This window comes from Streptomyces sp. MI02-7b (genome assembly GCF_033793585.1).
Lineage (GTDB): Bacteria > Actinomycetota > Actinomycetes > Streptomycetales > Streptomycetaceae > Actinacidiphila.
Window position 1 is genome coordinate 56,472 of sequence record NZ_JARAWX010000016.1, and the last position, 56,636, is coordinate 113,107.

Sequence of the window (56,636 nt, forward strand, 5' to 3'; positions counted from 1 at the left end):
CGGTCAGCCGGCCGCCGTCCCCGCGGCACCGCGGACGACGGCCCCGCCGGAGCCGGAGTTCCCCGCCCGGCTGCCGGGGCTCGGGCCCGAGACCCTGTCGCGGATCCCGGCCCGCACCCGGCAGGTCGTCCTGGTCACGGGCACCGGCAAGAAGTCGGCGGCCTCAAGGGTCGTGCTCTGGCAGCGCGTCGACGGTGGCTGGCGTCCGGGGGCGGTGTGGGCCGCGCACAACGGCTACCGGGGCTGGACCGACGAGCACTACGCGGGCGACCTGCACAGCCCCATAGGGGTGTTCGGTCTCACCGACGCCGGCGGACGGCTGGCCGACCCCGGCACCAAGCTGCCTTACCACCGCTCCGGCGCCTTCTCCATCAGCGGTACCGGTTTCGAGGGCGAACCGCTCGCCGGGTCCTTCGACTACGTCATCGCCATCAACTACAACCGGCAGCCCGGCACTTCACCGATGGACGGCGCCCAGCCGATGGGCGCGAACCGCGGCGGCGGTATATGGATCCACGTCGACCACGGCGGCCCCACGCACGCCTGCGTGAGCCTCTCCAAGACGCACATGCGCCAGCTGCTGCGGGTCCTCGACCCCGCCGACCACCCCGTCGTCGTCATGGGCGACGCGGCCTCTCTCGCCCGATGACAGTCCCGCGGTCCACAGGAGTAAGCGTGTCGTCCCTTTCCCACCGCACCGTGATCGCCCTTGCCGTCGCCGGGGCCTCGGTACTCACCGCCTGCGCGGGCCCGCACCCCGCCGCCACGCCCGCCGCGCAGGCGTCGGCGCCGTCCCGGGCCGCCTCGGGCGAGCCACGGTCCGCGGCAGCCCTCCGGCTCACCACGGGGGCCGCCGACGGCGAGCGGCACGCCTCCGTCGCCGCCGCCGGCGACGTCGAGGTCTCCGGCGGGAAGATCTCGTCCGTCACCCTCACCACCACGACCGGACAACAGGTACGCGGGACCGAGGCCGGCGATCACCGCCGCTGGTCCCCGGACGCCGCCCTGGCGTACGGGACCGCGTACCGCCTCGTCGTCCGGGCCGCCGACGAGGCGGGCCGGGAGCAGACCCGCCGCCTGTCCTTCACCACCCTCGCGAAGGACGAGCGCCTGGTCGGCACGTTCACCCCCGAGGACGGCTCGACCGTCGGGGTCGGCATGCCCGTGTCGCTGACCTTCAACAAGCCGGTCACCGACAAGAAGGCCGTCGAGGGCGGCATACGCGTCACCAGCGGAAGCGGCCAGCAGGTCGTCGGCCACTGGTTCGGCGACCAGCGCCTGGACCTGCGTCCGCAGACGTACTGGAAGGCGAACACCCGGGTCACCCTGAGTCTGCGCCTGGACGGCGTGAAGGCCGCGGCGAACGCCTACGGAACCCAGGACAGGACGGTCCGCTTCACCGTCGGCCGCCGTCAGGTCTCCACCGTCGACGCCGCCACGCACACGATGCGCGTCGTCCGCGACGGCCGCACCGTCCGCACGATCCCGATCACCTCCGGCGCACCGGGCCGCACCACGTACAACGGGCAGATGGTGATCTCCCAGAAGCTCGTCTCCACCCGCATGGACGGCGCCAGCGTGGGATACGCCGGGGAGTACGACATCCCCGACGTCCCGCACGCGATGCGCCTGTCGACCTCCGGCACCTTCATCCACGGCAACTACTGGGCGCCGGACTCCACCTTCGGCCACGCCAATGTCAGCCACGGCTGCGTGGGGCTGAACGACGTCCGCGGCGGCGGCGACTCCGGACAGGACGCGGCGTGGTTCTACAACCACTCCCTCCTCGGCGACGTGGTCGTGGTCGAGCACTCCCACGACCACACGATCGCCCCCGACAACGGCCTCAACGGCTGGAACATGTCCTGGGACCAGTGGAAGGCCGGCTCGGCCCTCGCCTGAGGCTTCTCCCGCGATGCGTCCGGCCCGCCCGCGCGCACGGCCGCGGCCCGGGACCCCGACGGCGGGATGCCGGGCCGCTGTGCCGCGCCGCGGCTCACCGACGGCATCCGATGCCCGCCGGGCCCGGGTCGCCTGACCGGGAAGGACGCCTGTGCGAGGCTGGAGTCATGGCCCGCGCCGACTGCGTCGACGACCCGAACGCCCCGAGGGCGAACAGCATCGTCCCTCGGTCACGGCCGTCGCCCTCAACGGGGCCGGCGAGATCCTGCTCATCCACAGGACCGACAACGACCTGTGGGCGCTCCCCGGTGGCGGCGTCGACATCGGGGAGTCCGCGCCGGCCGCGGCCGTGCGGGAGACGGAGGAAGAGACCGGGTTCGACGTCGAGGTGACCGGCCTGATCGGCATCTACACCGACCCGGCCCACGTCATGGCTTACGACGACGGCGAGGTGCGCCAGCAGTTCTCCCTCTGCTTCCGGGCCCGCATCACCGGCGGCGAGCTCCGCACCAGCAGCGAGAGCAAGGACGCGGCCTTCGTACCCCCGAGCACGTTGGACAAGCTCCGCATCCACCCCTCCATGGGGATGCGGATCGACCACGGATTGAGCGGTCGTACCGAGCCCTCCATCGGCTGATCGGCGCGGAGTGCCCCTCGCATGGGCACCGCACGGCAACTCGTGGCCCACGGGAGTCCTTGGGACAGGCGGCGGAGTTCAGTGGATCACCACGGCCTTTGACACCTACTGCCTGACCTTCGCGCGCGGGCTGGAGATCGGCGAACTGGTCCGCCGGATGGGTCGGCCGACGAGGCGATGGACTGGTCGTCCGGACAACGGCCTGTCGATATTGCGTTGTCGGCCTCAGCCGGGCCGCGAGAGCATCCCGGCATGGACGACGAGCCCTCCGCACCTGCCGAAAGCCTCCGTTTCGACCGGGTCGAACTGCGCCGATGGCACATGAACGATCTCGACGCCCTGGACCGGGCGACCACCGAATCCCTGGACACGCTCCTGCCGTGGATGGTCTGGGCGGCCGGCCACGACCGGCAGGCGACCGCCGACTTCCTGGCGCGTACCCACGAGGACTGGGAGACCGGGGAGGCCTTCGGCTATGCGATCACGTCGGGTGGTGCCGTGATCGGCAGTTGCGGCCTGCACCGCCGCATCGGGGCGGGCGGCCTCGAGATCGGCTACTGGATCCACCCCCGGTGGACGGGTCAGGGACTCGTCACGATGGCCGCGGCGGCTCTTGCGGGGCAGGGCTTCCGACTCCCCGGCGTCGACCGCGTCGAGATCCATCACGACGCCGCCAACACGGCCAGTGGCGCCGTACCCTTCCGCCTGGGCTTCACCGAGGTCGAACGCTTCCACGTGCCGGGCGGCCCTGCCGCCCCCGGTGAAGTGGGGATCGACGTCGTCTGGCGGATGACGGTGGACCAGTGGCACGCCGCACAGCCGGTTTCCCGCCCAACCCGCGCCGCAGGTCAGGCATGAGCGCATGATCCCCATGGAGCGGGCCATCGCGCTGGTCGAGCAGGTGCTGGCGCGCGAGGAGGCGGAGTCGCCGCACACCGCCGCCCCTCCCATGGTCGTCCGGAAGACCCGGCGGCACGCCCTTGGCTGGCTCGTCTTCGCACAGTCCGCGGCGTGGGTCAGGACCCGGGACAGCAGGGCCGTGTTCCTCGGGGTCGGCCCCTACCTGGTGGACGCCGTTGACGGCAGCGTCCACACGATCGGCTACGTCGCGTACCGCATGGGCGAGTGGGAGGACGACTACCGTCACCGTGTGAAGGGCCGCCCACGGCCGGCCGCGCCGGACGACCTGGGTGTCGTGGCCGCCCGTGTCCTGGCGGCCGAGGGCCGCGTCGCGGCCATGCGGTTGCTGCGCAAGCGCGCAACTCACCTGACGCTGGGGCAGGTTCGCGAGTACGTCGCCGCCCTCAATCGCGGCGAGGAGCCGTCGGAAGACCTCGCGGAGCGTGCTGCCGGGCCCCGTGGAGCCGTTCCTCTCCTACCGGTCACCACGGTCATGGGCCCAGCGGACCCGCCGGTTCGACCGCAGCGCCGCGGGGCCCCGGCCATGTCCTCTTCTTCGGCACGCGGTGAGAGAGGGACAACGTGATCGGCGATGGCCCCGCGACTTGCGCGGCGCGGCCTCAGTTCACCGTGGTGTTGAGGATGACCGCGATCGCGAGCCAGACCAGGTAGGCGGCCAGGACGACGCCGGTCATGGCGAGCGCCTTGAGCGGCGCCGGGAACTGCTTCCTGGCGATGGAGGTGTTCGCGGCGATGCCCAGCAGGCCGATGCCCGCGCCCAGCGCGCCGCCGACGAACAGGCCGAACGGCAGTACCGACAGCACCCACTGCCACCAGGTGAGCCCGCGGAACCTCGACCAGTGATCGGTCTTGCCGAGATCCGGTCTGGCACCCTTGACCCGCTGCATGTGAAGACCCCTCCCCCACTCTCTGGGGGCGGCAGTGTGCCACGGTCATATGTCGCGCCGAAGACCGTGACGCGAGCGGTGTCTTGACGCCGGGCGGCGCGCGGGGGAACCGTGGGGCGCCACACCGGTCGCGGACGCGGTCCGCGGCCGTCTGGCGGACCTGGCGCGTGTCGAGCCCATGATCGACGAGTCGGGGGCACCGGCGCAGACCGTCGCGGACTGGCTGGAGGCGCGGGACAGGATCGCCGAGACCGCTCCGCACCTTCCCGAGCGGGCCGCGTCGCCGCTCCTGCTCGCCCCGCACGAGATGGACGACGTGTTCGCCGGCTCGACCGTGGACGATCCCGGGCGCGTGCTCGTCCGCGAGCTCGCGGGAGACGACCGCGACCGGGGCGGACGCGGCTGGTGGTGGAACCGGCGGCCGGATCCTCTGCCGTGGCATGACGCCTGACACCCCGGGCAGCAGTGGGCCAGCGGTTCAAAGCGTGCGCCGAGCCCGTGGGAACCGGGCCGAATCGCGACTAAGGTGTCCGGTTACCGCTGGTGGGGAGCCGGCGGACGAACGGTTGTGTGGGGCGATGGTGTCCCTGGGGAGGACGTGTACCGCCATGAGTCGTCGTTCCAGCGGACTGGCCGGGATCTGGGCCGAGGCGCAGCGCCAGCAGCAGCGGCAGCGGGAGGCGCAGCTGCGCTCGCAGGTGCAGCGTCAAAGGGACGCGGAGCGGCAGCAGCGGGCCCACGAGCGCGACATGGCGCGCGGCCATCGTGAGCAGCAGGCGGCGTACCGGCGGCACCGGGAGGCGGACGCGCGTCGCCGCACCGAGGAGCTGGACGCGCGGGTCGCGGCCCTGGGGGGTCTGCTGGCCGCCGGGTGCCGGGCTCCGGCGTTCCGGTCGGCCGCGCTCGTCCGGCCGGAGCAGATCGAGGCGTTCGCCCCCGGCCCGCTGGCCCGGCCCCTCGCGATGCCGGACCCGAACCAGTACCAGGCGCAGGGTGGTTGGGGCCTGGGGGCGCATCGGCGTGCCCAGGCGCAGGACGAGGCGCGGGCCCGGTTCGAGCGCGACTGGCACGCCGCGCAGGCCGCCGAACAGCAACGGCAGCGGCAGTTGGCGACGTACCGGCAGCAGTACGACCAGTGGGCGGGCGCGCAGCTGGCGGAGATACGCCGTCACAACGCCGCGATAGCGGAGATGGCCGCGGCGCTCCGCGACGGGGACCCGGACGCGGCCGTGGAGTACTTCTCCGCGGCGCTGTACGCGTCCTCGGCCTGGCCCGAGGCGATGCCGCGGCAGCTGTCCGCCGCCTACGACCCGTCCGGGCGGCAGCTGGTGGTGAACTGGGAACTGCCCGCGTACGACATCGTCCCGGAGGCGAAGTCGGTGCGCTACGTGCCGTCCGCCGACCAGGACAAGGAGACGGCACGCCCGGTCGCCCAGCGGCGGGCGCTGTACCGCGACGTGCTGGCGCAGTGCCTGCTGCTGGTGCTGCGCGACCTGTTCGCGGCCGACGAGTTCGGGGCGCTGGAGTCGGTCGCGCTGAACGGCTTCGTGGACGACCACGATCCGGCGACCGGCCGGCGTGCCGAGATCGTCCTGGCGACCGTCATGGCCGCCCGCCCGGCCTTCGCCGCGCTGAACCTGGAACAGGTCAACGCGGTGGACTGCCTCGTGGACGGCCTCCGCGGTCAGCTCTCCGCGCGTCCCGACCAGCGCGCCGCGGTCAGGCCGGGGCGGCTGCCCGGCGACGTCGGCGGGGACGTCGTCACACACGGAGGGGACGACGAGCCGGACCTGTACACCATGGATCCGATCGCCTTCGAGTCGCTGGTCGCGGACCTGTTCCGCGCCATGGGGATGCGCGCGGTGACGACGCAGCGCTCGAACGACGGCGGCGTCGACGTCGAGGCGGACGATCCCACCCCGATACGGGGCGGGAAGATCGTCGTGCAGGTCAAGCGCTACCGCAACACGGTCCCGCCGACCGCGGTCCGCGATCTGTACGGCACCGTGCAGGACGCGGGCGCCAACAAGGGCGTGCTGGTCACCACCTCCGGGTTCGGCCCGGGGTCCCGTACGTTCGCGAACGGCAAGCCGCTGGAGCTGGTGTCCGGCGGCGAACTGGTCGACCTGCTGCACCGTCACGGGCTGCGCGGCAGGCTGGGCGACGGCGGGTCCGGCGCGTCCGGCGGTCCCGGTCGGCGGCCCGCTCCGGAGCGCGCGGCCGGCGAACAGCCCGTCGATCACAACGTGCTGGGCATGTCGTGGTCGGGCGCCGTCGCCGTGGACGTGTGCGCACTCGTCTGCCGGGGGTCCCGGGTACTCAGCGACGACCACTTCGTCTTCTACAACAACCCCGGGACCCCCGAGGGGGCGGTCCGCTCGGTCGGCGACGCGGCGCCCGACAAGGCGGCGCTCCGCGTCGCCTTCGACGCGCTGCCGGAGCGGGCCGACCGGCTCGTCCTCGTGGCGGCGGTCGATCCCGTCGCCGACCCCCGGGCGGACCTGTCGGGTTTCACCGACGCGGGCATCCGGCTCCTGGACGCCTCGGGCACCGAACTCGACCGCCTGGAGGTGTCCGACGGCCGCCCGGGCGAGACCGCGCTGGTCCTCGGTTCGTTCCGTCGTCGCGCCACCGGCGACTGGGACTTCGTCATCGGCGGCAAGGGCTACGCCGGAGGCCTGGAGGCCCTGGTCCAGGAGTACGGCATCGAGGTGGCCTAGGCGTCCGGGAAGCCCGTACGGCCCGGGGTCGGCGCGTTCGTTCGTCGCCCGTCCGGAACGATCACGGGGGAGGAGGCGCTACCGGGATCACGGCGGGGAGAGCACCGAGCGGAGCTGTCTGCGGGAGCTGACCCCGAGCTTGGCGAACACGTTGCCGAGGTGCCACCCCACCGTGCGCGGGCTGATGAACAGCTGGGCGGCGATCTCGCTGTTGGTGTACCCGTCCCTGGCCAGCCCGGCGATCTGGGACTCCTGGCCGGTGAGTTCGGTGGCGGTGTCGACCACCCGCTTCCGTACGGTCTCCCCCGTCGCCAGAAGCTCCCGGCGGGCCCGTTCGGCGAAGCCGTCCGCTCCGAACCGGCTGAACGCCTCGTAGGCGGCGCGCAGTTGGGTGCGGCTCTCCCGGCGGCGGTTCTGGCGGCGCAGCCACTCGCCGTACACCAGACGGGCGCGGGCGAGGTGGACGGCGATCCGGCAGTGCTCGAGGCGGTCGATCGCCTCCCGGTGGAGCGCGTCCGCGGCCCGGTCGTCGCTCAGCAGGGCGCGTGAGCAGGCCTCCACACCGAGCGCCCACTCGGTGCCGGCGGCGCGTGCACGGTGCGAGAGCCTGTCCAGCGCCGACGCGGCGGTCTGCGGCCGCCCGCTGCGGGCGGCGGCCTCGATCAGTTCGAACAGGGCCCATCCGAGGAATCCCGGGTCCTCGTACCGGCAGACGTGCGTCGCGGCGGCCAGGGCGGCGTCGTAGTGGCCGAGGCCGTTCTCCAGGACAGCGGTGGCGTACTCGGCCAGGCTCAGCGCGCGGCCCTCGCCCCGGGCCGCCACCTCGTCGGCGGTGGCCCGGATGAGGTCCCGCGCCGGGGACTCCTCGGCACGCCAGGCGGCGAGCAGCAGTGAGGTGTACATCATGGGTACCCCGCCCACCGCCTCCGAGATCGCCGTCGCCTCGTCGATCAGGGCCTCGGCGGTGCAGAACCCGCCGGCGAACACGTGGAAGCACGCCTGGTACGTCAGCGCCATCGGGAGCACGGCGAGCGCCCCGGCCTCGCGGGCCATGCCCACGGCGCCGGTCGCCAGTTCCTGCCACGCGTCGTCGTCCCACAGCTCCGGCGCGAGGGGCTCCGGGGTCACCCGGCAGGCCAGCCACATCCAGCGCCTGTCCGCATCCGTCGCTCCCGCCCCCTGCTCCTGCCGGACCACGTGCAGCGCCCGCCGGACCTCGCCGGCGGCGGCGTGGCCGTCGATGACCAGGCCCGCCATGCTGTCCAGAAGGACGTCGACCATCCGCGGCGGGGACGACGGCGGCGGTCCCGCGCGGGCCGCCTCCGCCACCTCGCGCAGCCCGGGGCCCGTGCTCAGCCGGCCGGCGAACATCGCCGCCCCGAACGCCTCCAGCAGGGTGTCACGGGCCAGAGCGCTGTCGAGCGGCGCGAGCCGGTGCGCGGCGTCGAGCAGCAGGCCGGGCGCGTCGCCGCCCCGCACCTGCGAGAACACCAACCGCGCCCGCAGCCGCTCCAGCCTCGCACACTGCAGGTCGTCGAGCGGGCCGGCCTCCGCGACCGCCAGCAGGTCGTGGGCCTGGTCGGCCCCGCCGGCGTCGACGGCGGCCTGCGCGGCGGCCAGCGCACGGTCGACCCGGCGGGCGGGACCGGGCGTCAGCTCCGCCGCCCGCCGCAGGAACGCGGCGGCCGCGGCGGCTCCGCCCCTGCCCTGGGCCCGGCCCGCCGAGCGCTCCAGGTCGACGGCGACGCTCTCTTCGGGCCGGGCCGCCGCGTGGGCGCGGTGCCACGCCCTGCGATCGGGATCGAGGTGCGGATCGGTGGCCTCGGCCAGCGCCCGGTGCGCCACCCGGCGATTCGGCACCGGCGTCCTTCGGTAGACGGCCGAGCGCACCAGGGGGTGGTGGAACCGCACCCTGGCCCCGAACTCCACCAGTCCCGCGGCCTCGGCCGGGGCCGCGGCATCCGCGGGTATCCCCAGCAGGCCTGCCGCACGCCAGAGCAGGCCCACGTCCCCGGTCGGCTCGGCCGCGGCGGTCAGCAGGAGCCGCCGGCTGTCCTGGGGCAGGGAGCGGAACCGCTGGTGGAAGGCGGCTTCGATGCCGTTCGCGACAGGGCGGCCCTCGGGAAGCCAGAATCCGCCCGCCAGCTCGGCGGGACCGAGCGCGCTGGGGAGCTGCAGCAGGGCCATGGGGTTGCCGTGCGCCTCGGCGACGATCCGATCCCGAACCAGGGGATCCAGGGGTACGCCCACGACCGAGGCCAGCAGGGCCCGTGCGTCGCGCTCGCTGAGACCGCCGACGACCAGCTCCGGCAGACCGGCCAGGGTGCGGTCGCCGTCGGGCTCCCGCACCGCGAAGACCAAAGCGATCGATTCGGCCATCAGCCGCCTGGCGACGAACGCCAGGGCCTGTCCGGACGCGTCGTCCAGCCACTGCGCGTCATCGACGAGGCAGGCCAGCGGCCGGGCCTCGGCGACGCGGGCCAGCAGGCTGAGCACGGCCAGTCCCACCAGGAACCGGTGCGGCGCCGCCCCCTTCGGCTCTCCCCCGCCCTCCCGCAGACCGAACGCGACGGACAAGGCGTCCCGCTGCGGTCCGGGCAGCTCGTGGAGCCGGTCCAGCATGGGCGCGCAGAGCTGGTGGAGGCTCGCGAACGGGAGCTCCATCTCCGACTCGACGCCCGCCACACCGACGGTACGGAACCCGGAGGCCCGCCGGGCGGCATGGTCCAGGAGGGCCGTCTTGCCGATCCCCGCCTCACCGCGGAGCACCAGGACCGCGCTGCTGCCCGCCCCCGCCGTGGTCAGCACCCGCTCCAGCGCGGCCAGCTCCGGACCCCGGCCGTGAAGTGCGACCTGTGTGTCGACGACGGGTGCGCCCATGGACCGACTTCCTGATCCGCTCCTGGTGCGTCGCACGGCCCGTGCGACCGCTGCGATCGGATGCGCCGCGGTCGGCGTGGCGCCGTCCGCCGGACGCCGGGCGGGCTTTCGCGGGATCCGCCCGACGTGCACATTTTATCCCTTTTGTGCATGCCGTCCGCTGTCCAGGCCGGGGGCCCCTCCCGCCCCCGGGGGTCCGGCCCCGGGGCGGACCCCCGGGGGTTCCCCTGGGGCGACGCGCACCCCGCGGATCCATCGTGGACCGGTCGGTGTGCAGCGAGCCGCCGACGACAGCAAGGAGAACCACATGTCTGTGACCCCCGAAGAGACAGCGATCCGCCCGTTCACGTTCGAGTTCCCCGATGCGGTACTCGAGGACCTGCGCGCGCGGATCGTGGCGACGCGCTGGCCCGAGAGGGAGACCGTCGCAGATCAGTCCCAGGGCACGCAGCTCGCGACGATCCAGGAGCTCGCACGCTACTGGGCCACCGAGTACGACTGGCGCAAGGTCGAGGCGAAGCTGAAGGCCGTACCGCATTTCATCACCGAGATCGACGGGCTGGACATCCACTTCATCCACGTCCGTTCCCGGCACGAGAACGCCCTGCCCCTGATCGTCACGCACGGGTGGCCCGGGTCGGTCGTCGAGCAGCTGAAGATCATCGAGCCGCTCACCGACCCCACCGCGCACGGCGGCGACGCCTCCGACGCCTTCCACGTGGTGATCCCGTCGATGCCCGGCTACGGCTTCTCGGGCAAGCCGACCGCGAAGGGCTGGGGTCCCGAGCGCATCGCGAGCGCCTGGGGCGAGCTGATGAAGCGCCTGGGCTACACCAAGTACGCCGCGCAGGGCGGCGACTGGGGCGCGGTCGTCACGGACCTCATGGGCGTGCAGGAGCCCGAGGGCCTGGTCGGCATCCACACCAACATGCCCAAGGTGGTTCCGCCCGCCATCGAGGCGGCGATCGTGGCCGGCAACCCGCTGCCGTCCGACGTCGTTCTGGCCAACGACGAGGAGAAGGCGGCCGTCGCGCAGCTGGACTTCGTGTACCGGCACGTCTACTACGCCTACATGATGGGCTCGCGCCCGCAGTCGCTGACCGCGTTCGCGGACTCCCCCGTCGGCCTGGCCGCCTTCATGCTCGACCACGACGCGGCCAGTCTGGCCCTCATCTCCCGGGCCTTCGACGGAGTGGCCGAGGGCCTGTCCCGGGACGACGTCCTGGACAACATCACGCTCTTCTGGCTGACGAACACCGCGGTGTCCGCGGCTCGTCTCTACGCGGAGAACACGTCACCGTTCTTCGGTGCCAAGGGCGTCAGGCTCCCGGTCGCGGTGAGCGTCTTCCCCGACGAGCTCTACCAGGCGCCCAAGAGCTGGGCCGAGCAGGCCTACCCCAACCTCGTCCACTACAACCGGCTCCCCAAGGGCGGCCACTTCGCCGCCTGGGAGCAGCCGGAGCTCTTCGTGAACGAGGTCCGCACGGGCCTGCGGTCGCTTCGGTAGCCGACCGGCGGTTCTCCCGGTGCCCCGCCACGTCGGCGTGGCGGGGCACCGGGGCCGGCGCGTGCCCGTGGATCAGTGGGCCGTCCACTTCTGGCCGGCGGCGGAGCCGCACGTCCACAGGTGCAGCCTGGTGCCGTTGGCACCCGAGGCGTCCTCGAGGGTGACGCACTTGCCGGCCTGCAGATTGACCAGCCGGTGCGCGGAGTCGAACCGGAACTGCTGGGCGCCGGTGCCGTTGCAGTCGGCGAGCTGGATCCCCGCCCCGTCGTCCCGTGAGCCGTTCACGACGTCCAGGCACCGGCCCACGGACCGGATGCTGGTGTCCGGCATGACCTGCCAGGTCTGCTGGGGGCTCCCTGTGCAGTCCCACACCTGCAGCGGCGTGTTGTTCGGGGTGCTGTTGTCGATGCAGCGGCCGGAGGCGGGGTTGAGGATGGCCCCGTCCGGCACGGTCTCGTCCGCCGGGGCGCCGGTGGACGAGGTGCCCGCCGTGGGCTGCTGCGCGGTGCCGCCGGGCTTCCCGGCTCCGCCCGGCTTCTCGTTCCCGCCGGTCCGGTCCGGGGACGGGGTGGAGCCGGCGCTGTCACCGGCGCTCGCGCTGGTCCCGGGCGATCGCCGCGGACTGTTCGGGGCGGAGGGCGACAGCGCCGCGGACGGGCTCGCGGGGGCCGTGACGTCCCCGGGGATCCGGTCGCCCGAGGCGGCGTCGGTGATGGTGACCGTCGCCGCGCCCCGGCCGTCGCCGTCGACGGCGCGCACGGCGAAGGGGACGCATGCGAGGACGCCCACGGCCAGGACCGCGCCGATGAGGACGGTCCTGCGGGACCGTGGGCGAGGAGCGGAGGGCGCCGCCGCGCCGGCCGCGGCCTGGGCGGCTCCCCCGCCGCCGGTCTCCTCGGTCGCCGGGCGCGGCGCGAACGCGAGCCCCGCCGCGAACCCGTCGGCGAACGTGGACCCGGGCGCCCCCGAGGGGTCCTCGGGCTCCTCGGGGATCTCCGCGGCCCGCCGGGAGCGCTCCGTCACGGTCCGGCCGTCGGTCCAGTCCGCGGGCGTCGCACTCGTACTGGCGGCTGCCTCGGCGATAGCGGTCGTCCTCTGCGTCCGGCGGGGCAGCGGCGTGGAGCCTGCGGGCGGCGCCGCCCGGGTCCCGTCGGCTGCCGCCGTCCCGTCGTTGGGAGAAGCCGTCATTGCGTCCTTCCAGGATCAGAAGTGGCGAGAAGAAGCCCGGCCGCACGAACAGGGAATCCGCCCGCTCGTCCGTCCTCGGGCACCCCGCGCCGGCGGACCGGCCGACCGCGGGCGGCCGGAAGGCGTGCGGGGACCCCTTCTGCCTGGGGGACGCAGATACGGCGAGGGGCGCCAGCCGTGCTGCGCCTTGTGCCTTGGAGTACGGCGCCTCGGGGAGCGCCACACGGACCCTAGCACTCGGCGTCCGCTGACACGGTGTGGGAGGTGGCACACTCCTCTGCCGGGCGGGCGTCCCGCAGGCCGGTCCACCGGCCAGGTCACGACGTGACCCGCGGATCCTCCACACCCGGGGCGAGTTGCGGCAGGCGCGGCGGGCGGGAGGCCGCACCGCACGCCCTCCGGCCAGGACCCCGTCTCGCAGTGCCACGGTGTGCGTGCGCACGGTCGCGTGTCACACCGTCTCGGCCGCGAGTCCTCACGCCGGAGGCGGCCGCGAGACCCGCGGGCGGACGGAGTGGTGCGCCTGCCTCGACATGACCCGCACGGAGCACGGCATCGACGTGCCCGTCCCCGCCGCACGGGACCGCATCGGCCGGCACGCGAGCCCGGACCGGTGGCACGACTGGTGAGGGGCGGGCCCCCGGCGCGCGGTCGGCGACGGCCCGCGCCACGACCGGCCCGCCGCCTCGGCCTCACGCCAACGGCCAGAGCTGTGAGGCAGGTCGGTGTGGCGCGTCGTCGCGATCAGCGGGATGCGGCGGGTCGGCAGGATGCGGCCGCGCCGCCGCCCGCTCGCACAGGGCGAGGCCGCAGGGCTGACGGCCCGCCCGGTCAGGGGAACGACGGTCCTGCCGTTCACCCGGCGCGGGGCCGGGGGGGACGCGGGGGTCGCCGGACGGGGGCGCGCCGACCAGTTCGTCGAGCGGCACCCGGTGTGCCCGGGCGATCGGCAGCAGCAGTTCGAGGCTCGGGCGGCGCCCACCGGTCTCCAGCCGGGACAGCGTGCTCTTCGAGATGCCGGTGGCCTCGGACAGTACGGCCAGCGCGACGCCCCGCCCGGTGCGCAGGCGCTTGAGCCGGGGGCCGACCTCGGCGAGGGTGGCGGCGATCGCCGGTGAGTGCTCCACGCTGCCATTCCACCGCGCCCGTCCCGGGGTCGGCGATCCGGGTCGCCGTTCAGTCCGTGAGCCGGGTGTCCAGCACCGTCTCCAGCCGGGCCTTGGGCTCCTCGGCCCGGGTCTGGTCCAGCCGCAGGCGCGCGGCGCGCCCCCGCAGGGTCAGTGTCATCAACTGGTTGCCGAACCAGGGGCCGCCGAGCCTGCTCCACGTCAGGGAGGTCGCGGGGGCGCGGCCGTGGCGGGTGAGGGCGCGGCCGAGGAGGCGGGCGGGCCGGGTCCACGCGAGACGGAAGGCGACGCGCATGAAGCCGGGGATCGTGTTGTGCACCGGCGAGCAGGTCAGTTGGAGGACCCGGGACCGCATGGGGGTGCCGGACCGGTGGGCCTCGGCGGTGTAGGCGTGGTGGACGTCGCCGGACAGGACGCAGATCGTGGCGGGCGCGTCGGGGTGGTCGGCGGCGGCGGTGAGCAGCCCGGCCAGGTCGTCGAAGGAGTTGGGGAAGGCCGACCAGTGCTCCAGGTCGCCGGCCCGGCGCAGGCGTTCGCCGCGCCGGCTCCAGCGGTGGCCGCGGTTGCCGCGGACGAGGGCGGAGCTCCACGCCTCGACGTCGTGGACGGCGTGCGGGAGCAGCCAGGGCAGCGACGTGCCGATGAGCAGGTGGTCGAACGCCCCGTCGGGGTGGATCTGCCGGCGCAGCCAGTCGAGTTCGTCCGGGTCGAGCATGGCGCGCCGTTCCTCGGCCAGGACGCGGGCGGCGCGGGAGTCGACCATGAGCAGCCGGGTGCGGCCGAGGTCGCGGCGGTAGCTCCAGCGGTTGTGCGCGGGGTCGGCGTCGGAGCGGGCGGCGAAGGCGCGCAGCAGCTCGGTGCCGTCGTCCTCCGCCCGTATCGCCGCGAGGAGTTTGTCACCCGCGAGTTCGGCGGGGCTGAGGTTGCCCAGGTGCTGGTGCACCCAGTACGAGGCGAGGCCGCCGACGATGCGCTCGTTCCACCATGCGGTGTCGCGCATGTCGGCGCGCCAGCTGTGCGAGGTGTTCCAGTCGTCGATCACGTCGTGGTCGTCGAAGATCATGCAGCTGGGCACGGTGGACAGCAGCCAGCGGATGTCGGGATCGAGCCAGGACTCGTAGTAGAGGTGGGTGTATTCCTCGTAGTCGGCGACCTGGTCCCAGGGCGGTTCGCCCAGGTCGCGGCGCCGGGCGAGCCAGGCGCGGGTGGCGGCGGAGGTCTCGTCGGCGTAGATCTGGTCGCCGAGCAGGACGAGCAGACCGGGTCGGGGCGCGGTGCCCTCGGCTATGTGGTGGGCGAGGGTGTCGAGCGCGTCCGGTCCGATCGGGTCGGGCTCGTCGGGCGGCGGGGCGGCCCAGCGGCAGGAGCCGAACGCGACGCGGAGCTCGCCGTCCTCGCCGGCCGGGGTGTCGATGGTGCTGGGCGGATAGGAGGACCCGGCCAGGGGCCAGACCTCGCGGCCGTCGAGCAGCACCCGGTACGGGGTGCTGGCGCCGGGGCGCAGTCCGGTGACGGTCACGATGGCGTAGTGGTGCCCGGCGATCTGCCAGGTGCGTTCGCTGCCGGCGGAGCCGTCGTCGCAGCGGATCTCGGCGGTGGCGGGGCGGTCGGCCTCCAGCCAGACGGTCGCGGTGTCCTCGTCCACGTATCTGAGCAGCGGGCCCAGGCGCAGCTCTGCCATGCGGTCGGCCTTCCCTCCGTCGTCACTGGGTACGGACGTCGGAGGGAAGGCATGAGTTCCCGCTCGCGGTCCCGGCGGCCGGACGGTGGGGGGAGGACAGCCGGCCGCGGGGGTCAGCAGCCGCTGAGGACGCTGGTGAGCTTGTTCTTCTCGGCGGTGTCGACGGACAGGCCGTAGTAGTACTTCACCTGGACCCAGGCGCGGACGTAGGTGCAGGCGTAGGCGGTGCGCGACGGCATCCACGTGGCCGGGTCCTGGTCGCCCTTGGCCTGGTTCACGTTGTCGGTGACGGCGATGAGCTGCGGGCGGGTGAGGTCGTTGGCGAAGGACTGGCGGCGGGCGGTGGTCCACGCGGAGGCGCCGGAGTCCCAGGCCTCGGCGAGCGGCACGAGGTGGTCGATGTCCAGGTCGGAGGCGGCGGTCCAGGTGGCGCCGTCGTAGACCGAGTACCAACTGCCGCTGGTGGCCGAGCAGGAGGAGTTGGTGACCACGCCGCTGCCGTCGCGCTTGAGGACGGTCTCACGGGTGTCGCAGGCACCGCTGATGGTGATCCAGTGCGGGAAGAGGTCGCGGTCGTAGCCGGTGCGGTTCTCGGCGGCGACCTTGAGCGACGCCAGGTAGCTGCGGGCGGTGGCCGCGCTGACGGGCGTGGGGAGCGCGGCCTGGGCGGCGGGCCCGTTGAGGGTGCCGAGGGTGGCGAACAGGCTGGTGAGAGCAGCGAGCAGACCGAGGTATCGACGCGCGTAGACACCGGGGCGCGTGAAGGCGAGGCGTATCCGGGACATGGAGAACTCCCTGTGACGTGGGGGTGTTCGGCCGATGGAGCCGACGGCCATCCTTGTGTCGCTACGTTTCGTGGGGGCGTGCGGCAGGTAACAGCCTGCCGACATGAACACGTCATGTCGAGAGGTGCGGCACGAGCGATCCACCGCCGCCCCGATGTGGCGTCGGTCACACCACTCGCCGGCCGGGGCCCGCGCCCTCCCCGCCCAACCCCCGCCCCGCTCAAGCGTCTTGGCCCCGCTCCCCCGGTGGACGGCCCCGGCAGGCACGCCCGGGCAGCCGGTAGACTGGGAGCAGCAGAAGGGGAGTAGCTCCTCGCCGGACCGTCGACATACTGCCCGTCCGTCGCCCGTCCACCCGCCGGTGGAATGTGCTCACGCACAACGGATGACGGCCAGGCCGGCGCCCGGAGCCCGGTACACGCGTCATCGTCGCCCGCGAGGCACGGCGGCGGACCGGGCCAGCGAGACCTTCGGCCGCAGTGTCAGACGCTGCCGTGCCGAAGCGACCCCTTTCACGGAGTTCCTGGTGCGGCCCGAACCCAGAGGAACCAGTCCGTTGTTCAGCCTCACCGTCGCCGCCATCACCTTCGGCGTCATCTTCCTGGCCGAGTTGCCCGACAAGACCGCGCTGGCCGGTCTGATGCTCGGGACGCGCTACCGCGCCTCGTACGTCTTCTGCGGCGTGGCCGCGGCCTTCCTGGTCCACGTGGCACTGGCCATCGCCGCCGGCAGCGTGCTGACCCTGCTCCCCCACCGCTGGGTGCAGGGCGTGGTGGGCCTGCTCTTCCTCGCGGGCGCGGCCGTGCTGCTGTTCAAGAAGGACGAGGACGAGGAGGAGGTCAAGGCCCCGGCCGACCAGAGCTTCTGGAAGGTCTCCGGCGCCGGCTTCATGCTCATCCTGGTCGCCGAGTTCGGCGATCTCACGCAGATCATGACCGCCAACCTGGCCGCCCGCTACGACGACCCGGTCGCCGTCGGACTCGGCGCCGTGCTGGGACTGTGGGCCGTCGGCGCGATCGGCATCCTGGGCGGCCGCACCCTCATGAAGTACGTTCCCCTGCGGCTGATCACCAAGGTCGCGGCGGCCGTGATGCTGCTGCTGGCCGGCTTCAGCCTGTACGAGGCGTTCGCCGGCTGAGTCCCGGGCCCGCGCGCCTGTCGCGGATCAGTTCCCGGAGCGCTGCCCGGCCCCGGCCGCCCCCGCGGCCGGGGCGGGGAGGGCGACCCCGGTCAGGCGCTCGGCCTCGGCCCACAGGCGGGCGTTGACCGCGGGGTCCTGGGCCCGGCGGGTGATGCGGGCCGGGGCGGAGGGACCCACCAGACCGAAGCGCCCGCCCGGCCCGTAGTAGCCGCCGTCGACGGCGTCCGGACCGGTCGCCGCGTACAGCAGCGGCTCGGTACCGGGCTCGACGGCCTGCGAGGGCAGCAGCGCGTTGAGGGCGCGAAGGGCCGGGTTCGGCCGGTACGGCGTCTCGCGCCCCAGGCTCGCACCGGCGGTCTGCAGGTTGGTGCGGGTGTAACCGGGGTGCGCCGCGGTGCTCAGCAGGTGCCAGCCGCGCTCGGCGGCGAGGCGGGCGAGGTGGACGCTCATGATCAGGTCGGCGAGCTTGGACTGGCCGTAGGAGAGGAACGGGTTGTAGCGGCGGCGCTCCCACTGCAGGTCGTCGAAGGCGATACGGCCGAAGTTGGCGGTGCCGCTGCTCATCGTCGCCACCCGGGGCGCGGGCGCGGCGAGCAGCGCGGGCAGCAACCGCACGGTGAGCGCGAAGGGGCCGAGGAAATTGCTGCCCATCTGCAGCTCGAAACCGTCCGCCGTGGTCATCCGGGTGGGCGGGGACATCACCCCGGCGTTGTTGACCAGCAGGTCCAGCGGGGTGCCGTCGGCCGCGATCGCGTCGGCGAACGCCTCGACGGAGGCCAGGTCGGCCAGATCGACCCGGCGCACCTCCAGCCGGGCGTGCGGGTGCCGGGCGAGGATCTCGGCGCGGGCCTGCTCGCCCTTGGCGGGCGTGCGCACGGCCAGGACGACCCGGGCACCGGCCTCGGCGAGACGGCGGGCGGCCTCCTTGCCGGTACCGCTGTTGGCTCCGGTGACGACGGCGAAGGTGCCGGTGCGGTCGGGGACGTCGTACATGGGAACTCCCGGGAGCGAGGACGGGCCGAGCATCAACAGACCGGTGGTCCGTTGAACGCGACGTTAGCAGACCCCCGGTCCGATAACAACAGACCGGTGGTCCGTAGATGGGGTCATGGCAGGCCCGGCCGCCGACCGACGCAGGGCAGTTCGATCACACGAGGCCGTTCGGCCGGACCGCTCCGTGCCGTGCGACCCGGCAGCACGCAGGCCACCGCACACGAACGCAAGGTCACCGCCGAGAGCGTGCGCTTGGCCACCGCGGCGGTCATGGTCACGGGCGCCATCCGGCCTGACGGCGCGCGCCATCGGGCCGGACGGTACGCCGGGGCCGCGACGCGGTCAGGCGGCCGGACGCCCGAACTCGCTCAGCGCGTCCTCGACGATCGCCTCCAGGCGGGCGTGGTGGGCGCCGCGCCAGTACAGCCGCTCGCACGCCGTGCAGCGCGCGAAGACGTCGTAACTGCGGCGCGTGCCCTGCTCCAGGTGGTCCAGGACGGCGTGCTTGTCGGCGTCCTCCAGTTCCCCGTTGCAGGCGGTGCAGCGCGTCCACGGCGCCAGTTCCGGGGCGAACCGGCTCAGCACGTCGCGCAGTTGCTCGTCGGGCCGGTCGCTGTAGACGTACGCGCCGGCCCACAGCTCGCGCCGCCGCAGCAGCCCGCGGTCCCGGGAGAGCAGCACGCGCCGCTCCGCGGCCGAGCGCCGCGCCAGCGCCGGGTCCCCGATGTCCTCGCTCTCGTACGCGGCGTCCACGCCCAGCAGCCGCAGCCGCCGCGCCAGGGTGCCCAGGTGCACGTCGAGCAGGAAGCGCAGCGGCGCTCCGGGCACCGCCTGCGGGCGGGTGACGGGGCACACGTCCACATGCTCCCCGGCGCGCGGCACGTGCGAGAACGGCGCCTCGCGGCCGTCGACCACCAGGCTGCCCACCTCGGTGAGGGGCACGCCCAGCGACTCCACCACATGTCCGAGCGAGGACACCCCGTCGGTGACCACGCTCGTCCGTCCCTCACGCCGCGGGGCCGCGGCGAAGAGCCGCAGCCCGGAGGCGAAACTGATCCCGATCTCCGGCCCGCTCACCCCGTCAGCATGTCACCGCGCCGGGCGGATCACACGCAGGTTTTCCGGCCGCGTCTCGCCGGACGTCAGCCGATGCGCAGGACGAGACCGCCCTCCGGGGCGGTCTCGACGCGCACCTGCTCCAAGGAGTCCACGTGCACGGTGGGCGCGTGCGCGGCGGCACGCGGGCCGACGCCGACCACGCGCATGCCGGCGGCCTTGGCGGCGGCGATTCCGACCTCGGAGTCCTCGAAGACCACGCAGTCCTCCGGGCCGAAGCCGAGCTCCGCGGCGCCCTTGAGGAAGCCCTCGGGGTCCGGCTTGCTGGCGCTGACGCTCTCGGCGGTGATCATCACGTCGGGCAGCGGCAGCCGCGCGGCACCCATGCGGGCGCGGGCCAGGGCGTCGTCCGCCGAGGTGACCAGGGCGTGCGGCAGATCCCGCAGCGCGGCCATGAAGGCGGGGGCACCGGCGATCGGCACGACGCCGTCCACGTCGGCGGTCTCCTCGGCCAGCAGGCGCTTGTTGTCGGCGAAGTTCTCCGCCATGGGACGCTCCGGGAGGAGCACGGCCATCGTGGCGTAGCCCTGGCGGCCGTGGACCACCCGCATCACGGCGTCGCCCTCCAGGCCGTGCTCCGCGGCCCAGCGGCGCCAGCAGCGTTCGACGACCGCGTCGGAGTTCACCAGCGTCCCGTCCATGTCCAGCAGCAGCGCGCGGGCGGGGACGGCGGTGGACGACGACATGGGGGCTCCCTCGGAAGAACAGGACAAGTGGCCCGCCCGCCGGTCAGGGGAAACGGGCGGAACCACTTTGTTCCTACACGATACAAAACCGTGCGGGCATCGCGCCAGGGGGCCCCTCGCTCCGCGTCAGGTACGCGCCGGCAGGACCGCGTCCGCCGACATCTCCCACAGCCTCGCGGCCGCCTCCGGGTCCAGGGCGTGCGCCGCGACCCCGCCGTGCACACCCGGCCGGTGCGGCAGCGCCTCGTTGGCGTCCTCGAAGTAGCGGCCACCCACCCCGTCGAGCGCCGGCCAGGTCGCGACCAGGACGGACGTCGCCGCGCCCTGCTCGCGGGTCTTGAAGGTATAGCCCCCGTTCGCGACCGCGCCGTCCAGGGCCTCCTTGCTCATGTGGCGGCTCAGCCCCGTCTCCAGGATCGCGCCGGGGTGCACGGCGTTGACGGTGATCCCGTCGTCCGCCCAGCGCCGCTGCGCCTCGACGGCGAAGAGCGCGTTGGCCGTCTTGGAACGGGCGTACGCGACGGACGGGTCGTACGCCTGCCGCAGGAAGTGCGGATCCTCGAAGTCCACACCGGAGCGCAGGTGAGCGATGGAACTCAACGCGACCACCCGCGCGCCGCGGGCCGACGCCAGTGCCGGGTGGAGCCCGGTCGCCAGCGCGAAGTGGCCGTAGTGGTTGGTCGCGAACTGCAGCTCCCAGCCGGACGGCGTACGGGTCTCGGGAGTCATCATCACGCCCGCGTTGTTGACCAGCAGGTGCAGCGGCCCCGACCACGCGGAGGTGAACGCCGCGACCGACGGGAGGTCGGCCAGGTCCAGGTGCGCCACGTGCACCCGCGCGCCGGGGGCCGCCGACGCGCGGATGTCCTCCGCCGCCCGCTCGCCCGCCGCGGTGTCACGCACCGCCAGCGTCACCTCCGCGCCGGCCCCGGCCAGCGCGCGGGCGGTCTCGACGCCGATGCCGGAGGCTGCGCCCGTGACGACGGCACGGCGGCCGGTCAGGTCGACGCCGGCGACGACCTCGGCGGCGGTCGAACTGCCGTCGAAGGGCGTGGTGATACGGGGTGTTCCAGTCATGGGGGGTGCCTTTCCTCGATGCGCGAGGGGCGTCCTGCACGCCCCGGCGACGCTCTCCAGGCAACCAGGGGGTTCCTTGCGGTGGGCGCCGTAACGGGGCCCTGCCAGTTCCCCCTTGGCGCGGTTTTTCCCCGCCCGCCCGCCCTCCCCCAGCCCGGCGCGGTCAGTCACCCCGGCGCGCGTTTCGTGGGGGCCGGGTGCGGGGCCTCCGGGGCCGGCCATTCTGGACAGCACATTTAGGTGCCTCACGCACCCTCAACTGATCACCCCGGGTCATGCACCCACATATGCTCCACAGTCCAGAACACCCACCCTCCCCCAGCCTCCGGCCGGAGGTGCCCCCAACTCCCCCGCCCCCTCCGTAAGTTGTCGCGCCTGTCCCCGGAGGGTGGTGGAGACGGCACCGCGCTCGGGCCACCGTTGGCGCAACGCAGTCCGCGGGGCCCGCCATCGCGCGGCAAGCCGCGGGGGCAAGAGTGCGGCCACCGGGGTCACCCGGACCGCTTCATCCCCCCCACCGGCGCGGACCGCGGGGCCAGCCATCGCGCGGCAGGCCGAAGGGGCGGAGTCAGGCAACCACGGTCACCCCGGACCGCCTGCTCACCCCCACCGGCGCGGTCCGAGGGGGCCAGCCATCGCGCGGCAGGCCGAAGGGGCGGAGTCAGGCAACCGCGGTCACCCGGACCGCCTTCTCACCCCCACCGGCGCGGTCCGAGGGGGCCCGCTGTCTCGCGGCAGGCCGAAGGGGTGGAGTCAGGCAACCGCGGTCACCCCGGACCGCCTCCATACCCTCCACCGGGGATCAGGCGCATATGGAGACGGAGGGGGCGGGGTCGTAGGGGTGGATGTTCTGGACGCTGCGGGATATTTGTGCGCACCATCCGGGCAGGGACGGGATGAGCAAGTGCTGGAAACGCGCGTAAATATCCCAGTCCAGGACGTGCAGCCCCGGAGGCCCCGCACCCGGTCCACCCCGCACGCGCGTCGGGGCGCCCAGACTTCACAGGGCACACGGGCGGGAGGGCGGGAAAAAACTACACGCGGTCCACGGACTGGAACAGGCCATACGTGAAGTGGGCGATCCGCGTCCCCCCGTCAAGGGGATCCGTGAACGCCAGCCGCCACCGCGTCGGCGCATCCCCCTCGAGCGGCGTCGCCGGCGAGAACGCGTGCGCCAGTTCGTCGACCGTGCAGGACCACGGTTCGATCTCGTCGGCCGTCGCGGGCCGCGGGCCCGTCTCCCCCGGGGCGCGCACCAGCCACTCGTTCCAGACCGCGCCGCCGCCGGGCGCGCACAGCACCTCGAAGCGGAGCGTCGGCCAGAGCGGCACGGGCCACAGGGAGGCGGGGCAGAGCAGGTCGCCGACGCAGCGCTGGGCGACGGCTTCGGGCGCGCCGAGCACGGCGCGGTAGCGCCGCTCGCCGCGCGGGAAGCCGCGGGCGTGGCCCCAGGCCTGCCAGCGGCGGTTGGCCTCCCGCATGTCGGTGCGGCTCACGCCGAGCGTGCGCAGCGCCTCCTCGACCAGCTCGGGCCGGTGGTCGGCCATCCGGCGCAGCAGCACGAGCTGGAAGCCCACCGGTCCGAAGTCGTCGATCGCCACGGGACAGATCCTGCCAGCCCCGCACGCCGGGAGGCGCGGCGGGGCTACGCGGTCGCCTCCTCCAGGGCCTTGCGGGTGTTCGGGCCGTAGACACCGTCAGGGTCGCCCGTGACGTGGTGGAAGTACTGGAAGCGGGAGACCGCGCGGCTCACGCCCTGGTCGTACTGGCCGTCGGAGTCGCGGTAGTACAGGCCGGCCTTGCGGAGGCGGTCCTGGAGCTCGACGACCTCGGGTCCGCTGTCGCCGGGCCGGAGCGTGGCGGGGGCGGCGGGGGGCGCGCTGGTGGGGGGCTTGGACGTCGCGGCGGTGGGCGGGGCGGACACGGAGGCGGGGGCGGAGGCCGGGGCGTGCGACGCGGACGGTGTCGCGGTGACGCCCGGGTAGTAGGCGGTGGCCGAGCTCAGCCCCTTGCCCGAGGCCAGGGTGGACGGGCGCTCGCTCGGGGAGGCGGACGCCGACGGGCTGGCCGCGGCGGTCGGCCGGGCGCTCGGCGGCAGTTCGAGCGCGGGCTCGGAGGCGCCGCGGTCCGGGACGGCCTCGGTGCGGTCCGGGACCCGCGTCAGGTGCGCCGTCAGCAGGACGGCACCGACCGCGAGGACGACCGCGGCACCCGCGGCGCCCGCGATCACCGCGGCGCGGCGCGGCCCGGCGGCCCGGCGGCGACGGGCCCGCCCGGCGGGAGCGGCCGCGGCGGTCCCGGCAGCGCCCACCGGTATGTACGGTTCCACTTCGCGCGAGGCCCGCGAGACCGGCACGGGCAGCCGGTCGGCGGACGAGACCGTGCCGAGGTCGATGAAGTCGACGTCCGCCGCGGCGGCTTCCTGGTCGGCGTCGCGCAGCGCCCTGGGCAGTGGTGCCGGCTCCCCGCCGGGCTCGCCGGGATCGGGCCCCGGAACGTACGGCCGCACGCGCAGCGACTCGTACTCGTACTCGTCCTCCGGAGATCCCGGCCCCTGCGACGCCACCGGCGCCCCCTCCCGACGTCCCGACAGTGGCAGTGATTATGCAGACAGGCCGCCACGGCCGCGCAGCCGCCTCCGGCTCCGCCGGTCGTACAAACCGCGCGCATGATGTGGAATGGGTGTGAATCTTCGTGAAGAAGTGACGGGCAGGCGGTACCGGGCACCCCGGTGCCCGAGCGGAGCGACATGGCGCGGGACGACATCGAGGACACCAAGGCCACCGGGGAATCGGCCCCGGCCGGCCCCGTCGAGATCGGCGACCGGCGGGCCGTGCGCCTGGCCATCGGCGCGCTCGCCCTCGGCCTGCTGCTGGCCGCCCTGGACCAGACGATCGTGTCCACGGCGCTGCCCACCATCGTCAGCGACCTCGGCGGGCTGGACCATCTGTCCTGGGTGGTGACCGCCTACCTGCTGGCGTCGACCGCGGCGACCCCCTTGTGGGGCAAGCTCGGTGACATGTACGGCCGGAAGAAGCTCTTCCAGGCCGTCATCGTGATCTTCCTGATCGGCTCGGCGCTGTGCGGCCTGTCCCGCAGCATGGGCGAGCTGATCACCTTCCGCGCACTGCAGGGCCTGGGCGGCGGCGGCCTGATCGCGCTGTCGATGGCGATCGTCGGCGACATCGTCCCGCCCCGTGAACGCGGGCGCTACCAGGGCGTCTTCGGCGCGGTGTTCGGCGCCAGCAGCGTGCTCGGGCCGCTGCTCGGCGGGCTGTTCGTGGACACCCTCAGCTGGCGCTGGGTGTTCTACGTCAACCTGCCGATCGGCCTGGTCGCGCTCGCCGTGATCGCCACCGTGCTGCACATCCCGGTCCGCCGCACCTCGCACCGCATCGACTACTGGGGCATGGCGGTGGTGGCGGCCGCCGCGACCTGCCTGGTGCTGGTGACCTCGCTGGGCGGCACCACCTGGGCCTGGGACTCGTGGCGGATCATCGGGCTCGCCGTGCTCGGCGTGCTGCTCGTCGCGGTGTTCGTGGCTGTCGAGCGGCGGGCGCAGGAACCGGTGCTGCCGCCGCGGCTGTTCCGGATCCGCACCTTCTGGCTCTGCTCGGTGATCTCCTTCGTTGTCGGCTTCGCCATGTTCGGCGCGCTGACCTTCCTGCCGACCTTCCTCCAGGTCGTGCACGGCTACTCGCCGACCTGGTCCGGTGTGCACATGATCCCGATGGTGGTCGGCATGCTGGTGGCCTCCACGGGCTCCGGCCAGATCGTCTCGCGCACCGGGCACTACAAGGTCTTCCCGATCTGCGGGACCGCCGTCACCATCGTCGGGCTGTTCCTGCTGCACCGGCTCGACGAGTACACCGAGGTCTGGGTGCTGAGCACCTTCCTGCTGGTGTTCGGGCTGGGGCTGGGCCTGGTGATGCAGGTGCTGATCCTCGCCGTGCAGAACGCCGTCGGCTACGAGGACCTGGGCACCGCGACCTCGGGCGCGACCTTCTTCCGCTCCATCGGCGCGTCGTTCGGCGTCTCCATCTTCGGCACGATCTTCACCACCAGCCTGGCCCGCGGGATCACCGACGCGCTCTCCGGCCGTACGCTGCCGCCCGGCTTCGACCCCGCGGTCGTGCAGGCCGACCCGCGCGGGGTCTCCGCGCTCCCGGCCGACCTGCGCGGGCCGGTGCTGCACGCGTACTCCACCGCCATCACCGGTGTCTTCCTGTGGGCGGTGCCGGTGTGCGCGGTCGCCTTCGTGCTGGCCTGGTTCCTCAAGGAGGAGCCGCTGCGGCGGTCGGTCACCGTGCCCGACGCCAGCGAGACCATCGGCACCAATCCCGTGAGCCGTTCCTCGCTCGACGAGATCGCCCGCTGCCTGAGCGTTCTCGGCGGCCGCCAGGCCGGCCGCGACCTGTACATCCGCATCATCCGGCTGGCCGGGCTCGACCTGCACCCCGCCTCCGGCTGGCTGCTGCTCTACCTGGCCCGGGCCCGCAGCGCCGACCCCGCGGACCTGGCGCGCCAGACGACCGTCCCGGCGGAGGTCATCGACCGCGCCGCCCGCGAGGTCGAGGAGCGCGGGTACGCGGTGCGCGAGGGCGACCCGCTGGTCCTCACCGAACGGGGCCAGGAGGTCGCCGCGCTGCTGACGGAGGCCCGCCGCAAGCTCCTCGCCGACCTGCTCGGCGACTGGGACCCCGAACGCCACGAGGACCTGGCGGCCCTGCTCACCCGGCTGACCGGCGAGCTGTGCGGCCAGGACCAGGACCGCCCCGGGCACGGCCCGGACCGGGCCGCGTAGCTACCCGCCGTTCGCGAAGCCGGCCAGCGCGGCGAAGTCGCTCCCGCGCAGGCCGATCCGGGGATCGACGTGGTGCAGCAGCGCCGGCGCGGGGTGGTGGGCGGCCACGTACGCCGTGTCCGCCGGGCTCTGCTCGTCGTCCACCCAGGCGAACGGGCGTCCGGCGGCGTGCGCCACGAGCGTCGCCGTCTTCCAGTGCACGAGGTCCGGCCGGTGGGCGAACAGCACGTCGGTGAAGTCGACGTACGGCAGCCGGGGCAGCCCGAGGACCGGGCCGATCCAGGTGTTCGCCTCCGCCATCCACGTGGTCGCCCAGCACAGTTCGTAGCCGAGGGCGAGCAGCGCGGGGCCGTGCGCCGGGTTGAGCCACACCCGCAGCGGCCCCGTCGCCACGCCGACCGGGGGCACGCGCAGCGTCGTGTACCCGTCCGGCCGGCGGGTCGGCTTCGCCGCGTACGGGTTGAGCGGCCCGTCCACGTCCAGGTAGAGCAGCGGCCGGACCGACGACGCGCTCACCGGCTCACGCCCGCCCGGCGCCCTTCAGGCCTGCTTGGGGGCGGCCTGCTGGACGACCTCGAAGGACCACAGCGTCGAACCGGTCGCCGCGGGCTGCGGGCGGCCCTCGCCGCCGCCCTGGTGGGCCTCGCGCATGGAGCCGGACATCCAGTTCTTGAAGTCCTCCTCACTGCGCCAGCGCGTGTAGACCAGGTACTGGTCGGTGCCCTCCAGGGGGCGCAGGAGCTCGAACCACTCGAAGCCGTCGGAGTTCTCCACGGCGCCGGCGCGGGCGGCGAAGCGCTTCTCCAGGACCTCGCGCTGCTCCGCCGGGACGGTCAGGGCGTTGATCTTCACGATGCTCATGTCCCCATCGTGCCAGCCGGAATTCAGGTGCCGGGGCCGGGGCGGGCGTGTCAGGCTGCGCAGCGGTCGGTGAATCGTCCGTACGAAGGAGAGTGTCGTGTCCGAGACCGGTGCGCACGCCGTGTCGGCCCTGTTCCGCGACGGACGGCTGACCGTCGTCCCCCGTCGCGCGGCGCGCCGCGAGCAGGTGCTGCGGCACCTGGCCGAGACGTTGTTCCGGCCCGGCGTGGCCTATGACGAGAGGGAGGTCAACGAGGTGCTGCGCACGGTGCACGACGACTGTGCGGCCCTGCGGCGGTACCTCGTCGACGACGGCTGGCTGGAACGGTCGGCGGACGGCACGGCCTACCGCAGGATCCGCTAGGGCACGTCAGCGGGTCTGTTCGGCCTGCGGCCTGCGCCGCCCGGGCAAGCCGGCGAGCCAGACGCTGACGGCGATGATCCACAGGCCGGCCAGGCCCAGGCCGATGAAGCCGGCGAACGGGACGAACATCAGCACGCCGAGGACGAAGGCGATCCACCCCAGCCAGTGCGGCAGCGGCCCGGAGGACCGGGCCGTGCTGAGCCCGGCCGCCAGCAGCATCACGCCGACCCCGCCGAGGAACGGCATGAACAGGTCGCCGCTGAGCACGTTGAGCGCCTGCAGCGCGCCGCCGCCGACGATCTGCTCGCCCGCCGCCTCGATGAGGCAGAGGGTGAGCCCGGCGCTGATCCAGAAGCCGAGGGCCGCGAGCGCGCCCCCGACGAGGGCGACGTCGGGCAGCCAGCCGGAGCGGTCGGTCCTGGCCAGGGCGTGGCGCAGGCTCCCGGCGAAGAAGACCAGGAAGATCCCGGCGACCAGGAGCAGGTACAGGCCGATGCCCTGGGCGGTGTCGTGCTCGGTGTAGAAGAGCCGGACCGTGAAGCCGGAGCTGCCGACACGGGGTGTGGCGCCCTGGAGGGCGAAGGCGATGGCGGCGAGGATCACGGCCACGAGGCCGTTGAGGGGCCCGAGTCGCATCCGGGGCCTCCGTCCGTGCGTCCGTGCTGCTGCCGCCCCCGGCACCGGCGATGCCCGTAATGATGTTTGCACGGGTGCCAGGGGGCCGCCATCGGCGGACGGGGCCTCAGCGGGCCTCCGCCACCGCCGCCCGGTCGGGGGTGGCCGTGGCCTGGACGGGCAGGGAGACGGGCACGACGGAATGGGTGCGGCGCTCGCGCTGGAAGACGTAGGCCGCGATCGAGCCGGAGCCGATCAGGGCGACGGCGGAGGTGGCGGTGCCGAGCCAGCCGGCGCCGAGCCAGTGGCCGCCCGCGTAGCCGAGACCGACGCTGTACGCGGCCCACACCAGGCTGGCCAGCGCGGACCAGGGCAGGAACTCGCGGACCCTGCGGTGCGAGGCGCCGGCGGTGAGGCTGACCACGGAGCGGCCGGCCGGTGCGAAGCGGGCCAGCACGACGAGCGCGCCGCCGCCGCGGGCCAGGACCGCACCGAGGACCTCCTGGGCGGAGGACAGCCGGCGGGAGTTGGCGACCCGGTGGTCGAGCCAGTCCCCGCCGCGCCAGGCCAGCCGGTACGCTGCCAGGTCGCCGAGGGTCGAGGCGGTGGCGGCGCACAGCAGCAGGACGACCACGTCGAGGATGCCGCTGGCGCCTCCGGCGGTGGTGCCGGCCGTGGCGGCCGAGATGAGCAGGACGCCACTGGGCATCACAGGCACGAAGACGTCGAGCACGATGGACGCGGCGACCAGGGCGTAGATCCACGGTGAGTCGAACAGCGAGCCCGCTCCGGTCAGCACCGTGCCTCCTCTCCCCTCTGGTGCGCGGCGCCCTCCGGGGTGTGTGGCGGTCTCGCGCAGAAGCGGTTTTTCTGCGACCCGCCCTCAGCCGTACAGCCTACGCCAGAGACGCTCCGAGGATCCCCTCGGGGGCGCGTGACGTTTTCCTCATCATCGATGGCGAGGTTGGGGAATAGCACGCGAATTACCGGGGAGTCACCTGGATCACCCTGCGATCGCACCATTCCGCGCGCTCGCCGCGAGGCCGTGACCTCAGCCGATGCATCGCCGCCCGGCAGACCCCCGCCCATGGTCACGATTCGGCACACGTGAGCCGACGGAAGAACGGAAGCCCTCGGATCTACCCAAGTCGCTCATTCCGGATTCTCATCCATACGAGTGAGTGCAGGCCGCTCCGTCCCCTGGGTAGCTTCCGTGAGGACAGCGGCCGAGGGCAGGGGGGCTCCCACAGCGAACGTCGTTTCACGGTGAATTGATTGCATTAACCACGCATTTGAGCGCGTGGGCCACGAGGCCGCAAGGGAAGGACCATTCATGACGGTTGAGCCGGGTGTCGCGTCGGAGTCGGCGACAGAGAACGGCCAGTCTCAGCAGAGTCTGAGCACCGCTGCGGCGCGGAATTTGGCGACGACCACCAAATCCGCGCCGCAGATGCAGGGAATCACCTCGCGCTGGCTGCTGAAGGTACTGCCGTGGGTCCAGGCGGCGGGCGGCGCGTACCGGGTCAACCGGCGACTGAGCTACTCGGTGGGTGACGGGCGCGTCGACTTCGTCCAGACCGGCTCCCAGGTGCGGGTGATCCCCGCGGAGCTCGGCGAACTGCCCCTGCTGCGCGGATTCGACGACGGCGCCGTGCTCGCGGCGCTGGCCGGTCAGTTCGAGCAACGGGAGTTCGCGCCCGGGGAGGTGATCGTCTCCGCGGGGCAACCGGCCGACCACGTCTTCCTGGTCGCCCACGGAAAGATCAACAAGCTGGCGCCCACCAAATGGGACGGCCAGGGCGTGGTCGGCACCATCGCCGACGGCGACCACTTCGGCTCCGAGGGGCTGGCCGCCGCCGACGCCACCTGGGACTACACCGCCAAGGCCGCCACCACGGTGACCGCCCTCGCCCTGCCGCGCCAGGCCTTCCAGGCCCTGATGCAGCAGTCCGACGGACTGCGCGAGCACGTCGCCGGATTCGTCAGCGGCACCCAGCAGGCGCAGAACAAGTACGGCGAGAAGGCGATCGCCCTCGCCTCCGGCCACATCGGGGAGCACGAGCTGCCCGGCACCTTCGTGGACTACGAACTCTCGCCGCGCGAGTACGAGTTGAGCGTCGCCCAGACCGTGCTGCGGGTGCACAGCCGCGTCGCCGACCTGTACAACCAGCCCTACAACCAGGTCGAGCAGCAGTTGAAGCTCACCATCGAGGCGCTGCGCGAGCGCCAGGAGCACGAACTGATCAACAACCGCGAGTTCGGCCTCCTGAACAACGCCGACTACCGCCAGCGCATCACCACCCACGCCGGACCGCCCACCCCCGACGACCTCGACGAGCTGATCAGCCGCCGCCGCGGCGCCCAGTACCTGCTGGCCCACCCGCGGGCCATCGCCGCCATCGGCCGCGAGTTCAACAGCCGCGGCCTCGTGCCGCACACCGTCGACCTGCACGGCAACCACGTCCCCTCCTGGCGCGGCCTGCCGATCCTGCCGTGCAACAAGATCCCGATCACGAAGGAGAACACCACCTCGATCCTGGTGCTGCGCACCGGCGAGGACAACCAGGGCGTGATCGGCCTGCACCAGACGGGACTTCCGGACGAGTACGAGCCGGGCCTGTCCGTCCGCTTCATGGGCATCGACGAGAAGGCGATCATCTCCTACCTCGTCAGCGCCTACTACTCGGCGGCCGTCCTGGTCCCCGACGCCCTCGGCGTGCTGGAGAACGTCGAGATCGCCCGCCGCGGGGAGTAGCACGCCCCGGCCCGGCCGGCCCGGCCCGACCCGCGTCCGGGGACCGCGCGACCGCGGCCCCCGGGAGCGGCGGCGCGTGCTCGCGGCGGACGGCGGCCCCACGCGGCCCACCGTCCGCCGCGAGCACGGCCGTTGACCCCCGCGCCAAGCGGGGGGTTTGCCCCACCCCGCATCCGGTGGGCGGCCTGATTCCGGCTCCGCGGCGCTCTCCGTACCGTCCTTGACATGACGGACACGACGAACGGCAAGCGCATTCTCAGGACCCTGACCGCCGCCGCCGGTGCGGTGGCCCTCGCCATGACGGTCTCCGCCTGCGCGGACTCCTCCGACGACACCCGGCCCGAAAAGCGCGACTTCGCGCTGGACGGCACCCGGCTGACCATCGACGCCGCGGACAGCTCGGTCGTGGTCAGGCCCGCCGACGTCCACGACGTCGAGGTCACCCGCTGGTTCGACGGCTGGTCCGTGCTCGGCGACACCCCGAAGGCCACCTGGTCGATGGACGGCCACACCCTGAAGTTCCGGGTCGCCTGCCAGGGCGTGATGCAGGACTGCTCCGCCCGGCACGAGGTGCTGGTGCCGCGCGGTGTGACCGTGACGGTGACCAACGGGGACGGCCGCGTGGAGGCCAGCGGCTTCACCACCCCGCTCACGCTCACCACCAAGGACGGCTCGGTCCGGGTCAGCGACGTGACCGGCCCCCTGGAGCTGTCCAGCGGCGACGGCCGGATCGAGGCGACGGGCCTGGGCTCGCGCCGGGTCACCGCGCACACCTCGGACGGCTCGCTGACGCTGGCGTTCGTGCGGGCCCCCGACAGCGTCGAGGCCCGCAGCGGTGACGGTTCCGTGCGGGTAACCCTGCCCAAGCAGGGTTACAAGGTGAGCGCGAGCTCCGGCGACGGGCATGTGCGCGTCGCCGTGCCGCGCGACGACCGCAGCCCGCGCACCGTCACGGTCCGCACGTCCGACGGATCGGTGAACGTCGTCGAGGCGGACGCCGGCTGACGCAACCGACCGGCCCGTGTATTCGTCCCTGCCGGGTGGGAGACTGGAGCGGACAACCACCGGCGGCGGACCTGCGGGAGAGGGCGACTGTGACGACGGCACGCTCGTGGTGGCGGCGCGGGGACAATCTGCGCGCCGACGCCCAGGCCGCGAAGGACGCCGCCGCGCAGGCTTTCTACGAACTGGACACGGCCCAGCGCGACCTCGTGATCTCCATAGAGACGGTCACCGCGGTGGACGACACCCCGGCGGCGCGCCGCGCCGTCGCGGACTTCCGGGCGCTGGGCGAGCGCATCGACCAGGTCAGCGCCGGCTACATCGCCGCCGTCGACGCCTACGACCTCGACCATGACGAGCTGGACGCCTCGACCGCGGCCCGTGCGCGCACCGAGCTGACCCGCGCCAAGGACGAGCTGACCCGCGCCAGGACCGACCTGGACACCTTCGCCCGGAACCTGACGCCCCTGCTGGAGAAGGCCGAGACCCAGCTCGCCCGGCTCGCCCCCGCGGTCGAGCGCGCCCGGCAGGCCCTGCTGGCCGCCTCCAACGCCCTTGACGCGGTACGCGCGTCAGGGCTGCGCGCGGACGACCTGGCCGCCCGGCTCGCCGCACTCGGCCCGGAGCTGACCAAGCTCAACCAGGGCGCCGGCCGGCACGGCGTCCAGGAGACCATCCGCCGCGCCGACGAGGTCCTGCGCACGGCGGAGGGGATCCGCGCCGAGGCCGAACGCCTCCCCGAGCGGGCCCGCGAGATCGACAAGCGCCTTGTCTCGCTGCGCACCCGTACGCAGGCGCTGGCCACCCGCAGCGAGGGCGTCACACCGGTCCTCAGTGAGCTGCGGCGGCGGTTCTCCATGGCCTGCTGGGAGGACCTCCAGCAGGTCCCGCAGCGGGCCGCCGAGGCGGTCGGGCGCGCCGAGCAGAAACTGGTGGAGGCCGGCAAGGCCCGCGAGGAACAGCGCTGGCCGGACGCCACGGCGCTCCTGGCGACCGTACGGGCGCAGCTCGACGACGCCGACGGCGCCGTCTCCGCGGCCGGGGACCGGCTGCGCCGGCTCAACGAGGTCAGCAAGGACCCCCAGGGCGAGATCGACCGCACCCGCTTCGCCCTGCGCGACGCCCAGCGCCTGGCCATGCAGGGACGCTCGACCCCGGAGCCGCGGCACGCGCGCCCGCTCGACGACGCCGTCGGCCGCCTCGACCGCGCGGTCGCCGGGCTGGAGGGCCGCCACCCCGACTGGTGGCACTTCCTCCAGGAAATGGCGGCCGTGCGCGATGCCGCCGCCCATGTCGTCACGGCGATCCGCGAAGACCGCGCGGGCGGCCGGGGCTAGACCCGAGCCACCGGCCCTGGCCGGCGGCGACCACACGTGTGCCGGTCGGGAAACGGTGGTGCGACGCGGCCCGCGGGGGTGATCCGCGCGCTGCACCTGTGCGTGAGGGGGTTCCTGCACGCCGGCGTCGGTGATGTAGAGGGTGGTTCCGCGCACCGCGGTGGCGGTGGGCGGGGTGTGCCGTCGTCCGCCCGCCCACGGGGGTGGCCTTCCCGCCGTGACTCGTCGGGCCGGGAGGCGCCGGGGCAACGGGCGCAGTGCCCGCGGATCGTCGCCCGCACCGCGGTGACGTGGACGAACGGAGCACGTCACCGGCGTGCCTGCCGCAGTTTGAGTGGCTATCAGACTACTTGCAGGTACAAATAGTCCAATGTTCTACTTGATTGACCCAGCAAGCATTGGGCTGAGGACGCACCTTGCCCACCTTCGGGGGCGTGACCTCCAGTGGCGATCCCACTGCGAGTCCGCGGGCGCCGAGCACAGCGAACCGGCGACCTCTTGCCCACCACGTCGGGGAGACCATCTGACGCGCCCTCGCGCGCGGCTCCCCCCTCGCCCCCGGTCCGCCGGCGCACCCTCTCCGGCGCCGCGTCCCCTCACTGACCAGAACCCAGAACAGGATGAACACCTTCATGTCATCGACCAGCAGGCGGACCGTTCTCGGTATGGCCGGGGCCACGGCCGCAGCCGTGGCCGTGGCCGGCACGGGAGTCCTCGGTGCCACCGGCGCCTTCCAGAGCAGGGCGGAGGCGGCCGACGCGCTGGAGGGCGTCAACGAGCCGACGTTCACCACGCTGAAGCCGTTCCGCGACCCGCTCCGCGTGCCGCCGACGCTGCGCGCGAAGGGCCACCGGATCACGGAGATCGACCTGGTCGAATCGCAGGTACGGCTGCACTCCCAGATGCCGCGCACGCGGATGTGGACCTACGCGGGCCATTTCCCCGGCCCGACCGTCGAGGTGCGCGGCGGGGACCAGGTCCGCGTCGCCTGGAACAACAAGCTCAGAGGCACGACACCGGTCAAGGCCGTGTGGGTGCAGCCCGAGGGCCCCGGGCCCGGCCTGCTCCCGTACAACCGCCCCGGTTCCCTGGGGAGCACCCCGCGTCCCGAGGTCGACCGGCTCACCGCCTGGACCACCGTCCATGTGCACGGCGGTCACCAGAACGCCCTCAATGACGGGGCCGCCGAGTACGGAGTCGCCTCCGGCAGTTCCCAGTTGGCCGAGTACGCCAACGACCAGGCGGCGACGCACCTCTTCTACCACGACCACGCCATGGCGGTGACCTCGCTCAACGTCACGGCAGGTCTCATCGGCAACTACATCGTGCGCGACGCTGAGGAGGACCGGCTCGGCCTGCCCCGCGGCAAGCACGAGATCCCCCTCACGATCCAGGACGCCAACTTCGACACGGACGCCCAGGGCCGGCTCAACGGGCAGATCCTCGCCAAGCGCATCGTGGGCGGCGGCGCGATGCCCATGCCGGGCTCGATACCGCCGTCGCTGGCCTCGCTCGCCCCGTTCACCATGGTCAACGGAGTCGTGTGGCCCCACCTGGACGTCGAGGCCCGCGCCTACCGCCTCCGGCTGGTGAACGTCTCCGGTGCCCGCATCTACCGCCTGGTCGTCGTCGACGAGGAGACCGGCAAGCCCGTCCGCGGCGTCATGAAGCTCATCGGTACCGACTTGGGCCTGCTCGGCAAGCCGCAGACCATCGACGAGGCCCTGTCCCTGTCACCCGCGGAACGCGCGGACGTCGTCATCGACTTCGCCGCCCACCCCGGCAGGAAACTCACGCTCGTCAACACCGTCGAGGGCCAGACGCCCGGCGCCGCCCTGCCGGACTTCATGATCCCCTACCCCGAGGTCATGCAGTTCCGTGTAGAGAAGCAGCGCCACGCGCCGCTCCGGATGCCGACAACGTTGTCAGCCTCGTTCCGGAGGCTCGGCCCCGCCGACGTACCCAAGGACGCCACCGAGCGCTTCGTCATTCTCGGCTTCGACAGGACCGGCGCCATGCCGCAGATCTGGGAGATGCAGGAGGTACCCGCCGGCACGGCGCCGGGCTCCGGCATCGTCACCGTCGACATGCCCGGCGGTACGCGGACACTGCGCCGCACCGGCACCATGTTCGAGGACACGACCACGTTCTTCGCGGCCTCCGGAACCTGGGAGAAGTGGCACTTCATCAGCGCCGCGCCGGCCGGCGTTCCCATCTACCACCCGATGCACATCCACCTGATGAACTTCCAGGTGATCGACCGCCGGAGCATCGACACCTCCGGGATGGACTTCGCCTCGGCGCAGACCAGGCGGCCCCTGACCGTGGGCGGGCCCGTGCCGGTCGCACCGGAGGAGTCCGGCTGGAAGGACACCATCACGGTCAACGCCAACACCCTCGTCACGGTCGCCGGGCGACTGGCGAACCAGACCGGCAAGGTGATGTACCACTGCCACCTCCTCGACCACGAGGACGAGGGCATGATGCGCCCCTTCGTGATCATGCCGTCGGCCGTGCACGACATCCACCACATGATCATGGCCATGAACGGGGGAACGGAGCACGACATGAAGGGCATGAAGATGTAGCCCGGCACCAGCGGAGGGAGACCCCGGGGCGGTACCGCGTCGAGCGGAGCCGCCCCGGGCTCCGGAAGCCCTCGCCGTCCCCCACATGCGCACGTTTCGCCGGGTACCTACGCTTTTGTTGTGGATCGGATGACCGAGGCACGGAGGTGGACCTGATGGCGACGGTGCTGTTCATCGTGAGTGGTGCGACGTACTGGGTGCTCAAGGACGGGACCAGGTACGCGACCGGGTACTGGGCCGAAGAGTTCGCCGTGCCGTACAAGAAGGTCACGGAAGCCGGTCACGCGGTGGTCGTGGCGACGCCGGGCGGTGTCGTACCGAACGTCGACATGATGAGCCTGCGCCCCTCCATGGCGGGCGGCGAGGACGGCGCCCTGGAACTCGAGGCGATCATCCGTTCCGCGGAGGTGATGCGGCGGCCGCTGGCGCTGTCGAACGTCCGCCTGGAGGACTACGACGCGGTGTACCTGCCGGGCGGCCACGGCCCCATGGCGGACCTCGCGTGGGACGCCGACGTCGGCCGGCTGCTGACGGCGCAACTCGCCTCGGGCAAACCGCTCTTCATCGTGTGCCACGCGCCCGCCTCGATACTGGCCACCCGCATCCATGGCGAATCGCCCTTCAAGGGCTACCGGGTCACCGGCTTCACCAACGAGGAGGAGGAGGGGGTCGGCCTGGCCCCCCGGGCGCCGTGGCTGCTGGAGACGGAGCTGAAGGAGAAGGTCGGCGTCGAGTTCAGCCGGGGCCCGATCTGGGAGCCGTACATGGTCGAGGACCGCAATCTGGTGACCGGCCAGAATCCGCACTCCGCCGGGGTCCTGGCGGACCGGCTGCTGGAAGTCCTCAAGTGAGGGTCGGCGGTGCCGCGCCTCTCGCGTGAGCTTTCCCCGCCCGCCCTCCCGTGTGCCCTGTGAAGTCTGGGCGCCCCGACGCGCGTGCGGGGTGGGCCGGGGTCGGGGCCTCCGGGGCCGGCCATTCTGGACAGCACATTTCGGTGCCTCGGGTACCTGCTCATCTCGTCCCGGGTTGTGCACCCAAATATGCTCCACAGTCCAGAACGCCCACCCCTACGACCCCGCCCCCTCCGTTTCGTATCGCGCCTGATCCCCGGTGGGGGGTAGAAGCGGCACCGTGCTCGGGCCACCGTTGGCGCGGCGCCGTCCAAGGGCGCAGCCGTCACCGCCCACACACCGGGGGGATTCAGGCAACTGCGGTCACCCGGACCGCTTCATCCCCCACCGGGGATCAGGCGCGGACACAACGGAGGGGGCGGGGGAGGTGGGGGCACCCCCGGCCGGAGGCTGGGGGAGGGTGGATGTTCTGGACGCTGCGGGATATTTGTGCGCAGGGACGGGATGAGCAGGTGCGGGAAAGGCGCGTAAATATCCCAGTCAGGACGTGCAGCCCCGGCGGCACCGCACCCGGCCCCCACGACACGCGCGCCGGGGTGCGTGACTTCACGGGAGGGCGGGCGGGGAAGAGGCCCAGGCGGCCAGCGCAGCGCGGATCTCGCCGACCGGATCGCCCTCGTGGTAAACCCGCTCGCTCCGCTCGATGTTGTCCAGGAACTCCTGGTAGCGCACGGCGCACAGCAGATGCGCCAGCGGTGCGCCGACGGCGAGCGCACGGCGCGGATCGGATCCGGGCACCAGGTGCGACCAGGCCTGGACCCAGGCGTCGGCCGCGTGCTCCCAGCTGCGGTCGTCCAGGAAGTCGCGCGGCCGCAGGCCGTCGAGCACCGGGTGGCCGAAGTGGCTGTCGGCGAAGTCCACCATCACGATGCGCCGTCCGTCGCTGCGCCAGTTCCCCGGATGGAAGTCGCCGTGCACGACGGTGTGCGGGAGCCCGCAGGCGTCGAGTTCGGCGATCAACGCGGGCAGCCGCGCCGTCAGCCGGCGTGCCCCGGCGGCCTCCCGCGCGGTGAGGTCGCGGCCGGCCTCGCCGTCGAGCAGCCGGTCGAGCAGGCCCGGCAGGGTGGCCGGTGTGCGGTCCCGCAGGCCCGGCGGAGGCGTCGGGAAGGCGATGGCGGCCTGGGCGGCCGCCAGGCGCCGCACGGCGGCGCTCGCGACGTCCGGGTCGGCCCCGTAGCAGTCCTTGCCGTCCACGTGGCCGAGCAGCACCCGCCGCCGCGGCGTGTCGGCCGCCACCACGTCCGGTACGAACTCCCGGTCCCCGGCGGCGAAGAGGCGGATGACGGTGGCCTCGCAGGCGTTGAAGCGGGGGCTGGTCGTCTTCAGCCACACCGTGCGGCCGTCCTGCGGCGCCATGCGGAACAGCCCGGACAGGTTCCACGTCCTGACCTGCTCGGCCGTGCCGCCGCCCAGCTCGCCGAACGCCCACGTCAGGGCATCCCACAGGCCGGTCGTCGTCGCCCAGTCGGCGCGCAGGTCCGCGGGTGCCAGGAGGCCGTCGGTGCCCGGCCCGGCCGTGTCCTCGCGGAGCGCGCCCTCGCGGGGCCTGCGCAGTGCCTCCGCGTGGTAGGTCACCGCCCCGTCGCGGCCGCCCTCGCCGCCGTGGACGCGTAGCAGCCGGAGCACGACCACCGGCACGCCCAGCAGCGCCTCCAGATGCGCCACGACCTCCGTGACGTCGGACCACCACGGCCGTACGACGGGGAAGGGACCGGTCGTCCCGAGCCGATCCCCGTCGTACGTCACCACGACGTCGACCGTGCGCCCTGTTTCCTGCTGTTCCGTCACGCGGGCAGTGTCCCGCCCGGGAGCCGTGCCCGCGAGCGGTTATCGGGCGCCGCCGCGGTGCGTCAGCCGCAGCACCCGCCGCCGCAGCAACCCCCGCCGCCGGACGGGCCGGTGGCGGCGCCCGCGGCGGAGGCGGTGCCGCCGACCGCGACGGCCGACAGCAGCTTGACGGTGTCGTCGTGCCCGGACGGGCACTGCGCCGGGGAGGAGGACTCGGCCATGGGCCGGTTCAGCTCGAAGGTGGTGCCGCAGGACCGGCAGCGGTATTCGTATCGGGGCATGTGCACAGGTTAGCCAGGGTTCAGCGCTTGCGCGCCAGGGTCAGCCCGTCGGCGACCGTCAGGAGCAGGGCCTCGACGCGGGCGTCGGCCGCGACGTGGTCGTTGAACCGCCGGATGGCCGCCGCGGCGCCGCCCGCGGCGGGGTCGGCCACGAGGCCGTGGAACAGGGTGTTGTCGGCCGCGAGGACCGCGCCCGGTCGCATGCGGGGCAGCAGTTCCTCCCAGTAGGCGACGTAGCTCTCCTTGTCGGCGTCCAGGTAGACGAGGTCGATCGCGGGCTCCTGGGGCAGCGCCCGGAGGGTGTCGAGCGCGGGCGCGATCCGCAGGTCGATGCGGTCGTCCACCCCCGCCTTGGCCCACGCCTCGCGGGCGACGGCGGTCCATTCCTCGGAGACGTCGCAGGCGAGCAGGCGTCCCCCGGCGGGCAGGGCCTGCGCCATGGAGAGCGCGGAGAAGCCGGTGAAGGTGCCGACCTCGACGATGTTCCGGGCGCCCAGCAGCCGGACCAGGAAGGCCAGCAGCGGTCCCTGCTCCTGTGCGGACTGCATCCCCGCCGCGTCGCCGAAGCGGGCGTGCGTGATCTCGACCAGCTCGCGCTGGACGGGGTCCAGGGGCGGGTTGTGGTCCAGTACGTAGGCGTAGAGCTCGGGGGTGAGCGGGGGATTCTTGGTCTCGGTCACGGCTGCTCCTTAAGGTGGCGGGCATGTACGTGGATGACGCCGTCGCCTTGGTGCCCAGCATGCCAGGAAGGCGGGTGCTGCTGGGCGTCGCCGGAGCTCCCGCCGCGGGCAAGTCGACCCTGGCCAGGTCGCTGGTGGAGGGGGTGAACGCGCGGCTCGGCGCGGACACGGCCGTGCACGTCCCGATGGACGGCTTCCACCTGGCCAACGCCCAGCTGGACCGGCTGGGGCTGCGCGGGCGCAAGGGGGCACCGGAGACCTTCGACGTGGACGGCTACGTCCATCTGCTGCGGCGGCTGCGCGCGGCGCAGGGCCGCACGGTCTACGCGCCGGACTTCGACCGGGCGCTGGACGAGCCGGTGGCCGCGGGCATCGCGGTGCCGGACGGCGCCCGGCTGGTGGTGACCGAGGGGAACTACCTCGCCGACGACGGCCCCGGCTGGCACGAGGTGCGGGACCTGCTGGACGAGCTGTGGTTCCTGGAGACCGACCAAGCGGTGCGCGAGGAGCGGCTGCTCCTACGGCATGTGACGGGAGGGCGCACCGAGCCCGAGGCACGCGCCTTCATCGAGGCCAGCGAGCGGCCGAACGCGCTGCGCGTCGAGTCGACGCGCAGCGCGGCCACCCGTGTGCTGCGGATCAGCGACGGGACACGCTGAGCATCCGGCGCAGGATCTCCTCGCCCGCCGCCGCGCCCGCCAGGGTGAGCGCGTCGATGTGCGGGGCGGTCCAGCCGGAGTCGGCGAGTTCGCCGTGGCCCGGGCGCCAGCCGGTGTGCGCGGCGAGCAGCAGGTCCGCGTCCAGGAGGGAGTCGCCGGCGGCCAGGACGTGCTCGGCGCCGGTGCGCCGGACGACCTCGGCCAGGGCGGCGGACTTGGTGAGCGGCCGGGGCACGGCGTAGATCTTGCGGCCCTGCAGCGACACCGTCCAGCCCCGCTCCTCGGCCCACTCGGCGAGCTCCTTCACCCAGTTCTCGGGCAGCGCGGACCGCTCGACGACGAGGTAGACGAACAGGTCCTCGGCGACGCGCTCCTTGCGCAGCCAGGACTCGTCGGAGGTGCGCGCCATGTAGGCCCGCACCTCGTCGAGCGGCGCGCACCCCTCCGCGAGGCGGCGGCGCATCTCGGCGTTCCAGTCGTGGTCGGTGTGGCCCTTGACGAGGATGTGCCCGCCGTTGGCGCAGATCGCGTAACGCGGCACGGGACCGGGCAGGTTGATCCGCCGGTACTGCTTGCGGGTGCGTGTGGTCGCGGGGACGAACTCGGCGACCGCGGCGAGCTTCTGGAGCAGGCCGGCCGCGGTCTCGGTCATGAAGGACAGCGGCCGTCCCTCGTGGACCTCCACGCACAGCAGGCGTGGCGCGTCCTCGTCGGGCACGGTCAGGGTGAGCGCCGACGGGGAGTAGACGAGGGTGCGGTCGAGGTCGCTCGCGACGAGCGTGCGCTGGTCCGGACGCTGCTTCACAGGGCCGTCACGGCCTTTCCGTTGGTACCGGTCGCGCCCCGGGTGAAGCGCGGGTGGATCAGCCCGACGCACGAGTACGGCAGGTCGTCCACCTCCTCCACCGGGACGCCCCGCTGCTCGGCGAGCAGCCGGATGTGGGCCAGGTCCGCGCCTGCCCCGCGGCGGGCGAGCACCCGCCAGGGCACACGCCGCAGCAGGACCCGGGTGGTCTCGCCGACGCCGGGCTTGACCAGGTTGACGTCCCCGATGCCGTACTCCTCGCTGATCCGCTCCACGGCCTTCCAGCCCTCCCAGGTGGGCGTGCGGTCGGCGGCCCGGAGCTCCTTGAGATCACCGGCCACGTCCTCGGCCACGTCGTCGAAGCGGGCGGCGACCGCGTCGAGGAAGAGCGTGGAGACGTCCGAGCCGGCCAGCTCGCGGTAGAACTTCGCGCCGTGGAAGTCGTCCGGGCCGATCAGGTCGGAGCGCAGCACGGTGCGCGAGATCAGGCCGGAGACCGTGGAGTTGAGGCACGCGGACGGGATGAGGAAGTCGTCCCGGGTGCCGTAGGTGCGCACGCAGGACCCCGGGTCGGCGAGCACCGCGATCTCCGGGTCGAAGTCCCCGTAGGGGGCGACGGCCTCGGCCAGTTCACGGGTGATCGCGCCCTTGCCGGTCCAGCCGTCCACGAAGACCACCCGGGCCGGGTCGTGGTGCTCGGCCAGCCAGCGCAGCGCGGTGGTGTCGATGCCGCGGCCGCGCACGATGGAGACCGCGTAGTGCGGCAGGTCCAGGCCGTGGGCGTGCCGGGCCCAGCGCCGCATCAGCACGCCGACGGGCGTGCCCGCGCGGGCCAGCGACACCAGCACCGCGTCGGGGCCGCGCTCGGCGAGCACCAGGTCGGTGACGGCGCCGACGGCGCGGGCGATCCGGTCCGCGGACTCCTCCAGGGCGGCCCGGAACAGCTCCTGGTACTCCGCGCTCGGCTGGTACTCCTCGGGCAGCGACTCCGCGTAGTGCGCGCCCCCGCTCTGGATGGCCTCCTCCCGCTCCTCGGTCGGGGCCTCCAGCTCCACGTCCGACAGGTCCTTCAGCAACCAGCCGACCTCTTCGGGGGCGTAGGAGGAGAACGCGGGGCCGCGCAGCGGCTCCGGCAGCCCCGGGGAGGTGCGGGGTTCGTACGAAGGCACCACGGCGAGCAGCAGCCTTTCTGTGTGTGCGGCGAGCCGCGCGAGCAGCCCGTCCGGGGCGTGCAGCGCGGGAGTGTCCCCCGCGCTGTCCACGACCGCGACGATCGTGTCGAAGCCGGCGCCGGCGACGTTGTACGCGTAGCGCTCGCCGGGGCCGTCGGCGGGCGCGTCGTGGTCGGGGAAGACGATCCGGGTACGGATCGCGTACCCGGGGTCGTCGACCGCGAGCACGGGCGAGCGTGTGGTGGTGGAGAAGCGGACCTCCGCGTCCGGCAGGCCGTCCTGGAGGGCCTGTGCGAGGCGCAGCGGGGCGTACATCAGCTCCTCGTTGCCCAGCACCAGGATCCGGCCGCCGGCCGCCGTGCCCGTCGCCCGTGCCGCCAGAGCGGCGGCCATCGCCGGGAGGGCCGCCTCCAGGCGGGCGCGGTGCGCGGGCGTGAAGCCGTGCCGGCCGCCGTCGGGGACGCCGGCCGGCCAGTCCAGGGCTACGCGTTCCGGCAGCGGGCGGGCGCCGTCCGGCGCCGGGTGCGGGGCGGGGGCGTCCGCGTCGTGCTCGGCGACCAGTGCCCGGCCCCGCTCCAGCACGTCCTCGGGGAGGTCGACCCCGCCCGAGGCGAGGGCGACGAGGTCGACGGAGGCGCCCAGCTCGGCGGCGACGGCGGTGAGGCGTTCCCGGTCGGCGGGCGAGCGCATGTCGACCAGGGCCACCACCACGTACCGGTCCCGCGGGTGGCGCGCGTGCAGATCGCGGACGGTGTTGAGCACCGTGCGCCCGGTGGAGAACTCGTCGTCGACCAGGACCAGCGGTCCGTCCCCGGCCAGCAGCGCGGGGTCCTCGGGCAGCAGGAGGTGGGAGGTGGCGTGGCTGTGCTCCTCCTCGAAGCCGCCGACCGGCCTCACGCCGGGCACCGGGCGCCGGGTGGAGTGCAGGTAGGGGGCGGTGCCGAGGCCGTCGGCGACGGCGTGGCCGAGGCCGGTCGCGGTCTCCGCGTAGCCGAGCACGACCGCGCGCGCCGCCGCGTCGGCGCCAAGCAGGTCGCGCACGCGCAGGCCGAGCCCGTGCCCGGCCGCGTAGACGGCCCCGGGCCGCTGGGGGACGTGCTTGCCCAGCACGTTGGACACCAGCAGGTGCGCGCGCTTGGGGTTGCGCCGCAGGGCGAGGCCCAGCAGATCGCTCAGACCCTCGCCGCGCAGGGCGACGCCGAGGCGGTCGGCGACCCACTGCCCGGACCAGACGGGCTCTGCTGCCATGGGGACGGCCCTTTCCCGGTGGGTGCCGGTCATGACGGCACGCACGCGGCGAGGAGCTCCACGAAACTGGTCTCCTCCCGCGCCACGCCGAAGACCTCGGCACGCCGCACGGTGCGCTCGGCCCAGGCGCGGTGCGGCTTCACCTCGTTCATCTTGTTGGTGTAGGCCGATCGCAGGACGCCGCCGCCGCTGCGGTCCTCGTGGAGGATGTCCGCGGCGTCGGTCCACTCCTCGTGGGAGACGACGTTCAGCGCGTGCACGGGCTGCACGTGCGAGGGGTGGATGCAGGTCTTGCCCTGCAGTCCGTTGGTGCGGTCGAGCTCGATCTCGCGGAGCAGGCCGTCCATGTCGCGCTGGATGAGGGCGTCGCGCAGGTCGACGGCCTCGGGCAGGAAGGGGCTCTGCCGCAGCAGCGGCTTGAACATGCGCTCGGAGTGCCGGAAGTACTCCCACACCGGGCCGGTGATCGTGAAGCCGGTGCCGTCGGCGCGGCCGAGCACGTTGACGACGTCGGCGATGACGGAGGCCACGATGCGGACGTCGTAGGCGGTCATGTCCGGCGAGCGGCGCAGTCCGTAGGCGGAGCAGAAGTCGGTGACGCCCAGGCGCAGCGCGAGAACGCGTTCGCGGTACTTGTCGACGGTCCGCGATATCCCGTGCAGCGTCTCGGTGCGCGACTCCAGGTGCAGCAGCTGCGGCGACTCCAGGACCGGCATCGCGAACAGGCGGCGGCCGCACATGCCCTCGGCGGCGGCGAGCGCCTCCAGGAAGGGGACGCCGGTCTCCTCGGTGAACTTGGGGAGCACGAACCCGGACAGCAGGCGCACGGTCTCGCCCAGGCGCCGCACCAGGTCGGTGATCTGCTCCGGGGTGCGGACGCGGATGAAGAGCAGGGGCGGGTCGGCGTCCCCGATGCGGGCGGCCAGCGCGCCGAACTGGAGGACCAGGTTCTCCTCGCCCGCGGCGACCTCGCGGTCGTCTATCGAGTCCTCCAGGCACAGCACCATCGAGACGACGCCGCGGGCGGACTGCTTGAGTATGTCCTCGGCCAGGCCCGGACGGGTCGCCGGACTGTAGAGCGTGGCCCCCAGGGCGACGGCGAGCGTGGCGGCCGGCGAGTCGGCGGTGAACTCGCCGGGCTCGCGGTGGAAGAGTTCGTTCCGTACGTCCGGCGCGAGGTGCGCGAAGTGGCGCATACGTTCCCCCGTGGCAGGTGGTGGGTGGTGGGGCGGGAAGCGTCCCCCGACGCCGTGGCCGATTATCGTACGTGTGGGCTCACCCGGGTCGTTCCCGTCACGCATGAAAATCAGGTAACCCCCTCGCGTCGGCAGGATGTCGGCCGGTCCGTGGCGGGCGGGTCCCGTTGTGCCCCGCGTTGTGACCGCGGCCCCCGGGAGGGCAGGATGACGGGCATGACGCAGGCGATGGTGAAGGGCTCGAACATCCCCGTGCCGGCTTCGGGCGTACGGGCGGTACTGCGCTGGAGCCCGGGCGCGGGAATACCGGACGTCGACGCGTCGGCGCTGCTGGTCGGGACGGACGGGCGGGTGCGCTCGGACGAGGACTTCGTCTTCTACAACCAGCCCCGGCACCCGGCGGGCGTGGCGCGGCACCTGCCCAAGCGCAGCGAGCCGGCCGGTCTGACCGACGCGGTGGAGGTGGACCTGTCCGCGCTCGACGCGAGCGTCGAGCGGGTGGTGATCGCGGCCTCCTCCGACGGCGGTCCCTTCGCGCTCGTCTCGGACCTGCGGGTCCTGCTGTACGACGTCTCCGCCGCGGCCGGCTCCGAGGGCGAGCCGCTGGCGTACTTCGACGTCGTGCCGGACACCGGTGACGAGTCGGCGCTGATCTGCGGGGAGCTGTACCGGCGCTCCGGCGCGTGGAAGTTCCGCGCGCTGGGGCAGGGGTACGTGTCCGGCCTCGAGGGTCTGGCCACCGAGTTCGGGATCGCCGTGGACGAGGGCGACCTCGTCGAGGCGCCGCCGCAGCAGCCGCGGCCGGACGGCGAGGTGACCTCGCTGCCCCAGCCGGTGCCGCCCACGGTCCCGGTGACCGCCGAACCGGAGGCCTACACCCTGCAGGCCCCGGCCCCGGCCACACAGCCCGCTCAGCCCGCCTACGGCTACCCGCAGCAGCCCCAGCCGACCCTGCCGGCCCCCGCCTACGGCTACCCGCAGCAGCCGACCGCACCGGCGCCGGCCTACGGCTACCCGCCGCAGCAGCCGGCCGCCACCGCGGCCGCGCCCGGCCCCGCCTACGGGTATCCCCAGCCGCAGCAGGGCGTCACGCTGCCCCCGCAGGGCCCGCAGTTCCAGGAGCGCCGCTGACCGCGGGCCGCGGCCGGACGGGCCGGCGTCACACCTTGCTCTTGTAGCCGCGGCCCCACTGCAGCCCCCAGCCGTACAGCCGGTCGAGTTCGGCCTGGAAGCCGTAGACGTACTTGACCTCGCGCCGCACGGTCAGGTCGCCCTTCTTGTTCTCGATGAGCACCACGGCGCAGGACCGGGCCTGCGGCTCACGCTCGTTGAGCGGGATCTCGATGCGCGGCCCGGAGCTGGGGAAGATCTCGACTTTGGCGTGGGTGCGGTCGAAGGCCGGGGTGCCGTCGTAGATGTAGACGAAGACGAGCATGCGCTTGAGCTCGTCGCGCTTGTCGAGGTTGATGTAGAGCGTCTCGCCCGAGGAGCCGCCGAAGCGGTCGTCCCCGCTCATCTGGATGTACGGGGGGGCGTCCAGGTCGCCGAGGAAGTTGCCGAGCGGCTGGACGACGCCCTTGGTGCCGTCGGCGAGTTCGTACATGCAGGCCAGGTCGAGGTCGACGTTGACCATGGCGGGACCGGCCGCCTGCACCGGCTCGGGCCGGAACAGGTGCATCTGGCGGTTCAGCCAGGAGCCGCCGCGCTGGTTCCAGCCGCCGGTGTCGGAGGTGCGCATCTGCCAGGACAGGTTGATCCGCAGATTGCCGACGGCCGCGCCCTGCTTGGTGAGCGAGACGACCTGGTGGCGCCGCGTGAGCTCGATGGTGTGCGCGTTCGCCAGGTCGAACTGCACGTTGAAGCCGCCGCTGGGCCGCAGAAAGTTCCACATGTGGGCTCCGCCCCTCCCCTGACGTGCCGCCGCCCTCCGCCCGGCGGGCGGAGGGCGGCGGCCCTGACCGGTCGTGCGCCGGGGCTCAGACCCCGCTCGTCACTTCCGTCTTGTCGTTGTCGTCCCGCTGCTCGGAGCTTTCCCCGAGGCGGCGGTTTCGCACCACCGACGACCAGTAGGAGGCGCCGATCAGGACAACGCCGACGAGGCCGGTGATGACCTCGTTGATCTCGTACTTGATCGTGACCAGGAGGATGACGGCCAGGGCGCCGATGGCGTAGTGCGCGCCGTGCTCCAGGTAGACGTAGTCGTCCAGAGTGCCCTTGCGGACCAGGTAGACCGTCAGCGACCGGATGTACATCGCACCGATGCCGAGGCCCAGCGCGATGATGAAGATGTCGTTGGAGATCGCGAACGCGCCGATGACACCGTCGAAGGAGAACGACGCGTCGATGACCTCGAGGTAGAGGAAGAGGAAGAAGGCCGCCTTGCCGGCCAGGCCCACGGCGCTGGAGCCGCTGCCGCTCGGCTTGCCGCCGCCGGCCACCTCCTCCAGCTCCTGGTCCGCCTCGTCCGCCTCTTCGTCCAGGCGGTCCTCGAAGTAGCTGGAGATGCCGCCGACGATGAGGTAGGTGATCAGACCGCCGATGCCGGCCAGCAGCACGGTGGAGGTCTTGTCGCCGCCGCCGTGGGCCACGTCGGTGGCCACGGTGGTGGCGGCGATCAGCAGCGCGACCAGGGCGACGACCACCGAGAGCATGTCCAGCTTGCCCAGCTTGGACAGCGGGCGCTCCAGCCAGGACAGCCAGGTGTGCTCGCGGCTCTCGAAGATGAAGTCAAGGAAGATCATCAGCAGGAACATCCCGCCGAACGCGGCGATCGCCGGGTGCGCGGAGGTCACCAGGTGCTCGTACTTGTCCGCGTTGTTGATCGCCAGGTCGATCGCCTCGATCGGGCCGATCTTGGCCGTGATCGACACGATGAGGATCGGGAAGACCAGCCGCATGCCGAAGACGGCGATCAGAATGCCGATCGTCAGGAAGATGCGCTGCCAGAAGGCGTTCATCTTCCGCAGGATTCCGGCGTTGATCACCGCGTTGTCGAAGGAGAGCGAGATTTCCAGCACCGAGAGGATCGCGACGAGCGCTAGGCCCTTCGCACCCCACAGGAAGCCGGCGAGGGCCAAGCCGATGGCGGTGACGCCGAGCGACCAGCCGAAAGTTCGGAGGAGCACTGGATTTCCAATCCCTTTACGAAACGTTGACCCCGAAGTCTAGGGCGATGCCCCGCAGACCTGACGCGTACCCCTGGCCAACGGCCCGGAACTTCCATTCCCCGCCGTAGCGGTAGAGCTCGCCGAAGATCATGGCGGTTTCGCTGGACGCGTCCTCCGACAGGTCGTACCGGGCCAGTTCGCTCTGGTCGAGCTGGTTGACCACCCGGATATAGGCGTTGCTGACCTGGCCGAAGGTCTGGCCGCGGGCGTCCGCCTCGTAGATGGAGACCGGAAAGACGATCTTGTCGACCCGCTCGGGCACCGTCATCAGATCGACGATCAGGATCTCGTCGTCGCCGTCGCCGTCACCGGTGAGGTTGTCCCCGGTGTGCTCGACCGAGCCCTCCGGGGACTTGAGGTTGTTGTAGAAGACGAAGTACTCGTCGCCGAGGACCCGCCCCGAGGCGCACAGCAGGGCGCTCGCGTCCAGGTCGAAGGGCGCTCCGGTCGTGGAGCGCGCGTCCCAGCCGAGTCCGATCATCACCTGCGTGAGGTTCGGTGCGGCCTTGGAAAGGGAGACATTGCCTCCCTTGGCGAGCGTCACGCCCATGCTGTTCTCCTCCCCCACTCGGGGTGCGCGGCCCGCCCCGGGCGGGCGGGCCGCACGACCCTGGACATCAGACGTTGACGCCGAAGTCCTGCGCGATGCCGCGCAGGCCGGAGGCGTACCCCTGGCCGATGGCCCGGAACTTCCACTCCGCACCGTGCCGGTACAGCTCGCCGAAGACCATGGCGGTCTCGGTGGAGGCGTCCTCGGTGAGGTCGTAGCGGGCCAGTTCGTTGTTGTCGGCCTGGTTCACCACGCGGATGAACGCGTTGCGGACCTGGCCGAAGGACTGCTGACGAGTCTCGGCCTCGTAGATCGACACCGGGAAGACGATCTTGGCGACCTCCGGCGGAACCGTGGCCAGGTTCACCTTGATCTGCTCGTCGTCGCCCTCGCCCTCCCCGGTCAGGTTGTCGCCGGTGTGCTCCACGGAGCCCTCGGGGCTCTTGAGGTTGTTGAAGAACACGAAGTGCTGGTCGGAGAGGACCTTGCCCTCCGCGCCCGTCAGCAGCGCGCTCGCGTCCAGGTCGAATCCGGCGCCCGTGGTGGTGCGGGCGTCCCAGCCGAGGCCGACGATGACGGCCGTGAGGTTGGGGGCCTCCTTCGTCAGCGAAACGTTGCCACCCTTGCTGAGGCTGACTCCCACGAGTCCTCCCATGTCATCGCGTGTCGCTCGTAACAGGATCAACGCCCTGAGGGTAGTACCCGGTTCCCTCCGGCTACAGGGCTTCGAGCGCCTTGACGTACTCGTTCAGGTCACGGGCGTCCGGCAGGTCGTTGACGACGCTCCAGCGGACGACGCCCTCCTTGTCGATGACGAAGGTGCCGCGCACCGCGCAGCCCTTGTCCTCGGCGAAGACGCCGTAGGCGCGGGAGACCTCGCCGTGCGGCCAGAAGTCGGAGAGCAGCGGGTAGTCCAGGCCCTCCTGCTCGGAGAAGACGCGCTGGGTGTGCATGGAGTCGTTGGAGACGGCCAGCAGCTGGACGTCGTCGTTCTGGAACGACGGGAGCTCGTCCCGCAGCGCGCACAGCTCGCCCGTGCAGACGCCGGTGAAGGCGAAGGGGAAGAAGAGCAGCACGACGTTCTTGGCGCCCCGGTAGTCCGAGAGCCGCACGGCCTGGCCGTGCTGGTTCCTCAGCTCGAAGTCGGGGGCGATCTCTCCTGCGGCGAGCGCCATGCGGGACACACCTTTCCGGTGACGGGGGCTGCGACGGGACCCTCACGGCCCGGCCGTCCGGCTCCCCAGTCAACCACTGCCCGCGGAACGGGACGCAAGACGCCCCCGCGGCACGGTGCCGCGGGGGCGTGAGGTCCGTCCCAACGCCTCAGCGCTTGGCGGCCTTGGCCGACTTGGGGGTCACCAGCCGGCTGGCGGTCCAGTCCTTGGAGACGTTGACACTGCTGGTCTGAGCGAGGCCGGCAGTCTGCGCGGCCTCTCCGATGTCACTCGGCTCGACGTGCCCGTCACGGCCGGTCTTCGGGGTCATGAGCCAGATCTGGGCGCCGTCGTCGACGGCGGACGTGGCATCGACCAGGGCGTCGGTCAGGTCGCCGTCATCGTCGCGGAACCACAGGACGACACCGTCGGCGACGTCGTCGTAGTCCTCGTCCGCGAGCTCTTCGCCCGTGATCTCCTCGATACCCTCACGGAGCTCCTGATCGACGTCGTCGTCGTAACCGAGCTCCTGGACCACCTGTCCGGGCTCGAAACCAAGCCGGCTTGCCGGGTTGGTCCGCTCCTCCGCGTGGCCCGCGGTCGCGCTCACGCTCTGCCTCCTGTCATGGGGGTTGTCTTCCCGCTCCTGTGCGGGGTTATGGGCGGTAGTCCACACGGGCGCGGCGGATCGCGCAAGTACCCGGCCGCCCATCCCGCCCAAACGTTGACGTGTCACCGCAACCCGAACTGCGAAGGGTGACGTGGCTCACTCCACTATGCCAGCATTTCTCCCGAATCGGGGTCGCGGTCGGTCGTACGTCCGAGTGGGCGTACAGTTGCGATTTGGTCGGTCGGCCACCGGAAGCCACGCAGCAGCCCCGCCAGGGGGCTTGTAGGTGGGTCTGTCGCGCTACATGACGGTTACCGCTCAGTAGAGATGACGTATCCCTAACGCGCGGTACACGATGGAGGCGGCTTGACCCCGTAGAGCAATGCCTAGAAGCGAAGGATTAGCGTGGCTTCCGGATCAGATCGCAACCCGATCATCATTGGCGGCCTTCCCAGCCAGGTCCCGGATTTCGATCCCGAGGAGACGGCGGAATGGCTCGACTCGCTTGACGCCGCTATCGACGAGCGCGGACGCGAGCGCGCCCGCTACCTGATGCTCCGCTTGATCGAGCGAGCCCGCGAGCGGCGCGTGGCCGTGCCCGAGATGCGCAGCACGGACTACGTCAACACCATCGCGACCAAGGACGAACCGTTCTTCCCCGGCAACGAGGAGATCGAGCGGCGCATCCTGAACGCGACCCGCTGGAACGCGGCGGTCATGGTGTCCCGCGCGCAGCGGCCCGGCATCGGCGTCGGTGGCCACATCGCCACCTTCGCTTCCTCGGCCTCCCTCTACGACGTGGGCTTCAACCACTTCTTCCGGGGCAAGGACGACGGCAAGGGCGGGGACCAGATCTTCTTCCAGGGACACGCCTCTCCGGGTGTCTACGCGCGCGCGTTCCTGCTGGACCGGCTCTCCGGAACCCAGCTCGACGCGTTCCGCCAGGAGAAGTCCAAGGCCCCTTACGGCCTGTCCAGCTACCCGCACCCGCGGCTCATGCCGGACTTCTGGGAGTTCCCGACCGTGTCCATGGGCCTCGGCCCGCTGGGCGCGATCTACCAGGCCCGGATGAACCGCTACATGCAGGCGCGCGGCATCGCCGACACCGAGCAGTCGCACGTGTGGGCCTTCCTCGGCGACGGCGAGATGGACGAGCCGGAGTCGCTCGGCCAGCTGTCCCTGGCCGCCCGCGAGGGCCTGGACAACCTGACCTTCGTCGTCAACTGCAACCTGCAGCGGCTCGACGGCCCGGTGCGCGGCAACGGCAAGATCATCCAGGAGCTGGAGTCGCAGTTCCGCGGCGCCGGCTGGAACGTCATCAAGCTGATCTGGGACCGCACCTGGGACCCGCTGCTCGCCCAGGACCGCGACGGCGTGCTGGTGAACAAGCTCAACACCACGCCCGACGGCCAGTTCCAGACGTACGCCACCGAGACCGGCGCGTACATCCGCGAGCACTTCTTCGGCGACGACCAGCGGCTGCGCGCGATGGTCGAGGGCCTGTCCGACGACCAGGTGCTGCACCTGGGCCGCGGCGGCCACGACCACCGCAAGATCTACGCGGCGTACAAGGCGGCCCGCGAGCACAAGGGCCAGCCGACCGTGATCCTGGCCCAGACCGTCAAGGGCTGGACCCTGGGCCCGAACTTCGAGGGCCGCAACGCGACCCACCAGATGAAGAAGCTGACGGTCGACGACCTCAAGCGCTTCCGTGACCGGCTGCACCTGCCGATCTCCGACAAGGAGCTGGAGTCCGGCGCCCCGCCGTACTACCACCCGGGCCGGGACTCGGAGGAGATCCAGTACATGCACGACCGCCGCAAGGGCCTGGGCGGTTACGTCCCGACCCGCGTCGTGCGTGCCAAGCCCCTGGCGCTGCCGGACGACAAGGCGTACGCGGCGACCCGCAAGGGCTCCGGCCAGCAGACGATCGCCACCACCATGGCGTTCGTCCGGCTGCTGAAGGACCTCATGCGGGACAAGGAGATCGGCAAGCGCTTCGTGCCGATCGCCCCCGACGAGTACCGCACCTTCGGCATGGACTCGCTCTTCCCGTCGGCCAAGATCTACAACCCGCTGGGCCAGACGTACGAGTCGGTCGACCGCGAGCTGCTGCTGGCGTACAAGGAGTCCCCGACCGGCCAGATGCTGCACGACGGCATCTCCGAGGCGGGCTGCACCGCCTCGCTGATCGCCGCGGGCTCGGCCTACGCCACGCACGGCGAGCCGCTGATCCCGGTCTACGTCTTCTACTCGATGTTCGGCTTCCAGCGCACGGGCGACCAGTTCTGGCAGATGGCCGACCAGCTGGCGCGCGGCTTCGTGCTGGGCGCCACCGCCGGCCGCACCACGCTGACCGGTGAGGGCCTGCAGCACGCCGACGGCCACTCGCACCTGCTCGCCTCCACGAACCCGGCCGTGGTCGCCTACGACCCGGCGTACGGCTTCGAGATGGCGCACATCGTGCGGGACGGCCTGCGCCGCATGTACGGCGGGACGCCCGAGGCGAACGAGGACGTCTTCTACTACCTCACCGTCTACAACGAGCCGATCGTCCAGCCGGCCGAGCCGGCGAACGTGGACGTGGACGGCATCCTCAAGGGCCTGTACAAGTACAAGGCCGGCGAGGCGGGCGTGGTCCCGGCGCAGATCCTGGCGTCCGGTGTCGCGGTGCCGTGGGCCGTCGAGGCGCAGCGCATCCTCGCCGAGGAGTGGAACGTGCGGGCCGACGTCTGGTCCGCGACCTCCTGGAACGAGCTGCGGCGCGACGCGGTCGCGGCCGAGGAGCACAACCTGCTGCACCCGGAGGAGGAGCAGCGCGTCCCGTACGTGACGCGCAAGCTCTCCGGCTCCGAGGGCCCGTTCGTGGCCGTCTCCGACTGGATGCGGGCCGTCCCGGACCAGATCGCCCGCTGGGTGCCCGGTGTCTGGCAGTCGCTGGGCGCGGACGGCTTCGGCTTCGCGGACACCCGCGGCGCGGCGCGGCGTTTCTTCCACATCGACGCGGAGTCGGTGGTCCTCGGCGTGCTCACCGAGCTCGCCAAGGCGGGGAAGATCGACCGCTCGGTGCTGAAGCAGGCCATCGACCGCTACCAGCTGCTCGACGTGGCCGCCGCCGACCCCGGCGCGGCCGGCGGCGACGCCTGACGGTCCCCGCTTCGCACGGGCCCCCACCGCGGTCGCGGTGGGGGCCCTGCCCTTTCCCGCGGGCTCACGGGCGGCCGGTCACTGGTCGACGATCTGGAAGGCCCGGATGGTGTGCCGGGACTGCGGCACCCAGGTGCCGGAGGGGAACGTCACGAAGTCGCCCTCGGTGGAGCACTCGGCGCTCTGGTAGGTCGTCACGAGCTTGCGCGTGCGGTTGACGAAGGACTTCGCGGTGACGCCCGCGGGCAGCGGCACGCAGGAGTTGACGTCGGTGTCCGCGAGCTCGTGGACGGTGCGGGGGCCGCCGTAGTCCGGCCGGGCCCACAGGCACAGTTCCCCCGGGTCGCAGCCGCCCGCGGGGGCCGCCCCCGCCGTCGCGGGGGACACCAGGACGGCGGCGCCCGCGGCCAGGGCGAGCGGCAGGGTCAGGGTCAGGGTCAGGGCACGGCGCATGTGGATCACTCCCCGTTGTCGGTACGCCCGGTACGGGGCACCACCGTGAACGACGAGGCCCGGGGCCGCCAAGGGCCCCGGGCCTCGATCACCCGGATAGGGAGTTCGCCGGCGTCAGACGTGCACCGCGCCGCCGGCGGCGTCCGCGTTGACGCCGCGCTTGGTCAGGAAGGCGACGGCCGCCGCGAAGGCGGCCACGATGCCGGCCACCATGAAGGCCAGCCCCATCCCGGACAGGAAGGTCTCGTGCGTGACCTTCGTGATCACGGCGACGACCTCGGCCGGGGTGTTCGGGGCGACCGGCGGCACGCCCACCACGACCGCGTCCGCGGCCTGCGCGGCCTGCTCGCCCTTCAGCGGGGGCAGACCCGCCGCGGCCCACTTCCCGGGCAGCGCGCTGTCCACCCGCGAGGCCATGATCGTCCCCAGGACGGCGGTGCCGAGGCTGCCGCCGACCTGCATGGCGGAGCCCTGGAGACCGCCGGCCACGCCGGACAGCTCCAGCGGGGCGTTGCCGACGATGACGTCGGTGGCACCGACCATCACCGGGGCGAGGCCGAGGCCGAGCAGCGCGAACCACAGGGACATGACCAGGGAACCGGAGTCGGCCTCCAGGCCGGTCATGCCGAACATGGCGACCGCCGTGCACACCATGCCGCCGACCAGCGGCACCTGCGGGCCGAACTTGGTGATCAGCATGCCGGCGACCGGCGAGCTGACGATCATCATCGCGGTGAGCGGCAGCAGGTGGACACCGCACTCCACCGCCGACATCCCGTGGACGTTCTGCAGGTAGAAGGTGACGAAGAACAGGCCGCCGAGGAAGGCGAAGGCCATCAGCACCATCAGCAAGGTGCCCGCGGACAGCGGCACCGAGCGGAACATCCGCAGCGGGATCAGCGGCTCGGAGGCCCTGGTCTCCCAGAGCGCGAACAGCACGAACAGCAGCACCGAGCCGATCAGGAAGAGCAGGGTCTGCGCGTTGCCCCAGCCCCACTCCGGAGCCTTGATCAGGCCCCACACCAGGCCGAACATCGCGCCGGAGAGCAGCAGGATGCCCGGGATGTCGAAGGAGCGCGGCGCCTTGTCGGCGCGGACGTCCTTGAGGATCACCAGGCCCATGGCGAGCGCGATCAGGCCCACGGGCACGTTGATGAAGAAGACGGACTCCCAGTTGACGTGCTCGACCAGCAGACCGCCCGCGATCGGCCCGGCGGCGGTGGAGGCGCCGATGACCATGCCCCAGATGCCGATGGCCATGTTGAGCTTCTCGGCCGGGAAGGTGGCCCGCAGCAGGCCGAGCGCGGCGGGCTGCAGCAGCGCGCCGAACACGCCCTGCAGCACGCGGAGCCCGATCACCATGCCGACGCCGCTGGAGAGGCCGATCAAGCCCGAGGTGACCGCGAAGCCCCCGAGGCCGATCAGGAAGGTCTGCCGGTGCCCGAACCGGTCGCCGAGCTTGCCCGCTGTGATCAGCGACACGGCCAGGGCGAGCATGTACCCGGTGGTGATCCACTGGATCTGCTCCCGGGAGGCGCCGAGGTCGGCCTGGATGGCCGGGTTGGCGACGGCGACGATGGTGCCGTCCAGCGCCACGACCATGACGCCGATGGCGACCGAGAAGAGGGTCAGCCAGGGATGGCCGCGGAGTGGCTTCTTGGCAGGCGCCGGTATGGGGTCCGGGGCCTGGCCGGTGACGACGGAGGCTTGGGTCATGGGCAAGAGATTATGGCAGCGTCTGACATTTGACCAAAGCATTCATCCGTCGGTGACTGTCAGGAAGCAGAACCGTTTCGAAGGGGGGCCCGGAAAGGTGGACGGCAGATGACGTACGCGATGCCCAGGACGCCCGTGTGCGGCCTGCGGGAGCGCAAGAAGCAGCGCACGCGGGACGCGCTCGTGCGGGCCGCGGTGGAGCTGTTCGTGGCGCAGGGCTACGACCGGACGACCGTGGACGAGATAGCCGCCGCGGTGGACGTCTCGCAGCGCACGTTCTTCCGCTACTTCGCGGGCAAGGAGGAGGTCGCCCTCGCGCTGGAGGACACCGTCGAGGACGCCTACGTCTCCGCGGTCGCGGCCCGGCCGCCCGGCGAGCCGCCGTTCGCGGCGCTGCACGCGGCGCTGGGCGCGTCGTGGGACGGCATCGGCGCGCTCATCGTCGCCGTCGTGCCGCTGCCCACGTACATGGCGATGTACCGGGTCATCGAGTCCACGCCGACCCTGCTGGCCGCGCAGATGCGCCGCTCGGCCGTGCTGGAGGGGCGGCTGGCGGCCGTCATCGCCGCCCGTGAGGGCCTGGACGCGGCCGATCCGCGGCCGCGGGTGCTCGTGGGCGCCGTCGGCGGGGTGCTCAGAGCCGCCCAGCGGCTGTGGGGCGGCGGCGACGAGACGAGCGTGGAGTCGATCCGCCGGATCACCGAGGAGCACCTGGCCCAACTCGTCCCCGTGCTGACACAACCGTGGGACGAACATCAGCGTGTGTCCGGAATCTCCTTCTTTCAAACGTGACTTGAGTCACGGCGTGCTCAGGGGACCGGCGCCGTCTCCTATGGTGGCACGCAGTGAATTTCGCCGACGAGCGTTTCAGCTCCCCCTCCCTGCGCGCCCTCCTGGCCCTGGCCGTGGTCTTCGTCATGCTGTCGACCACCGGCTGGACGGCGCTGCGTCACCACACCGGTGACAGCGACCCCAAGTCCCTTGCCGCGGCCGCCTGGCGGCACGCCACGGTGGGCGGCCGTCCGCTGCCCGATCCGCAGGCCGGGGCGAACGCCGTGGCGCGTTTCTTCGGCACGCTCGGCCCGGCGCAGGCCCAGCGCCTGGCGAAGCGCTACCCGTTGATCGTGGGCAACCTCAACGGCGCGCCGCTGACGCTGCGTTACCAGGCCAACCAGATCACGCTCGGCACCGAGCGGGCCCGGGAGAACGCCCGCTCGCACAGCCCGCTGCTCAGCGCCGAGGGCCGGAAGGACGCGGCCGAGCTGGCGAGCCGCTATGCCTCGCTCCAGAAGCCCGGCCGGCAGATCCTCGCCTTCGACCCGGCGGGCCGGGGCCGGGTCGCCGAGGTCCTCGGCGACCTGAGGCGCGCGGACCGGGTCTCGATCGTGGTGCCCGGTGTCGACACCGACGTGATGTCCTTCGAGCGCACCGCCCTCCCCTACCGGGCACCGGCGGGCATGGCGCACTCCCTGTACGCCGCCGAGCGGGCCGCCGATCCGGGCGCCCGCACGGCCGTCATCGCGTG

General features: G+C 72.7%; 49 protein-coding genes and 2 pseudogenes (2 of these 51 cut by a window edge). 21 read left to right on the plus strand and 30 right to left on the minus strand.

All coding sequences use genetic code 11. From position 1 onward, the window contains the following. The 5 genes and pseudogenes from PV364_RS25155 to PV364_RS25175 all read left to right on the plus strand — a co-directional run. On the plus strand, window positions 1-649 hold the 3' portion of the coding sequence (locus PV364_RS25155) for a L,D-transpeptidase family protein (protein WP_319662553.1). 149 nt of this gene lie to the left of the window's left edge; only the last 649 of its 798 coding nucleotides appear in the window; its start codon lies beyond the left edge, outside the window; its stop codon occupies window positions 647-649. Continuing rightward, on the plus strand, window positions 646-1,902 hold the full coding sequence (locus PV364_RS25160; protein ID WP_415924603.1) for an Ig-like domain-containing protein: 1,257 nt from the start codon (window positions 646-648) through the stop codon (window positions 1,900-1,902). The genes PV364_RS25155 and PV364_RS25160 overlap by 4 nt, the downstream gene beginning before the upstream one ends. A gap of 167 nt (window positions 1,903-2,069) precedes the next feature. Beyond that, window positions 2,070-2,539: pseudogene (locus PV364_RS25165) on the plus strand (NUDIX hydrolase). A gap of 252 nt (window positions 2,540-2,791) precedes the next feature. Further along, on the plus strand, window positions 2,792-3,397 hold the full coding sequence (locus PV364_RS25170) for a GNAT family N-acetyltransferase (protein WP_319662556.1): 606 nt from the start codon (window positions 2,792-2,794) through the stop codon (window positions 3,395-3,397). 4 nt (window positions 3,398-3,401) lie between these two features. Then, a complete protein-coding gene (locus tag PV364_RS25175) occupies window positions 3,402-4,025 on the plus strand; it encodes a YrhB domain-containing protein (protein WP_319662557.1) in 624 nt (207 codons plus the stop codon). Between the two features lie 34 nt (window positions 4,026-4,059). On the opposite strand, the gene PV364_RS25180 is transcribed toward PV364_RS25175, so the two are convergent. Next, window positions 4,060-4,347, minus strand: a complete 288-nt coding sequence (locus PV364_RS25180; protein ID WP_319662558.1) for a hypothetical protein — start codon at window positions 4,345-4,347, stop codon at window positions 4,060-4,062. Window positions 4,348-4,525: 178 nt separating this feature from the next. On the opposite strand from PV364_RS25180, the gene PV364_RS25185 reads away from it, so the two are divergent. Both PV364_RS25185 and PV364_RS25190 read left to right on the plus strand, forming a co-directional pair. Continuing rightward, window positions 4,526-4,798, plus strand: coding sequence for a hypothetical protein (locus PV364_RS25185; RefSeq protein ID WP_319662559.1), 273 nt, complete (start codon window positions 4,526-4,528; stop codon window positions 4,796-4,798). Between the two features lie 157 nt (window positions 4,799-4,955). Next, a complete protein-coding gene (locus tag PV364_RS25190) occupies window positions 4,956-7,067 on the plus strand; it encodes a restriction endonuclease (protein ID WP_319662560.1) in 2,112 nt (703 codons plus the stop codon). A gap of 87 nt (window positions 7,068-7,154) precedes the next feature. On the opposite strand, the gene PV364_RS25195 is transcribed toward PV364_RS25190, so the two are convergent. Then, window positions 7,155-9,947 (minus strand): helix-turn-helix transcriptional regulator, encoded by a 2,793-nt coding sequence (locus PV364_RS25195; protein ID WP_319662561.1) that lies wholly within the window; start codon window positions 9,945-9,947, stop codon window positions 7,155-7,157. 307 nt (window positions 9,948-10,254) lie between these two features. On the opposite strand from PV364_RS25195, the gene PV364_RS25200 reads away from it, so the two are divergent. After that, window positions 10,255-11,454, plus strand: a complete 1,200-nt coding sequence (locus PV364_RS25200) for an epoxide hydrolase (RefSeq protein ID WP_319662562.1) — start codon at window positions 10,255-10,257, stop codon at window positions 11,452-11,454. 72 nt (window positions 11,455-11,526) lie between these two features. On the opposite strand, the gene PV364_RS25205 is transcribed toward PV364_RS25200, so the two are convergent. The 4 genes and pseudogenes from PV364_RS25205 to PV364_RS25220 form a co-directional block, all read right to left on the minus strand. Beyond that, window positions 11,527-12,642: a ricin-type beta-trefoil lectin domain protein gene (locus PV364_RS25205; protein WP_319662563.1), complete on the minus strand. Its 1,116-nt coding sequence runs from the start codon at window positions 12,640-12,642 to the stop codon at window positions 11,527-11,529. A gap of 829 nt (window positions 12,643-13,471) precedes the next feature. Next, window positions 13,472-13,769, minus strand: a pseudogene (locus PV364_RS25210) (helix-turn-helix domain-containing protein); the annotation flags it as partial. 49 nt (window positions 13,770-13,818) lie between these two features. Further along, complete coding sequence (locus tag PV364_RS25215; protein ID WP_319662564.1) at window positions 13,819-15,450, minus strand: alkaline phosphatase D family protein; 1,632 nt, start codon at window positions 15,448-15,450, stop codon at window positions 13,819-13,821. Window positions 15,451-15,563: 113 nt separating this feature from the next. Further along, window positions 15,564-16,235, minus strand: a complete 672-nt coding sequence (locus PV364_RS25220; protein ID WP_319662565.1) for an HNH endonuclease family protein — start codon at window positions 16,233-16,235, stop codon at window positions 15,564-15,566. 556 nt (window positions 16,236-16,791) lie between these two features. On the opposite strand from PV364_RS25220, the gene PV364_RS25225 reads away from it, so the two are divergent. Next, the gene (locus PV364_RS25225; protein ID WP_319662566.1) at window positions 16,792-17,373 is read left to right on the plus strand and encodes a TMEM165/GDT1 family protein; all 582 of its coding nucleotides are present in this window, start codon (window positions 16,792-16,794) and stop codon (window positions 17,371-17,373) included. 27 nt (window positions 17,374-17,400) lie between these two features. Here the strand turns inward: PV364_RS25225 and PV364_RS25230 are convergent, their stop codons facing one another. From PV364_RS25230 to PV364_RS25255, 6 genes are all read right to left on the minus strand, one after another. Further along, entirely contained in the window at window positions 17,401-18,369 is a 969-nt protein-coding gene (locus PV364_RS25230; protein WP_319662567.1) for an SDR family oxidoreductase, read from the minus strand. A 342-nt stretch (window positions 18,370-18,711) separates the two neighbouring features. Further along, window positions 18,712-19,446, minus strand: coding sequence for a Mut7-C RNAse domain-containing protein (locus tag PV364_RS25235; RefSeq protein ID WP_319662568.1), 735 nt, complete (start codon window positions 19,444-19,446; stop codon window positions 18,712-18,714). Window positions 19,447-19,511: 65 nt separating this feature from the next. Then, window positions 19,512-20,171 (minus strand): HAD-IA family hydrolase, encoded by a 660-nt coding sequence (locus PV364_RS25240; protein WP_319662569.1) that lies wholly within the window; start codon window positions 20,169-20,171, stop codon window positions 19,512-19,514. 126 nt (window positions 20,172-20,297) lie between these two features. Continuing rightward, entirely contained in the window at window positions 20,298-21,248 is a 951-nt protein-coding gene (locus PV364_RS25245; protein WP_319662570.1) for an SDR family NAD(P)-dependent oxidoreductase, read from the minus strand. Window positions 21,249-22,282: 1,034 nt separating this feature from the next. Then, entirely contained in the window at window positions 22,283-22,795 is a 513-nt protein-coding gene (locus tag PV364_RS25250) for a hypothetical protein (protein WP_319662702.1), read from the minus strand. Window positions 22,796-22,893: 98 nt separating this feature from the next. Continuing rightward, window positions 22,894-23,814 (minus strand): peptidoglycan-binding domain-containing protein, encoded by a 921-nt coding sequence (locus PV364_RS25255; RefSeq protein WP_319662571.1) that lies wholly within the window; start codon window positions 23,812-23,814, stop codon window positions 22,894-22,896. Window positions 23,815-23,997: 183 nt separating this feature from the next. Here PV364_RS25255 and PV364_RS25260 point away from each other — a divergent pair, with 183 nt between their 5' ends. Continuing rightward, window positions 23,998-26,052 carry an MFS transporter gene (locus PV364_RS25260; protein WP_319662703.1) on the plus strand — a complete coding sequence of 685 codons (2,055 nt, stop codon included), beginning with the start codon at window positions 23,998-24,000 and terminating at the stop codon, window positions 26,050-26,052. Here PV364_RS25260 and PV364_RS25265 read toward each other — a convergent pair whose 3' ends face one another. Beyond that, entirely contained in the window at window positions 26,053-26,568 is a 516-nt protein-coding gene (locus PV364_RS25265; RefSeq protein WP_319662572.1) for a hypothetical protein, read from the minus strand. It abuts the gene before it with no gap. Between the two features lie 24 nt (window positions 26,569-26,592). Continuing rightward, the gene (locus tag PV364_RS25270; protein ID WP_319662573.1) at window positions 26,593-26,913 is read right to left on the minus strand and encodes an antibiotic biosynthesis monooxygenase family protein; all 321 of its coding nucleotides are present in this window, start codon (window positions 26,911-26,913) and stop codon (window positions 26,593-26,595) included. 97 nt (window positions 26,914-27,010) lie between these two features. Here PV364_RS25270 and PV364_RS25275 point away from each other — a divergent pair, with 97 nt between their 5' ends. Next, complete coding sequence (locus tag PV364_RS25275) at window positions 27,011-27,277, plus strand: DUF2087 domain-containing protein (protein ID WP_319662574.1); 267 nt, start codon at window positions 27,011-27,013, stop codon at window positions 27,275-27,277. A 6-nt stretch (window positions 27,278-27,283) separates the two neighbouring features. Here PV364_RS25275 and PV364_RS25280 read toward each other — a convergent pair whose 3' ends face one another. Beyond that, the gene (locus tag PV364_RS25280) at window positions 27,284-27,913 is read right to left on the minus strand and encodes a hypothetical protein (RefSeq protein WP_319662575.1); all 630 of its coding nucleotides are present in this window, start codon (window positions 27,911-27,913) and stop codon (window positions 27,284-27,286) included. 106 nt (window positions 27,914-28,019) lie between these two features. Then, window positions 28,020-28,691, minus strand: a complete 672-nt coding sequence (locus tag PV364_RS25285; RefSeq protein WP_319662576.1) for a DedA family protein — start codon at window positions 28,689-28,691, stop codon at window positions 28,020-28,022. A 534-nt stretch (window positions 28,692-29,225) separates the two neighbouring features. Here PV364_RS25285 and PV364_RS25290 point away from each other — a divergent pair. From PV364_RS25290 to PV364_RS25310, 5 genes are all read left to right on the plus strand, one after another. Continuing rightward, the gene (locus PV364_RS25290; RefSeq protein WP_319662577.1) at window positions 29,226-30,647 is read left to right on the plus strand and encodes a family 2B encapsulin nanocompartment shell protein; all 1,422 of its coding nucleotides are present in this window, start codon (window positions 29,226-29,228) and stop codon (window positions 30,645-30,647) included. 225 nt (window positions 30,648-30,872) lie between these two features. After that, window positions 30,873-31,652, plus strand: a complete 780-nt coding sequence (locus PV364_RS25295) for a DUF4097 family beta strand repeat-containing protein (protein WP_319662578.1) — start codon at window positions 30,873-30,875, stop codon at window positions 31,650-31,652. A gap of 89 nt (window positions 31,653-31,741) precedes the next feature. Then, window positions 31,742-32,986 (plus strand): hypothetical protein, encoded by a 1,245-nt coding sequence (locus PV364_RS25300; protein ID WP_319662579.1) that lies wholly within the window; start codon window positions 31,742-31,744, stop codon window positions 32,984-32,986. 665 nt (window positions 32,987-33,651) lie between these two features. Beyond that, the gene (locus PV364_RS25305) at window positions 33,652-35,574 is read left to right on the plus strand and encodes a multicopper oxidase family protein (RefSeq protein ID WP_319662580.1); all 1,923 of its coding nucleotides are present in this window, start codon (window positions 33,652-33,654) and stop codon (window positions 35,572-35,574) included. Window positions 35,575-35,729: 155 nt separating this feature from the next. Continuing rightward, entirely contained in the window at window positions 35,730-36,425 is a 696-nt protein-coding gene (locus PV364_RS25310) for a type 1 glutamine amidotransferase domain-containing protein (RefSeq protein ID WP_319662582.1), read from the plus strand. Between the two features lie 606 nt (window positions 36,426-37,031). Here the strand turns inward: PV364_RS25310 and PV364_RS25315 are convergent. The 3 genes from PV364_RS25315 to PV364_RS25325 form a co-directional block, all read right to left on the minus strand. After that, on the minus strand, window positions 37,032-38,273 hold the full coding sequence (locus PV364_RS25315) for an aminoglycoside phosphotransferase family protein (RefSeq protein ID WP_319662583.1): 1,242 nt from the start codon (window positions 38,271-38,273) through the stop codon (window positions 37,032-37,034). Between the two features lie 62 nt (window positions 38,274-38,335). Then, on the minus strand, window positions 38,336-38,554 hold the full coding sequence (locus PV364_RS25320; RefSeq protein ID WP_319662584.1) for an FmdB family zinc ribbon protein: 219 nt from the start codon (window positions 38,552-38,554) through the stop codon (window positions 38,336-38,338). Between the two features lie 20 nt (window positions 38,555-38,574). Next, window positions 38,575-39,234: an O-methyltransferase gene (locus PV364_RS25325; RefSeq protein WP_319662585.1), complete on the minus strand. Its 660-nt coding sequence runs from the start codon at window positions 39,232-39,234 to the stop codon at window positions 38,575-38,577. 23 nt (window positions 39,235-39,257) lie between these two features. Here PV364_RS25325 and PV364_RS25330 point away from each other — a divergent pair, with 23 nt between their 5' ends. Then, window positions 39,258-39,893: a nucleoside/nucleotide kinase family protein gene (locus PV364_RS25330; RefSeq protein ID WP_319662586.1), complete on the plus strand. Its 636-nt coding sequence runs from the start codon at window positions 39,258-39,260 to the stop codon at window positions 39,891-39,893. Here PV364_RS25330 and PV364_RS25335 read toward each other — a convergent pair. Genes PV364_RS25335 through PV364_RS25345 form a run of 3 tightly spaced genes read right to left on the minus strand, consistent with a single transcriptional unit; the run spans window position 39,874 to window position 44,314 of the window. After that, window positions 39,874-40,698, minus strand: a complete 825-nt coding sequence (locus tag PV364_RS25335; RefSeq protein WP_319662587.1) for an HAD family hydrolase — start codon at window positions 40,696-40,698, stop codon at window positions 39,874-39,876. The genes PV364_RS25330 and PV364_RS25335 overlap by 20 nt on opposite strands. Further along, the gene (locus PV364_RS25340; RefSeq protein ID WP_319662588.1) at window positions 40,695-43,118 is read right to left on the minus strand and encodes a phosphoribosyltransferase; all 2,424 of its coding nucleotides are present in this window, start codon (window positions 43,116-43,118) and stop codon (window positions 40,695-40,697) included. The genes PV364_RS25335 and PV364_RS25340 overlap by 4 nt, the downstream gene beginning before the upstream one ends. Before the next feature lie 29 nt (window positions 43,119-43,147). Continuing rightward, window positions 43,148-44,314: an HpcH/HpaI aldolase/citrate lyase family protein gene (locus PV364_RS25345; RefSeq protein WP_319662589.1), complete on the minus strand. Its 1,167-nt coding sequence runs from the start codon at window positions 44,312-44,314 to the stop codon at window positions 43,148-43,150. 216 nt (window positions 44,315-44,530) lie between these two features. Between PV364_RS25345 and PV364_RS25350 the strand changes: the two genes are divergently transcribed. Next, on the plus strand, window positions 44,531-45,445 hold the full coding sequence (locus tag PV364_RS25350) for a TerD family protein (RefSeq protein ID WP_319662590.1): 915 nt from the start codon (window positions 44,531-44,533) through the stop codon (window positions 45,443-45,445). Between the two features lie 28 nt (window positions 45,446-45,473). On the opposite strand, the gene PV364_RS25355 is transcribed toward PV364_RS25350, so the two are convergent. The 6 genes from PV364_RS25355 to PV364_RS25380 form a co-directional block, all read right to left on the minus strand. Continuing rightward, entirely contained in the window at window positions 45,474-46,205 is a 732-nt protein-coding gene (locus tag PV364_RS25355; protein WP_319662591.1) for a TerD family protein, read from the minus strand. An 85-nt stretch (window positions 46,206-46,290) separates the two neighbouring features. Next, on the minus strand, window positions 46,291-47,439 hold the full coding sequence (locus PV364_RS25360) for a DUF475 domain-containing protein (protein WP_319662592.1): 1,149 nt from the start codon (window positions 47,437-47,439) through the stop codon (window positions 46,291-46,293). 16 nt (window positions 47,440-47,455) lie between these two features. Then, the gene (locus PV364_RS25365; protein WP_319662593.1) at window positions 47,456-48,031 is read right to left on the minus strand and encodes a TerD family protein; all 576 of its coding nucleotides are present in this window, start codon (window positions 48,029-48,031) and stop codon (window positions 47,456-47,458) included. A gap of 67 nt (window positions 48,032-48,098) precedes the next feature. Continuing rightward, the gene (locus tag PV364_RS25370) at window positions 48,099-48,674 is read right to left on the minus strand and encodes a TerD family protein (protein WP_319662594.1); all 576 of its coding nucleotides are present in this window, start codon (window positions 48,672-48,674) and stop codon (window positions 48,099-48,101) included. Window positions 48,675-48,747: 73 nt separating this feature from the next. After that, complete coding sequence (locus tag PV364_RS25375; RefSeq protein WP_319662595.1) at window positions 48,748-49,206, minus strand: peroxiredoxin; 459 nt, start codon at window positions 49,204-49,206, stop codon at window positions 48,748-48,750. A 148-nt stretch (window positions 49,207-49,354) separates the two neighbouring features. After that, window positions 49,355-49,795: a DUF3052 domain-containing protein gene (locus PV364_RS25380; RefSeq protein ID WP_319662596.1), complete on the minus strand. Its 441-nt coding sequence runs from the start codon at window positions 49,793-49,795 to the stop codon at window positions 49,355-49,357. A 405-nt stretch (window positions 49,796-50,200) separates the two neighbouring features. Between PV364_RS25380 and aceE the strand changes: the two genes are divergently transcribed. Then, entirely contained in the window at window positions 50,201-52,942 is a 2,742-nt protein-coding gene (gene aceE, locus PV364_RS25385; RefSeq protein ID WP_319662597.1) for a pyruvate dehydrogenase (acetyl-transferring), homodimeric type, read from the plus strand. Between the two features lie 78 nt (window positions 52,943-53,020). Here aceE and PV364_RS25390 read toward each other — a convergent pair whose 3' ends face one another. Together PV364_RS25390 and PV364_RS25395 are read right to left on the minus strand one after the other, a co-directional pair. Beyond that, a complete protein-coding gene (locus PV364_RS25390; protein WP_319662598.1) occupies window positions 53,021-53,395 on the minus strand; it encodes a peptidase inhibitor family I36 protein in 375 nt (124 codons plus the stop codon). 114 nt (window positions 53,396-53,509) lie between these two features. Continuing rightward, window positions 53,510-55,111: a DHA2 family efflux MFS transporter permease subunit gene (locus PV364_RS25395; RefSeq protein WP_319662599.1), complete on the minus strand. Its 1,602-nt coding sequence runs from the start codon at window positions 55,109-55,111 to the stop codon at window positions 53,510-53,512. Window positions 55,112-55,219: 108 nt separating this feature from the next. On the opposite strand from PV364_RS25395, the gene PV364_RS25400 reads away from it, so the two are divergent. Beyond that, window positions 55,220-55,903: a TetR/AcrR family transcriptional regulator gene (locus PV364_RS25400; protein ID WP_319662600.1), complete on the plus strand. Its 684-nt coding sequence runs from the start codon at window positions 55,220-55,222 to the stop codon at window positions 55,901-55,903. Window positions 55,904-55,956: 53 nt separating this feature from the next. Next, window positions 55,957-56,636: the 5' portion of an alpha/beta hydrolase gene (locus PV364_RS25405; RefSeq protein WP_319662601.1), read on the plus strand. Its footprint extends 517 nt past the window's final position; only the first 680 of its 1,197 coding nucleotides appear in the window; the start codon lies at window positions 55,957-55,959; the stop codon falls past the right edge of the window.

What these genes read in the sequence shown, in the direction of transcription:
- PV364_RS25295 (WP_319662578.1), top strand. Translation starts at nt 30,873, where the DNA reads ATGACGGACACGACGAACGGCAAGCGCATTCTCAGGACCCTGACCGCC.
- PV364_RS25170 (WP_319662556.1), top strand. Translation starts at nt 2,792, where the DNA reads ATGGACGACGAGCCCTCCGCACCTGCCGAAAGCCTCCGTTTCGACCGG.
- PV364_RS25375 (WP_319662595.1), bottom strand. Translation starts at nt 49,206, where the DNA reads ATGGCGCTCGCCGCAGGAGAGATCGCCCCCGACTTCGAGCTGAGGAAC.
- PV364_RS25310 (WP_319662582.1), top strand. Translation starts at nt 35,730, where the DNA reads ATGGCGACGGTGCTGTTCATCGTGAGTGGTGCGACGTACTGGGTGCTC.
- PV364_RS25320 (WP_319662584.1), bottom strand. Translation starts at nt 38,554, where the DNA reads ATGCCCCGATACGAATACCGCTGCCGGTCCTGCGGCACCACCTTCGAG.
- PV364_RS25290 (WP_319662577.1), top strand. Translation starts at nt 29,226, where the DNA reads ATGACGGTTGAGCCGGGTGTCGCGTCGGAGTCGGCGACAGAGAACGGC.
- PV364_RS25195 (WP_319662561.1), bottom strand. Translation starts at nt 9,947, where the DNA reads ATGGGCGCACCCGTCGTCGACACACAGGTCGCACTTCACGGCCGGGGT.
- PV364_RS25250 (WP_319662702.1), bottom strand. Translation starts at nt 22,795, where the DNA reads ATGGCCGACCACCGGCCCGAGCTGGTCGAGGAGGCGCTGCGCACGCTC.
- PV364_RS25245 (WP_319662570.1), bottom strand. Translation starts at nt 21,248, where the DNA reads ATGACTGGAACACCCCGTATCACCACGCCCTTCGACGGCAGTTCGACC.
- PV364_RS25305 (WP_319662580.1), top strand. Translation starts at nt 33,652, where the DNA reads ATGGCCGGGGCCACGGCCGCAGCCGTGGCCGTGGCCGGCACGGGAGTC.
- PV364_RS25260 (WP_319662703.1), top strand. Translation starts at nt 23,998, where the DNA reads ATGGCGCGGGACGACATCGAGGACACCAAGGCCACCGGGGAATCGGCC.
- PV364_RS25365 (WP_319662593.1), bottom strand. Translation starts at nt 48,031, where the DNA reads ATGGGCGTGACGCTCGCCAAGGGAGGCAATGTCTCCCTTTCCAAGGCC.
- PV364_RS25220 (WP_319662565.1), bottom strand. Translation starts at nt 16,235, where the DNA reads ATGTCCCGGATACGCCTCGCCTTCACGCGCCCCGGTGTCTACGCGCGT.
- PV364_RS25355 (WP_319662591.1), bottom strand. Translation starts at nt 46,205, where the DNA reads ATGTGGAACTTTCTGCGGCCCAGCGGCGGCTTCAACGTGCAGTTCGAC.
- PV364_RS25345 (WP_319662589.1), bottom strand. Translation starts at nt 44,314, where the DNA reads ATGCGCCACTTCGCGCACCTCGCGCCGGACGTACGGAACGAACTCTTC.
- PV364_RS25400 (WP_319662600.1), top strand. Translation starts at nt 55,220, where the DNA reads ATGACGTACGCGATGCCCAGGACGCCCGTGTGCGGCCTGCGGGAGCGC.
- PV364_RS25280 (WP_319662575.1), bottom strand. Translation starts at nt 27,913, where the DNA reads ATGCGACTCGGGCCCCTCAACGGCCTCGTGGCCGTGATCCTCGCCGCC.
- PV364_RS25190 (WP_319662560.1), top strand. Translation starts at nt 4,956, where the DNA reads ATGAGTCGTCGTTCCAGCGGACTGGCCGGGATCTGGGCCGAGGCGCAG.
- PV364_RS25200 (WP_319662562.1), top strand. Translation starts at nt 10,255, where the DNA reads ATGTCTGTGACCCCCGAAGAGACAGCGATCCGCCCGTTCACGTTCGAG.
- PV364_RS25185 (WP_319662559.1), top strand. Translation starts at nt 4,526, where the DNA reads ATGATCGACGAGTCGGGGGCACCGGCGCAGACCGTCGCGGACTGGCTG.
- PV364_RS25205 (WP_319662563.1), bottom strand. Translation starts at nt 12,642, where the DNA reads ATGACGGCTTCTCCCAACGACGGGACGGCGGCAGCCGACGGGACCCGG.
- PV364_RS25350 (WP_319662590.1), top strand. Translation starts at nt 44,531, where the DNA reads ATGACGCAGGCGATGGTGAAGGGCTCGAACATCCCCGTGCCGGCTTCG.
- PV364_RS25175 (WP_319662557.1), top strand. Translation starts at nt 3,402, where the DNA reads ATGATCCCCATGGAGCGGGCCATCGCGCTGGTCGAGCAGGTGCTGGCG.
- PV364_RS25230 (WP_319662567.1), bottom strand. Translation starts at nt 18,369, where the DNA reads ATGTACGACGTCCCCGACCGCACCGGCACCTTCGCCGTCGTCACCGGA.
- PV364_RS25330 (WP_319662586.1), top strand. Translation starts at nt 39,258, where the DNA reads ATGTACGTGGATGACGCCGTCGCCTTGGTGCCCAGCATGCCAGGAAGG.
- PV364_RS25180 (WP_319662558.1), bottom strand. Translation starts at nt 4,347, where the DNA reads ATGCAGCGGGTCAAGGGTGCCAGACCGGATCTCGGCAAGACCGATCAC.
- PV364_RS25160 (WP_415924603.1), top strand. Translation starts at nt 646, where the DNA reads ATGACAGTCCCGCGGTCCACAGGAGTAAGCGTGTCGTCCCTTTCCCAC.
- PV364_RS25395 (WP_319662599.1), bottom strand. Translation starts at nt 55,111, where the DNA reads ATGACCCAAGCCTCCGTCGTCACCGGCCAGGCCCCGGACCCCATACCG.
- PV364_RS25215 (WP_319662564.1), bottom strand. Translation starts at nt 15,450, where the DNA reads ATGGCAGAGCTGCGCCTGGGCCCGCTGCTCAGATACGTGGACGAGGAC.
- PV364_RS25390 (WP_319662598.1), bottom strand. Translation starts at nt 53,395, where the DNA reads ATGCGCCGTGCCCTGACCCTGACCCTGACCCTGCCGCTCGCCCTGGCC.
- PV364_RS25240 (WP_319662569.1), bottom strand. Translation starts at nt 20,171, where the DNA reads ATGTCGTCGTCCACCGCCGTCCCCGCCCGCGCGCTGCTGCTGGACATG.
- PV364_RS25340 (WP_319662588.1), bottom strand. Translation starts at nt 43,118, where the DNA reads ATGGCAGCAGAGCCCGTCTGGTCCGGGCAGTGGGTCGCCGACCGCCTC.
- PV364_RS25270 (WP_319662573.1), bottom strand. Translation starts at nt 26,913, where the DNA reads ATGAGCATCGTGAAGATCAACGCCCTGACCGTCCCGGCGGAGCAGCGC.